Here is a 56,987-nt window from a genome sequence, read left to right on the forward strand (position 1 = left end):
GGTCCTGCCGGGCCTCGACCGCCAGCCGCGTCGCACGCTCACGCAACTCGTCCGGGTACTTCCGTGGTGCTGCCATGACTCTCATCCTCCGTGAGTTGAGAACCTCCACTGAACCCGGGGCGCTTCATTGCCGCGGCTTTCGGGAACGGTCCTTCGAAGCTGTTGGCGACCTGATCACATTGGTCAGCGACGTCGTTTGCGTCGGTGTGCGCGAAGACCGTCCGTACGCCGGCGGTGACGACCGGTTGCTGTTTCGCCGCCACCGATCCATGCAGGTTCCGCATGAAGTGGACCCGGCATCGTTGCCACGAAGCGCCCGTGAACTGTTGAGCCACCGCAGTTTTCAGTCCGGCATGGGCATCGGAGATGACCAGATGAACCCCGCGCAGCCCGCGGGCTTTCAATCCGGCCAGGAACTCGCGCCAGAACTCGAACGATTCACTTTCCCCGACAGCTGTACCGAGGACCTCACGGTTACCTGTGATCGACACCCCGGTCGCCACGACCAGGGCCTGGGAGACCACGTGAGCGCCGACGCGGACCTTGCAGAACGTCGCATCACAGAACACATAGGGGAAATCGGTGTGCGCCAGCGATCGGTTCCGGAACTCGGCGATCTGAGCATCGAGCCCGGCGCAGATCCGCGAGACCTCGCTCTTGGAGATCCCGGAGTCCACGCCCATGGCGCGCACCAGGTCATCGACGCTGCGAGTGGAGATGCCTTGGACGTAGGCCTGCATGATGACCGCGTAGAGGGCCTTGTCGATCCGGCGGCGGCGTTCGAGCAGGACCGGGAAGAACGACCCGGCACGCAGCTTGGGGATCTTCACCTGCACATCACCGGCCGGGGTCGAGATCGTCTTGGGCCGGTGCCCGTTGCGGACCGTTGTCCGCTCGGCCGAACGCTCGTAACGGTCGGCGCCGATCTTGGTGGTGGCCTCGGCCTCGATCAGCGCCTGCAGGCCCGACCGCAGGATCTCCGGAAGCACCCCGGACAGGCCACCGTCGACGGATCGGAGCGTGGCCAGTTCAGTCAGTTGGCCGAGCAGGGCAGAATGGTCGTGGGTCATCGCGTGCATGCCTTTCAGTTGAATCACTTGGCGGTTACTCACTGATCATCACGCGATGGCCCACCCCAACGACGACACCGGCCCCTACGGCGTGTCCACCGCCGTCACCGAGCCGGCAAATCCCCACCACCCCACGGGACTCACCCCGTGGGAGGCGTCGTTGGCCGCATACCCAGAGCCTGCTCCCACCTACTGCGGTCTGCCATTGCTCCGATCCGGTGAGTACGACGTACTGACGGCAGCGTGGCTCGCCGCGTTCGGGCTGGATCGGATTCACCTGGTGCGTTCCGAGGACTACTTCGCGGATCGCACCACGCTGGCCGGGATCTAGGAGTTTCTGGAGCTCCCGGCGATTGACTTTGTGCCGGTGCCGAGAGTCAACGAGAATCCCTTGGTGACGCCGGGCGAGGATCCTGCGTCGAAGGCACTCCTTGCGGAGTTCTATCGACCTCACAACAGGCGCCTAGAGGAATCGTTCGGCCGCGACATGGGATGGACGTGAGGTCGAAGCCAGGCAACTGAGCGGCGCCTTTCGGCGACATTGGCTGCGGGCTCGACGTGGGGGGAGTGGCGCATGTGATTCGCTGGCCCCGATTCGGGTGACAACCGTGTGGACGAAATTCTGTCTCACTTGCCGCAAGAGTCCGTCTCAGCGGGGCCTGTGTTGCGATCCGCATTAGCATCGATGCTGATTCCCGACCGCTGACTCCCATCCGGGTCGGGGGGGCCCGAACCGTGGTCCCCGACGATCCGGTCCGGCTGCGGCACGACGAAAGTTGATAGAAGAATGCGCCACCACCCGCGCGCGGCATGGCGCCGCGTCCTGATCGCACTGCTCGCCGTCGTGGCGCTTCTTCCGATCGCCGTCGGCGAAGCGGCTGCGAAGCCGGACTCGCCGGACGAGGTTCGTGCGACCGTTCAGCGGAACCGGGACGACGTCAAGATCGCGGTGGCGAACGGCTCCGTGGCGGTCGAGGACGGTTACCTGCTGTTCAAGAACAGGGCCGGCAAGGTGGTAGACAAGCACAGCCTGATCTTCGTCGCACCCGATAAGGCCGAGTACGACATCGCGGCGACCGTGCGGGGCAACACTGCGACCCTGGTGCCCAGCAAAGTAGCCAAGAAGCGTAAGCCGGGGCAGATCATCTGCGGCCCGCAGACTCGAGCGCAGCGCGATCATGAAGCACGTCAGGCGCTGCTGAGTGAAATCAGTATCTCGACAGCCATCGGCGCCCTGATCGGGACCGCAGTCGGTGCGATCCTCTCGATCGCGCTGACCGCCGGTGGCGGCCTTCCGATCGGCGTGCCGATCGGCGCTCTTGTGGGAGCCGGCATCGGCCTCGGAGGTGCCGTCGTGAACGGCGCGTTCGATCGCTACTTCAAGAAGGTGAACAGCAAGTTCGAACCCAAGTGGTGCTGAGTCGATATCGGTGACCGGCCCCGACTGTCGGGGCCGGCAACGTTACCGGGGAGTAGACGTACGTTCGGTGGAACTTGCGTGCTGTTTTCCCTGGTCGCTGACCGAATACCGTGTCATGCGTTACGAAGTGTGACGCTCACGACGATAGACTCATGGGTGGATTCGTCTGACGCCACGAAGCGGTCGGCAGCGGGGCGGTCGATCCTCACGACTGTGCAGACCCAGCCGGAAGGACCACATGCAGGCTTTTGAGAGGCGTCCCGAAGGCGGGACGACGCCTGAGCTGTCTCATGCCTCCGCGGGGCAGCGGCCCCCGAGCGACCCGCTGGTCGACACCGTGCCGTGGATTCCGGACGACGATCCGACGCTCAATCAGCTGCGGGCGTGGCGCGATCAGCTGAACAGCGACTCTATCGAGACGCGGCAGCCGCTTTCCGGCGCCCCGAACGCGGCCGATTCCGCGCCCCCTGGGTCCGGACCGGAACCCGCGAGCAACGTCGGTGCCCACGCCGTCGTCAAGCACGCCGGCGCCGGCGACGACGATCTGCCGAGCACCACATCCGGTGAACGCCGAGGTGCTCCGACTCGCAGGGGTGGCGCCGCGGCGGCGGGTGGTCGCCGGCATCGGCGCGTCGGGCCGGCTGAGTCTCCGTCGACCGGTGCATGGGTGATTCCGGGTTTCAGCCGAACCCGTCCAGAGCCGTCGACCATCGACGTCTCCGCCCCGGCGGTGGAGCGACCGCTGCCGTCGCGGCATCGCGCCGGCTGGGACGTCAGCGGCCAGAAGGAACAGAATCCTCCCGCCCCGATCGAATCCCGGGAGGAGTTCGTGGCGGCCCAATTGGCGACGACGGCCTTCCCCTCCCTGGATCTCGTCCCGGTCGGTGAGAACGTCGATCTCGAGATCGCCATCGAAGCCAATGGTCTGCGGAAGAAGTTCAGGGACTTCACGGCCGTCGACGGCGTGAGTTTTCAGGTCCCCAAGGGCCGGATCGTCGCGATTCTCGGGCCCAACGGGGCCGGCAAGACGACGACGGTCAACATGCTGTGCACCCTCCTCGCTCCCGACGGTGGTTCCGCGTCGGTCGCCGGTCACGACGTGCAGCGCGAGGCGCCCGCCGTGCGTCGAGCGATCACGCTGACCGGACAGTTCGCGGCCCTCGACGAGCAACTCACCGGTCGTGAGAATCTGGTGATGTTCGGCCGTCTGCTCGGCCTCACGAAGAAGAAGGCGCAGGTCCGGGCGGGTGAGCTGCTCGAGTTCTTCGGTCTGGAGTCAGCGGCCTCCCGCAAGGTCCGCGAGTATTCCGGCGGTATGCGCCGACGCATCGACATCGCGTGCGGCATGGTGACCAGGCCGGAGGTGGTGTTCCTCGACGAGCCGACTACGGGCCTCGACCCGCGCAGCCGCCAGGATGTCTGGGCGTTCGTCGAGCAACTGCGTGCGCTGGGTGTCACGATCCTGCTGACCACCCAGTACCTGGAAGAAGCCGACATGCTCGCCGACCGCATCGTCGTGATCGATAAGGGCAAGGTGATCGCGGAGGGAACCTCCGACGAGCTCAAGGCGGCCACCGGAGCCGCCTACTGCGAGGTGACTCCGGTCCATCCCGCTTACGTGCACCGCCTGCGCGCGGCGCTCGGCGACCTGCTCGGACCCACCGCGGCGGAGTTCGACGTTCCGCCGGACGGCACGGTCTCGGTCCCGGCGCCCAACGGGCCGGCCACCCTCGCGGAGGTGCTCAAGCGGGCGGAGCAGGACCAGATCCCGCTCGCCGACGTCGTGCTGCGCAGGCCTTCGCTCGATGAGGTGTTCCTGTCGCTGACCGATCCGGACGCGGCTGGCGCGGACTCGACGCCCGCAGGGGACGGTCGATGACGGCGGTCTCCGAGTCAACCGACATCGCAATCTCCGACGCTGGCTGGTCGCCGCCACGGCCGAACGCGATTCAGCAGTGGTGGGTCCTGACGTCGCGCGGAATCCTCAACGCGTACCGGAACGGCGAGTTCATCTTCTGCTTCGTCTCGCCGGCGATGCTGGCGGTGTGCTTCTACCTGCCGCTTCGCCAGGTCGTGGATGAGGCTGCGAGCATCGACTACGCCCAGTTTCTGATGCCGATCATCATGCTCCAGGCGATGGCTTTCGTGGCGTCGTCGGCCGCGCTGAAGTCGGCGATGGACGGCCATGCCGGGGTGCACGACCGGTTCCGGTCGCTTCCGATGGCCGCAGTGATTCCCTTCCTCGCACGCACGGCGGCCATCGGGGTGCTGCTGCTGGTGGCCCTCGCCTTCGGTCTGATCTCATGCGTGATGATCGGCTGGCGGCCGATCCCGGTCGACGAGGGCGGCGGTGGTATGCGGGGCGCCCTGCTCGCCGTCCTGATCGTCGGTGCGATCGGCTGGGCGCTCTCGTTCATCTCGGACGGCATCGGCATGGTGAGCAACAGCCCGACCGTGACGAGCCAGCTCGTCGCCTTTCCGACCCTGATCCTCGGAATGCTGTCGGGCGGATTCATGCCGCTGGCGCTGTTCCCCGAATGGATTCGCGGGTTCGTGCGGAATCAGCCGATCTCGCAAGTGGTCAAAGCGATGCGGGAAGCGATGGAGGGAACCGCGACCTGGGCGACCGTCAAGCCCACGTTCTGGTGGTTCATCGGGTTGGTGTCGATCGGCCTGCTGCTATTCGGGATCGCGGCCAGGAAGGAGCGGTAGCGGTGTCGGTTCTCGCGAATGCTCCCGTCCTCGACCAGCAGGCCAGCGCTCTGCCAGAGCGGTCCGTCCGCGCGTGGTGGTGGCAGACCCGGGTGCTCATCGGTCGTCAACTGCTGGTCGCCTTCCGGGACCCGGCGACCCTGATTCAGGTTCTGGTCTTTCCCGCGCTCACGATGCTGATGTTCAAGGTGGTACTCGGCGACGTCGTCAGCAAGGCGACCGGCACCGACAGTGTCTACGGCACCGTGCCGTTGATCCTCCTCACCAGCACGATGTTCGGGTCCGGCGTGTCGGCGATCCGGGTCGTGATCGAGCGGTCGACCGGTCTGCTGAGCAGGCTGTATGTGCTGCCCATCAATCGCGGCGCGGACTTCTCGGCCCGTGTTCTCGCTGAGACGGTCCGGGCGCTCGCGACCTCTATCGCTCTGGTCGCGGCGGGGTTCCTGATCGGGTTCAGATTCACGCAGGGTATCGGGCCCGCGCTGGGCCTCTTCGGCGTTGCCATGCTGTACGCGACGGCGTTCGCCATGGTGACCCTCGCGGTGGCCGTGATCTCCCGCCCGGGGCTGCCGCTGGTCGCCTACATCGGGCTGCTGACCACACTGATGATGTTCTTCAACTCCGGCTTCGCTCCGGTCGACGGCTACCCCGGCTGGCTGCAGCCGATCGTCGCCAATCAGCCGATGTCGCCCGCGATCGAACTGATGCGTTCGCTGGCGGCGGGTGGTCCGATCACCGAGAATCTGATCAAGGTGATCATCTGGGCCTTCGTGGCCCTGGCCCTGACGACATACCCGGCGATGCGCGGCTACCGCAAGGCGGCGGCGAACGCATGACGATGTCGATCGAACGAACGGTTCTGTGGGAAGTGTGTCACAGTACCTACTGCGAAATCCGCAGGTCATCCTGGCCACCTCACTCAGGGACCGGCAGAGAGGTCACAGGTTTGGTGCTTCCGCTGTCGCCGGGCAGGAAGAATGGGACCGTTACGAGATGGCATGTGGAACGAGAGGGAGGGGCCGCACCCGACGGACGGTTTGAGTACGGCTGGGCCCCGTACGGGGTTGACGCGGTAGTGAACGACGAGCGGGTGCATTGAGAGGTGAGAGCGCAGTGGCGCAGCAGGTAGACGCCGGGAATGCGGCGAGGGAAAGCTCGGGAGTGGCCGGTCGGCGACCCGGGTTGCTTCCGCTGACCCCGGCCCAGCGCGGAATCTGGTTCGCCGATCGCCTGACGCCCGATTACTCGGTCAACATCGCTCAATACGTCGACATCCGGCACGAACCGGGCGAACTCGATCTGGATCTGCTCGCCGACTGCACTGAGGTCGTCGGCCGGGAGCTCGAATCTCCGTATCTGAGGATCGTCGAGGTCGACGGCATTCCTATGCAGTACGTCGATCCGGAGTACGACCAGAAGGTCGAACGGATCGACTTCCGGTCCGCCCCCGATCCCCTCGGCGAGGCCAAACGCTGGATGCTCGCCGAGTACGGTCGCACGATCGACCTGATCCGGGATTCCTTGGCCGCGTCGGCGCTGATTCGGGTCGCCGACGACCACACGATCTGGTACTTGCGTGGACATCATCTGGTGATCGACGGTTACGGCGCCATGACCATGCTCAAGCGAGTGCTGCGCCGCTACAACACACTCCGTGCCGGGGGTGTGGTCGATGCGAAGCCCGGCGCGACGCTCGCCGAACTCAACGAGTACGCCTACGGATACGAAGACAGCAGGCGGCGGGAGACCGACCGGGCGCACTGGTCCGAGCGGGTCCGGGACCTGCCCGAGGGGATCGGCCTCGCCGACCGGAAGGGCGCCGTCTCGCCCTCGTTCGAGAACATCGTGAGCGAACGGGTGCTCACCGCGGACCTGCAGAACGGCATCGAGGCTCTCGCCCATGACCTCGGCAGTTCTCCCGCGGTGGTGGTCACCGCCGCGTTCGGCGCCTATCTCGCGAGGATGAGCGGCTCCGACGACGTCGTCCTCAGTCTGCCGGTGGCGGGCCGGCTCACGGCGAAGATCAAAGACTCGGCGGGCATGGTCTCCAACGTCGTCCCGGTACGACTGCAGGCGCACGCGGCGGCCACCGGCCGGGAGCTGATCGCGGCGACACTGCTGGAACTGACGGGTGCGCTCCGCCATCAGCGGTACCGCTCCGACGACATCCGCCGGGATGCGGGCCTGTCGAGTGCCTCGATGTCCTTCGGCCCGACAGTCAACATGATCTTCTTCGACACGCCGCTCGCCATCGACGGCGGGGAACTCGATTACCACATCCTCGCGGCCGGAGCGCTGGAAGACCTGCTCGTGATGCTCTACCAGCCGGGGCCGGACGCTCCGCTCTCGGTGGATCTGCACGGCAATCCGGGCCTCTACACCGAGGAGACGCTGGGCGCGCACCACGCGCGGTTCATCAGCTTCCTCGACCGATTCGTTCGCACCATGCTCGACGATCCGGATCGGTCCCTCGCCGAGCTGAGCCTGGTGCCGCGCAGCGAGCGCGAGGCGCTCACGCGGCGTGCGCGCGGTGCCCAGCCGTCCACCCTGCGGGACATCCTGAACCGGGGCGAGGCGCTGCGCCCGCCCGATGCGGTGGCCGTCATCGGCGCGCAGAGCATCGGGGCGCAGCAGTTCGAGCAGGCCACCAACCGGCTCGCCCGCGAGCTGATCGCCCGGGGCGCCGGACCCGGCTCCGTCGTCGCCGTCGACATGGCGCGGTGCGAATGGTCGGTGGTTGCGTGCGTCGCGGTAGCCAAGACCGGCGCCGCCTTCGTCAGCGTCGATCCCCGGCACCCGGCGGAGCGGCGCGAGATGATGCTCGCCGACGCCGGAGCGATGCTCGGCCTGGCACTCGGTGGCGTCGGGATCGAATGTCACCTCGGAACCGATTGGATCGTCATCGACGACCCGCAGGTGCAGGAGGCGCTCGCGGCACACAGTGCCGAGCCGATCACGGAGGCCGAACTCCTCCGGACTCCGCAGCTCGACGATCCCGCCTATCTGATCTACACCTCCGGCTCGACGGGTACGCCGAAGGGCACCGTCGTGCCCAACCGCGGTCTCGCCAACCTCGTGGAGAACCAGCAGCGGGTCTTCGGTCTCACCGAGAACTCACGTGTCCTGCACGTCGCCTCGCCGAGCTTCGATGCGTCGGTCTTTGAGATGCTCATGGCGCTCGCCCCCGGTGGCCGGCTCGTGGTCGCCGAGGTGAACACCTACGCGGGTCAGGAGTTGGAACGTCTGATCTCCGAGAACGGTGTGAGTCACGCCGTCATGACGCCCTCGGCGCTGCGCACCATCGATCCCGCCGCGGTGCCTTCGCTGGAGGTGGCCCTCAGCGCCGGCGAGGCGTGCCCGCCCGACCTCATGCGCCAGTGGAGGGCGGCGGACCGCGCCTTCTTCAACCTGTACGGACCGACCGAAGCGACGGTCTGGGCGACCGGCGACGGCCCCTACGAGCAGGACGACGAGATCACCATCGGTCGCGGCCTCGACGGGGTCGGCGCACTGGTGCTCGACGCCGCGCTGCATCCGGCCCCCGTCGGCGCGACGGGTGATCTCTACCTCACCGGTGATCAGCTCGCTCTCGGGTACCTCCACAACCCCGGCCAGACCGCGGCCGCCTTCGTGGCGAGTCCGTTCGAGCCTGGCACGCGGATGTACCGCACAGGCGACCGGGCCGCACGCCGCGCGGACGGGCGGCTGGACTTCCGCGGACGGAGCGACTTTCAGCTCAAGATCCGCGGGATGCGGATCGAGCCGGGCGAGGTCGATGCCGCGTTGCTGTCGCACCCGGACGTCGGCAACGCATTGAGTCTGGGTGCGCAAGGGCCCGCCGGCGACACGGTGCTCGTCTCCTACGTGAGTCTCGTCGAGGGTTCGGACATCGGACCCGACGAGGTGCTGGAGTTCGTGTCCGCGCACCTGCCGCCGCACCTGGTGCCGCACACCGTGATGGTGATCGACGAGTTCCCGACCACGCTCGTCGGCAAGATCGACCGTCGGCGGATGCCCCGGGTGGAGTTTCATTCGTCCAGCTCGGAGTACCTCGCACCGCGAACCGCGCTGGAAGAGGCCATCGCTCAGGTCTACGCCGAGATGCTCGACGTCGAACGGGTCAGCGTCCGGGACAGCTTTTTCGCACTGGGCGGGACGTCGCTGTCGGCGGCGCGGCTGGCGGCCCGGCTGTCCGAGGCGGTGGGTCGTTCGGTCACCGTGCGCACCATCTTCGACGGCGACGACGTCGCCGGCGTCGCCGCCGAGGTCGAGAAGCTGACTGACACCGATCGCGGTCCGGAGCTGACGGCGCTCGACCACCCCGGCCCGGTGCCCGTCTCCGAAGCCCAGCGCGGCATGTGGCTGCTCAATCAGGCCGACATCGACTCGGCGGCATACAACCTCCCGCTCGTCCTCCGGCTGCGGGGATCGCTCGATCTCGCCGCGCTGCGGGGGGCCGTCGCCGACCTGGTGGAACGCCAAGCGCCGCTGCGCACCCGCTACCCGATGCAGGGGGGCACCCCGATGATGGTCGTCGAGCCGGCCGAGGTGATGCTGGCGTCCCTCGACCTGGAGCCCGTCGACGTCACCGGGCCGCTGGAGGCGGCGATCTCCGAGGTCACCGATCGTGGCTTCGACGTGGCGACGACCGTGCCCGTCAGCATCCGCCTGTTGAAGGTCGCCGAGGACGATCACGTGCTGGCCTTCGTGATCCATCACATCAGTGCTGACGGTGCGTCGATGGCGCCGCTGGCGCACGACTTCATGGTCGCTTACGGTGCTCGCCACTCGGGCGAGAGTCCACGGTGGTATCCGCTGGCCGTGCAGTACGCGGACTACGCCGTCTGGCAGGAAGGGCGGCTGTCGGCGTCCGACGACGACGGGGTGACCCTGCGTGACCGGCAGGTGAACTACTGGCGCGAGCGCCTGACCGGAGCGCCGGAGTCGATCGAGCTGCCCGCCGACCGGCCGCGGCCGGCCATCTCGAGCGGGGCCGGCGGGACCATTCATTTCGATCTGCCCGCCGACCTGGTGGTGGACTTGGAGAGGGTCGCGCGTCAGCACAACGCCACGCTGTTCATGGTGACCCATGCGGCACTCGCCCTGCTGCTCGGAAGGCTCAGCGGCAGCACCGACGTGGTGGTGGGCACGCCGCACGCGGGACGCGGGCAGGCCGTGCTCGACGACCTCGTCGGAATGTTCGTGAACACGCTGGCCTTGCGTACGGCCATCGACCCCGGCATGCCGTTCGGCGCGTTCCTGGAGCAGGTGCGCGATGACGATCTGGCCGACATGGCGCATGCGGACGTGGCCTTCGAGTCGGTCGTCGCCGAGCTCGGCGTGCCGCGCTCGAATGCGTTCAATCCGGTGTTCCAGGTGGTGTTCTCGTTCCAGAATCTCGAATTCCCGGCGGTGGCCCTCGATCGTCTGACGATCACCGCGGTGCCCGAAGCCGACACTCCGGCTAAGGTCGACCTGCAGTTGACGCTGTTCCCGAGCGACCCGATCGCGCTCGGTGCGCGCACCGTCGACGACGCGATCCGCGCGGAGCTGCTGTATTCGGCGGACCTGTTCGACCAGCGCACCGTGCAGGTGTTCGCCGATCGCTATCTGCGGGTGCTGGAGACGATCGCCGCCGATCCCGAAACGATCCTGGGTGACATCTCGATCGCGACGCCGGACGAGGTGGCCGCCGTCGAGGACGCCGTCACCGAGATCGATACCCCGCTCAGCGACCTGGTCGCGCAGGCCGCCGTGGCCGCTCCGCAGATGCGCGCGGTGAGCGCGATGGGCACGGAGGTCGACTTCGCGACGCTCTCCGGAACGGCTTCGGTGATGGCCGCGGCCATGGCCGATGCGGATGCGGCACTGACCACGGCGCTGCTCACAGTGGTTCCCGGGCTCGCCGCGGCGGGCGCCGAGGCCCTCGGTGACGCACTCGGAGAATTGCGCCGGCACGCCTTGGAGGCCACCGGCGTACTCGAACCGGAGGGATCCCAGCCGAAATGACACTTCCCACGCCAACGGGACTTGAGTTCGCTCGGCTGTGGGGAGGCTCCCCGGCCGTCGTCGATCAGATCGCCTTTGTGGCCGCCGTCGATCCGGACCGGATCGTCATCGATCGCGAAGGTTCCCCGGTCACCTTCGCGAGCTTGCATGCCCAGGTGTCGGCGACCGCGGGTGTGCTCGCGGCACAGGGTCTGGACGCGGGTATCGCGGTCAACGCGGCGATCACCGGAGCCCTCCCGGTCACCGAGCTCTCACCAGATGAGATCGCGGCGCGTTCGGCCGCGGTCCTGTCCGGGATCGCCGCCGCGGTGTACGACGCTGCGGGCAGCGAAGACCTCGCCTCGATGCCGGGGATCTTCCGCGGCGTGGCCCGCCGTCAACCCGACCGGGTCGCCGTCTCGGACCTCGACGGAGGCTCGCTGACCTACCGGGAGCTCGATGAGCGCTCGGACACCCTCGCCGCGGGGCTGATCGCCGCGGGGGCGGGCCCGGAGACCCGGGTCGGCGTGGCGCTGCCGCGCACCGTCGACCTGATCGTCGCCCTGGTGGCAACGCTCAAGACCGGTGCCGCCTATCTGCCGCTGGACACGTCGCACCCGGTCGACCGGCTGCGTTCGATCATCGACGACGCCGCGCCCGTGCTGATCCTCACCGATCCGGCCGGGCGGGAACTGTGGGCGGGCACCGGTTTTCCGCTGATGACCGTCGACGAGGCGGCCAGCGGGGCCACCGAGCCGGCGCGGTCGATGATCCCGCGCGCGGTCGACCCGCGCCACGCCGCGTACGTGATGTACACGTCGGGCTCCACCGGCCGGCCCAAGGGCGTCGTCGTGACGCACGCCGACCTGGTCGCCCTGCTCGGGGCGCTGGCGAACGAGTACGACTATTCGCCCGACGACGTGTGGAGCATGTTCCAGTCGTACGGCTTCGACCTCTCCGTCGGCGAGATCTGGCCGGCGTTGGCCTTCGGCGGGCGTCTCGTCGTCCTCGACTACCTGACCACGCGGGCTCCCGACGAGTTCGTCAAGGTGCTCGAGCGCGAGCGGATTTCCGTCGTCAACCTCACCCCGTCGGCGTTCTATCAACTGGCCGCGGCGGTCCGCGAGCCGGCGCCGGGAAGGTTGTCGCCGTCGGTGCGCTCGATGATCTTCGTCGGGGAGGCCCTGGACTTCGCGCAGGTGCGCCGCTGGTTCGACGATCGCGAGCGGTACGACGGCAATGACGGACCTCAACTCAACAACATGTACGGCCCGACCGAGGCGACCGTCTATCTGACGCGGCGGGAGCTGACCCGGGAGTTCGTTCGCGAGACCCTCGCCAGCGACGTGGGCACTGCGCTGCCGACGTCGCGCGTCTACGTGCTGGATGCGCGCTTGAAGCAGGTTCCCGACGGGGTGCCGGGCGATCTCTACCTGGCCGGTGACCAACTCGCGCGCGGTTACGACGGCCGCTTCGATCTCACCTCGACCCGCTTCGTCGCCGATCCGTTCGGCGAGCCCGGCGACCGCATGTACCAGTCCGGCGACGTGGCGATCATCCGCGGGGGCGGCCTGGAGTTCCTCGGCCGCGCCGACGATCAGGTGAAGGTGCGCGGCTACCGGATCGAGCTTGGTGAGGTCGAGGCCGCGCTCGAATCCGCCGACGGTGTCAACGCCGCGGCCGCCGCGGTGAAGCAGCGCGACGGCTTTCCGGAGCAACTCGTCGGGTACGTGGTCGGCACGATGCCCGACGGCGGCTCCCTCGATGCGGCGAAGGTACGCGAAGCGGCATCCTCGAAGGTGCCCGACTACATGGTCCCGGACGTCGTGATGGTGCTGGACCGGCTGCCCCTGAACGTCAGCGGCAAACTGGACCGCCGCGCGCTGCCGAAACCGGTCGTCGCCTCGCAGGCCGAGTTCGTGGCCCCGGCGAACCGGGTGGAGCAGCAGCTCGCCGGGATCGTCGGCGAGGTGCTGGGCCTCGACCTCGTCAGCGTGACCCAATCGGTGTTCGAACTGGGCGGAAACTCGCTCCTGGCCGCCAAGATCGTCGGACGCGCCTGCGAGGTGCTGGGCGTCTACGTGAACATGCGCGACATCTTCGCCGCGCCCACCGTCCGCGGACTCGCGGCGAAGGTGAGCGACCTGGGCGCGGCGTTGCCCGCGCTGACCGCTCCGGACGCCCGCCCGGACCTGCTGCCGTTGTCGCTGGCGCAGGAACGGATGTGGTTCATCAACCGGTTCGATCCGGACGACCCCGCCTACAACATCCCGATGACGCTGCGCATCGGGGGAGACCTGGACCTCGACGTGCTGCGCGCCGCCGTCGGCGACGTGGTGGCACGGCACGAAGTGCTGCGCACCGTCTTCGCCGACGTCGACGGCGTCGCGGTACAACTGATTTCGCCGGTGACCGACATTCCGGCGAAGCTCGATTGGCGAATCCTCGACTCGGCGGAGCAATTCGCCGGGGCCGCGGCGGAGGGGTTCGACGTCACGACGTCGTGGCCGATCCGCGTGCTGGTCTGGCAGAGCGCGCCCGGGGAACATCTCCTCGGGCTGATCGCCCATCACATCGGCGCGGACGGCGAGTCATTGCTGCCGCTGGTCGCGGACCTGGTGACGGCCTACACCGCGCGGCGCGGCGGCGAGATCCCGAGCTTTTCGCCGTTGGCGATCCAGTTCGCCGATTTCGCGCTGTGGCAGCGCACGGCGCTCGGCAGCCCGGACGACGCGTCCTCGGTGCTCGGCGCGCAACTCGCGTACTGGCGTGGACGACTCGCCGGCCTCCCCGACGTCTTGGAACTGCCCGCGGATCATCCGCGGCCGGCCCGGGCGTCGCACCGCGGTGAACAGATCGACTTCGGGATCTCGGCCGCCGTCGCTGGCCGGCTGACGGCACTGGCGCGGGAAGTGGACGCGACGCCCTTCATGGTGCTGCACGCCGCGCTCGCGGTGCTGCTCGCCCGGCTGTCGGCCACCGACGACATCGCCGTCGCGACACCGACGGCGGGCCGCGGCCAAGAAGTCCTCGAGCCGCTGGTCGGCATGTTCGTCAACACTCTGGTGCTGCGTGCGCACGTCGATCCGGCCGCCTCGTTCCGCACGCTAGTCGAGCGGATTCGCACCGACGACCTCGACGCCTACGCCAACGCGGACATTCCGTTCGAGGCACTCGTGCAGGCGCTGGATCCGGTCCGCAGCGAAGCGTTCTCCCCGCTCGCCCAGGTGATGCTGTCGCTGGATCCGGCGGCGTCCGCGGCCGCGGCCGGGCTCGAGGTCGCCGGGCTGTCGATCGTGCCCGCGCCGCCGCCCGTCGTGCCCGCCCAGGTGGATCTGACGGTGACGATCGCGAGTGCCGCCGAGTCCGAGGCGTGGAGCGGAACGATCATCTACGCGACCGACCTGTACGAGCCGGCGTCGGCGGAGCGGTTCGCCGAGCGGTTCGTCCGGCTGCTGGGTGAGCTGACCGCACACCCCGACACCCCCGTCGGCGACGAGTCCATGCTTCTCGATGCGGAGGCGGTCCGGGTCCTCGCGGCCTCGGCTGGACCGGTCGTCGACGTTCCGACCGGCCGGCTGGCCGATGTCGTCGCCGCCTGCTGCGCGCGGACTCCGTCCGCGCCCGCGGTGGTCTTCGAGGACCGGATTGTCTCCTACGGCGAGTTCGGCGCGCGAGTGGCCGCCCTCGCGCGGGAGCTGATCAGCGTGGGCGTGGGCCCCGATGTGGCCGTGGGTGTGTGCCTGGAGCCCAGCGTGGAGCTGGTGCTCGCGGTTCACGCGATCACCGCGGCCGGTGGCCAGTATGTGCCCGTCGGTATGGATGTGCCGCGCGAACGAGCGGTGGGCATGCTGGCCGCTGCCGGGGCGTCGCTCGTGCTGGTCGCCGCGGGAGATGTGCCCGCGCCGCTGGCCGGCGCGGCGGGTGTGCGACTGCACGAGGTCGATTCGTCGGCCGAGGTGGATCGTGCGGCGGGACCGGTGACCGACCGCGAGCGCATGGCGCCGGTGCAGGGTGATACCGCCCTCTACACGCTCTTCACGTCCGGATCGACGGGCGTTCCCAAGGGCGTGACGGTCGCGCACGATGCGGTGGTCAATCGCCTCGAGTGGATGCGGCGTGACTACGGCATCGATGCGGGGGACCGTTTCCTGCTGAAGACGCCGTATACGTTCGACGTGTCCGTGTGGGAGCTGTACCTCCCGTTCACGGTCGGCGCGCGGCTGGTCGTCGCCCGGCCGGGCGGACACCGCGAACCCGAGTATCTGGCGGCGACCCTCACGCGCGAGAGTGTGTCCCTGGTGCACTTCGTGCCGTCGATGCTGTCGGTGTTCGTGGACGTCCTCGGCGGGCGACTGGGAGAGCTGACCTCGTTGCGTGCGGTGTTCACCTCGGGTGAGGCACTGACTCCGACGGTTGCGCAGGCACTGCTCTCGGCGCTGCCCGGCGTGGAACTGCACAATCTGTACGGTCCGACCGAGGCCGCGGTGGACGTCACCGCCGCCCGCGTCCTGCCGGGCGAGGTAGAGGTGCCGATCGGCCGTCCGGTGGCGAACACGCGCGCCCTGGTCCTCGATCCGCGACTGTGTCTGGTGCCGGACGGGGTGCCGGGCGAGCTGTATCTGGGCGGTGTGCAGTTGGCACGTGGCTATGCGTCGCGTCCGGATCTGACGGCTGAGCGGTTCGTGGCCGACCCGTTCGGTGGGCCCGGCGCGCGGCTCTACCGCACCGGCGACCTGGTGCGCAGGCGGGCCGACGGATCGCTCGTCTACCTCGGGCGCACCGATTTCCAGGTGAAACTGCGCGGCCAGCGTATCGAACTGGGCGAGATCGAGGCGGTGATCGCCGCGACGCCCGGCGTCGTCCATGCCGCGGCCGTCGTCGCGCAGGCCCCGGCCGGAAGCCAGGTGCTGGTCGGCTACGTGTCGCCGGCCTCGGTGGATCTCGACGCGGTGAAGGCCTCGGTGTCGGCGGCACTGCCCGAGTACATGGTGCCCACGATCTGGATGCGGCTCGACGAGGTGGCCCTCAGCAGCGCGGGAAAGCTGGACCGTCGCGCGCTGCCCGAGCCGGATTTCGAGATCGTGGCGGCGGACTACGTGCCACCGGTCGGTCCGATCGAGGAACAACTGGCCGCGATCGTCGCCGGACTGCTCGAGATCGACCGGGTGTCGGTCACCGAGTCGTTCTTCGCGTTGGGCGGAGACTCCATCCTCTCGATCCGGCTGGCATCGGCGGCACGTGCGGCCGGGTGGGAGCTGTCTCCGAAGGACATCTTCGAGAGCCGCTCGGTCCGGAGAATGGCGGCCCTGGCGGCAGACCTGAACCGCGGAGTGCCGCTGCTCGAGGAACTGCCCGGCGGCGGCGCCGGGGCCTCGGTCATCCGGTCCGCGGTCTCCTGGATGCTCGAGTCGTCCGACGGTCCGCGGGACTTCGCCGACTTCTCGCAGTCCGCGATCCTCGTCGCCCCCGAAGGGCTCACCGAGTCTGTCCTGGGTGAGCTCTTGGCCGCGGTCGTCACGGTGCACCCGATGCTCTCGGCGCGCCTTCGCGACCGGGACGGCGACTGGTCGCTCGACGCGGGTACCGGCTTCGACCCCGCCGACTCGGTGGCCGCGGTGACCTCGCCGCATCCGGTCGATTCGAACGGCTACGCGGCCGATCTGCGCGCCGCGTTCCATGCGGCATCGCGGCGGCTCGATCCCGCCGCGGGACGTCTCGTTCAGGCCGTGCTGGTGTCCGCCGATGGTGAGGGAGCGCGGATCGTCCTGGTGATCCATCACCTGGGGGTGGACACGGTCTCCTGGCCGGTGATCGTGGAGGACCTGATCACGGCCTGGAGCCAGCGGCAGTCGGGTGCGGAGGTCGCGCTGCGTCCGGAGGTGACCTCGCAGCGGACCTGGGCCGCGGCGATCGCCGAGCATGCGAAGGGCTTCCACGATCAGACCGGCTACTGGCTGGCGCGTCTCCCGGAACGGACTACCAGCCTGGGCGCCGAGTTCGACCGCGCGCGCGACCGCGAGCGGACCGCGACCAGCGTGGTGCATCACCTCACGCCGGAGATCACCGATGCGGTGCTGACGTCGCTCCCGCAGGCGTTCGGCGGGAACATCAATGATGTCCTGCTGGGGACGCTCGCGCGGGCGATCCGCAGTTGGCAGCGGGCCCGCGGGATCGTCGACGACGAGCAGATCGGTGTGCTCGTCGAAGGGCACGGCCGCGACGAGCCGATCCTCGAAACCGGCGCCGAGCCGGTCCGCGCCGATCTTTCGCGCACGGTCGGCTGGTTCACCACGCTCGTCCCGATGGCGCTCGACCCCGCCGACGATGTGGTGCACGCGATCAAGGCCGCGAAGGAGGAGCGGCTCGGTGTCCCCGGCCGGGGAGCGGGATTCGGAGAACTGCGCTACCGCGCCGGCGGTGCGCTCGCCGAACGGCCGATGCCGTCGATCCTCTTCAACTATCTCGGCGCGGTCGGCGATTCTCGCGCCGGCGCGGGCCTGGCCTTCTCCCCGGTGGGGGAGGCTCTGGAGTTCCCCGGCTCGCCGAACGGCGACATGGCCATGCCTGCGGCGCTGGTCGTCGACACGGTCGCGATCACCGAGGGTGACGGCCGCCGGCTGCGTACCCGCTTCCGGTTCCCCGAGGCGTTGCTGACCAGCGCCGACGTCACCGACCTCGGAGAACGCTGGTCCGCCGAACTCGCCGAGGCCGCGGCGGCGACGTCCGGCGACATCGGGCTCTCACCGTCGGACGTGCCCGGCTCCGGCGTGACCCAATCCGAACTGGACCGCCTGGCCGGCGAGCTCCCCGGCGCCGACGTATGGCCGCTCACGCCGTTGCAGCTGGGCCTGTACTTCCAGTCGGTCTTCGCGGGTCCCGACGAGGTCGACGCCTACCACATCCAGGTACGGATAGGCTTCGCCGGCGAGGTCGACGAGGCGCGGTTGCGCGCCGCGATGACCGCGCTCGTCGGCCACCACCGGGTACTCCGCTCCGGCTTCCGGCAGATCGACGCCGGTGTCGTCGCGGTGGTGCCGCCGGAGGTTCCCGTCGCGCTGCGCGTCGTCGCCCTCGACGGCCTCGACGCCGCCGCGGTCGCCACCCGGGTCGCCGAGATCGCAGATGCCGAACGGCTCGAACGCTTCGACCTGGCGGCCCCGCCGCTGATCCGCGCGGCGCTCGTCACCCACGACGGCGGCGCCGATCTCGTGGTCACCTCGCATCACCTGCTCTTCGACGGCTGGTCGGGCCCGCTCGTCATGGCCGATCTGCTCGCCCTGTACGCCACGGGCTCGCCGTACACGCCGACGCACGAGAAGGGCTTCGCCGATCACGTGCGCGCGGTCGCGGGTTCCGCTGACCCCGTCGCCCTCGACGCGTGGCGGAGTGTGCTGCATGCGGTCGAGGGTCCCACCCGTATCGCGCCCGCCGGCGCGACGACCGTCGATGCGATGCCGGAGGACTTCGCGTTCACGCTCGACCGGGCCGAGGTCTCCGCCATCCACCGCCTGGCGCGGGACACCGGGGTGACACTCGCGACGGTGCTGCAGGCCGCGTGGGCGGTGCTGCTCGCCCGCGTCACCGGCAATCGCGTCGTCAGCTTCGGCGAGACCGTGTCCGGCCGTCCCGCCGATCTCGACGGCGTCGACACCATGGTCGGCCTCTTCATCAACACCCTGCCGGTGGTGGTCGACGCCGACCCCGGCCGGTCGTTCCGGGACCTTCTCGGGGCACTGCAGAGCGATAAGGTCCGGGTGCTCGACCACCAGTCGGTGGGCCTGCCCGCGCTCGCGGCGATCGCACCGGCCGCGCTCGAGTTCGACACGCTCGTGCTTCACGAGTCGTATCCGATCGACGCCGAGTCGATCTCCGCGGCCCGTCCCGGGGGACTGGAGTTGCGCGACATCGAGATGCGTGACGCCACCCATTACCCGGTCACTTTTGTCAGCGCGGAGCGCGACGGGCAGCTGATCGCCAATCTCAAGCACTTCCCGGGTGCCTTCGGCACCGAGCAGATCGAGATCTTCGCCGACGGTCTCCGGGAGGTCCTCCGGGCCGCGGCTCGGGCCCCGGAGACCCTGGTCGGGGATCTGCCGCTGACCGACGACTCCGCCCGGCAGCAGCTGGTCACGGAGTCGACCGGTCGGATCGTCGAGGGCCTCGACGAGTCGCTGTCCGGTGCGGTCGCCGCTCAGGTGGCGCGGACGCCGGAGGCGGTGGCGCTGGTCTTCGGTGAGCGGGAGGTGACCTATCGGGAGTTCGGGCTCCGCGTGGCGGCGCTGGCGCGGCGACTGGCCGCCGCGGGTGTGCGCGCGGAGACCGCGGTGGCGGTCGCGGTGCCGCGGTCGGTCGAGATGATGGTGGCGGTTCATGCGGTGGTGGCTGCGGGCGGCCAGTATGTGCCGATAGATCTCGATACTCCGGTCGACCGGGTCGAGTACATGCTGCGCACGGCCGGTGTGCGGATTCTGATCGTCTCCGACCGGGCAGCCGCGAGCGCCGCGTGCGCGGCCGCAGACACGGTCGGCATCGGCATCGGCTTCGTCGACGTCGATGCGTCGATGCCGGTCGATGCTGACGCGGTGTGGCCGACGGCCGGGGGTGCCGGCGAGGTGTCCGTGGCACCCGAAGCGGCGGTGTACACGCTGTTCACGTCGGGGTCGACGGGTATGCCCAAGGGGGTGACGCTGTCTCAGGGCGCGGTGGTGAACCGGCTGCGGTGGGGGCTGGACGAGTTGCCGATCGGGGCGGCGGACGTGGTGGTGCAGAAGACGCCGTACACCTTCGACTGCTCGGTGCCGGAGCTGTTCGCACCATTGATGGTCGGTGCCAGGCTCGTGGTGCTCAAGCCTGGCGGGCATTTGGAGCCGGGGTATCTCGCCGCGGAGATCGCCCGGACTTCGGCGACGATGGTGCATTTTGTGCCGTCGATGCTGTCGGTATTCCTCGACGTGGTGCCTGCCGAGACGCTGGAGACTCTCCGTTCGGTGCGGATCGTGTCGACGACCGGTGAAGCCTTGCCTCCGGCGGTGGCTGCTCCGGCCCGCGAGGTGTGGCCCGATGCGTTGTTCTACAACCTGTACGGTCCGACCGAAGCCGCTGTCGAGATCACCTACGAGCGGATCGAGCGGGTGTCCGCTGGTGATTCCACGGTGCCGATCGGCGTTCCGGTGTGGAACTCGACGGCGCTGGTGCTCGATGACCGGTTGCGGCTCGTTCCCGCCGGGATTCCCGGCGAGTTGTATCTGGGCGGTGTGCAGCTGGCCCGCGGTTACGCTTCGCGCGCCGACCTGACGGCTGAGCGGTTCGTCGCCGACCCGTTCGGTGGCCCCGGTGCGCGGTTGTACCGGACCGGTGATCTGGTGCGTCGCCGCACCGATGGTTCGTTGGAGTATCTGGGCCGCACCGATTTTCAGGTCAAGTTGCGTGGGCAGCGTATCGAGCTCGGTGAGATCGAGGCGGTGCTGGCGGCCGCGCCGGGTGTGGTGCATGCGGCGGTGACGGTGGCCCAGTCGCCCGATGGCGGCGAGCATCTCGTCGGGTATCTGGCGGCCGGGCCGGGCCAGGTGCTCGGGCTGGATGCGGTGCAGGCGTCGGCGGCGGCGGCGCTGCCCGGCTACATGGTGCCGACGGTGTGGATGGTGGTCGAGGACATCACGCTGAACACGGCCGGAAAGCTGGACCGTCGGGCGCTGCCGGCGCCCGAGTTCGGTGCGCCGACCGACGTCTACGAGGCGCCGGAGGGTCCGGTCGAGGAACGGCTGGCAGTGGTTTTCGCTGACGTGCTCGGTGTCGACCGGATGAGTGCCACCGAGTCGTTCTTTGACGCGGGCGGCAACTCGCTCTCCGCGATGCGGCTCGTCGCCCGGGCGGGTGAAGTGCTCGGCACGACGCTGTCGGTGCGCGATCTGTTCGCGGACCCGTCGGTGCGCGCCCTGGCTGCGGCAGCGGGCGGCGCCCACACCGCGCTGATGCCGCTGATCCCACCGGCGCCACGGCCGACGGACGTCCCGTTGTCGTTCGCCCAGGAGCGGATGTGGTTCATCAACCGGTTCGAGCCGGAGGCGCCGACGTACAACATCCCGGTGGTGCTGCGCGTCACCGGCGACCTCGATCTCGGTGCGCTGCGCGCGGCGCTCGTGGACACCGTGATCCGCCATGAGATTCTGCGCACGGTGTTCCCGGACGTCGACGGCGCCGCGGTGCAGCGGATCAGTCCGGTCGAGGATGTTCCCGAACTCCTCGACTGGCGGGTACTCGACACCTACGACGAGTTCGCCGCGGCGGTCGGCGTCGGCTTCGACGTCACCCGTGTCTGGCCGATTCGCGGACTGGTGCTTCCGGACGGGCCGGACGAACATCTCCTCGCGCTCGTCGTGCACCACATCGCGGCCGATGGCGAGTCGATGCTGCCACTGGTCGCCGACCTGGTGCGGGCGTACGAGGCGCGCCGTGCCGGCGATGCTCCGGCGTTCGCACCGCTCGAGGTGCAGTTCGCCGACTTCGCGGTCTGGCAGCGCGCGGCGCTGGGTTCGATCGACGATCCCGACTCGGTGCTGGGCGCGCAGCTCGGCTACTGGCGTGAGCGCCTGGCGGAACTGCCCGAGGTGCTGGAACTTCCGGCCGATCACCCGCGTCCCCCAGTGGCGTCGCACCGCGGCGCCCGCGTCGACTTCGAGATCCCCGCGACGGTGGCCGACCGGCTGACCACGCTGGCGCGCGAGTGGGATGCGACCCCGTTCATGGTGGTACATGCCGCGCTGGGTGTGCTGCTCGCCCGGCTGTCGGCGACCGACGACGTGGCGATCGCGACACCGATCGCGGGTCGCGGGCAGGCGGCCCTCGATCCGCTCGTCGGCATGTTCGTCAACACCCTCGTGTTGCGGACGCGTATCGCATCGTCGATGAGTTTCGCCGCCCTGGTCGAGCAGGTGCGCGCCGAGGATCTCGATGCCTTTGCGAACTCCGACGTTCCGTTCGAGGCGCTCGTCCAGGCGCTCGATCCGGTGCGGAGTGAGGCCTTCTCGCCGCTGGCCCAGGTGATGCTCTCCTTCGACCCGGCTGCGGCGGCCGCGGCGGCCGGCTTCGAGGTGGCGGGTCTCGCGCTCGCACCGGTGCCGTCGCCGGTGGTCCCGGCGCAGGTGGATCTGACCTTCACCGTCGCGAGCGCACCACGGTCGCGGCCGTGGTCGGGCAGTCTGACTTACGTGACGGATCTGTTCGAGCCGGTCTCCGCCGAGCTGCTCGCCGAGCGGTTCGTCCGGTTGCTCGACGAGCTGACCGCCTCACCCACACTCCCGATCGGCGACGAGCCGCTCCTGCTCGACGGCGAGACTGGGCGGATTCTCGCCGCATCCCACGGCTCCACGGTCGCGCTGCCGACGGCGACCGTGGCCGATGCGGTGGCGGCCCAGGTGATCCGGACGCCGCAGGCCGAAGCCCTCTGGTTCGAGGGCCGCAGTGTCTCCTACGCCGAGTTCGGCGCTCGGGTGGCCACGCTCGCGCGGCGCCTGATCACTGCGGGAGTGCGCCCGGACACCCCGGTGGGTGTATGCCTGGGCCGCGGGGTGGAACTCCTGATCGCCGTGCACGCGGTGACCGCCGCCGGTGGCCGCTACGTGCCCATCGGCGTCGACACCCCAGCCAATCGAGCGCGGTACATGCTGGACACTGCGGGTGTGCGGCTGGTGCTGGTGGCCGCCGGCGAGTCGCCCGAGCCGTTGGGCGGAGCGGGCGAGGTGGTACTCCTCGAGGTCGATGCGGGCGAAGCGGTGGACCTGACGGTTCCCGCGGTGACCGATGCCGACCGGTGGGCGCCGTTGCGGCCGGAGAACGCCGTGTACACGCTGTTCACGTCGGGTTCGACGGGCGTCCCCAAGGGGGTCACGGTGACCCATCGGTCGGTGCTGAACCGGTTGCGGTGGGGGCTGGACGGGTTCGGGTGGTCCGCCGGTGATCGGGTCGTCCTGAAGACGCCGTACACCTTCGATGTGTCGGTGCCGGAACTGTACGGTCCCTTGATCGGCGGCGCCGCCGTGGCGATCGCCCGGGAGGGCGGGCACCGGGAACCTGACTACCTCGCTGATCTGCTCGCTGAAACCGCCGCGACGAGCGTGCACTTCGTGCCGTCGATGCTGTCGGTGTTCCTCGATGTGGTCGACCGGGACCGGCTGGCCGCGCTCACGTCGCTGCGCTGGTTGTTCGCGTCGGGCGAGGCGCTTGCGCCGTCGGTCGTCGCCGCGGCGCATGCGGTGTGGCCGACTGCCGAGATCCACAATCTGTTCGGTCCGACCGAGGCCGCGGTCGAGGTGAGCTGGGCCGACGTGTCCGATGCACCGGACGTAGTGACCATCGGCGCGCCGGTCTGGAACACCTCGACGCTGGTGCTCGACGACCGTCTGCACCCGGTGCCCGCCGGGGTGCCCGGGGAACTCTATCTCGGTGGAGTCCAAGTGGCGCGCGGGTACGAGGCGCAGGCCGGGCTGACGGCGGAGCGCTTCGTCGCCGATCCCTTCGGGGCGCCGGGAGCCCGGCTCTACCGGACCGGTGATCTGGTCCGCTGGACCGCAGATCAGCAGATCGAGTATCTGGGGCGGACCGACTTCCAGGTGAAGCTGCGCGGGCAGCGCGTGGAGCTCGGGGAGATCGAGGCGGCGATCGCCGCGGCCCCCGGGGTGGTGCATACCGCGGCGACGGTCGCCCGGGCCGCGGCCGGCGGGGAGTTCCTCGTCGCCTACGTCGCTCCGTCGTCGGTGGACCTCGACGCGGTCAAGGCCGCGGTGGCCGGCGCACTGCCCGACTACATGCGCCCCTCGGTGTGGATGCCGCTCGATGCGGTGGTCCTGAACTCGGCGGGCAAGCTGGATCGTCGTGCGTTGCCCGCCCCGGATCTCGCGATGCCGCAAGCGGAGTACGTGGCGCCGGAGGGAGCGAACGAGACGGCCGTCGCAGAGGTGTTCGCCGACCTGCTCGGCGTCCCGCGAGTCAGTGCGACCGAGTCGTTCTTCGACCTGGGCGGCAACTCGCTGTCGGCGATGCGAGTGGTGGCGCGCGCCGGTGAGGTGCTGGGTGCGGAGCTGAGTGTGCGCGACCTCTTCGACGCGCCGTCGGTGCGGTCGCTGGTCGCGACGGCGGCTGACCGCTCGCCGATGCTGGCACCGATCGTTCGTGTGGAGGCACGTCCGGACCGGGTGCCGCTGTCGTTCGCGCAACAGCGCATGTGGTTCATCAACCGTCTCGACCCTGCCGAGTCGACCTACAACATCCCCACGATGTTCCGGCTCACCGGAGAGATCGATGCGGATGCACTCCGCGCCGCGGCGGCGGACCTGGTCGGACGCCACGAGATCCTGCGGACGACGTTCCCGGCCGCCGACGGACGCCCCCACCAGGTCGTGTCGCCGGTGCACGAGGTGCGCGACCGGCTCGATTGGCGGGAGTGCACCACCGCGGACGATCTCGCCGCCGAACTCCGCCGGGGATTCGACCTGGCCACCGAGTGGCCGATCCGCATGCGCCTCGCACGTACGGGGGCAGGGGAGGCGTACCTCGGCGTGGTGGTCCACCACATCGCCTTCGACGGGCAGTCGTTCGGTCCGCTCGCGAGCGATCTGCTCGCCTCGTACGCGGCCCGCGTGGGCGGGCGGGCACCCGGTCTGGAACCGTTGCCCGTGCAGTACGCCGACTACGCGATCTGGCAGCGCGCGGTCCTCGGTGAGCCCGGCGACACCGAGTCGGTGGTCGGCCGCGAACTGACCTTCTGGCGCGACGAATTGGCCGGCGTCCCCGATGTCCTGACCCTGCCGTCGGACCGGCCGCGGCCTCCGGTGGCGAGCCACCGCGGTCGGCAGCACGTCTTCGACATCCCCGCCGAGGTCGCCGCAATAGTGGATGCGATCGCTCCGCGGTACGGAGCGACGCGCTTCATGGTCCTGCACGCCGCATTCGCGGTCCTGCTGGCGCGCTTGTCGGGTTCGGGAGACATCGTGATCGGCACGCCGGTCGGTGGGCGCGGGCGCCGTGAACTCGATTCCCTCATCGGCATGTTCGTCAACACCCTCGCGCTGCGTACCCGTGTCGACGCCCGGGTGCCGTTCGAGTCGCTGCTGTCCGACGTCCGCGACCGCGACATCGAGGCGTTCGATCACGCCCGGGTGCCGTTCGAGTCGGTGGTCGACGCCCTGAATCCGGTGCGGTCGGAGGCATTCTCCCCGATCGTGCAGGTGATTCTGTCGGTGGATCCGGTCGGCGCTCCGACCGAACCGGTCACGGTCGGCGGGCTGCGGGCCGAACCGGTCGAGGTGGCCGACGAGCCGGCCCAGCTCGATCTGAATCTGACCGTCGCCACCGGGGAGACCGGCGAGGCATGGCGGGCCGTGCTCACCTACGCGACCGATCTCTTCGAGCCGTCCACGATCGAGGCGCTGGGCGCGCGGTTCGTCCGCGTGCTCGCGGGGGCGCTCACCGCGCCGGAGACACCGGTCGGCGATGTCCCCCTGGTGCTCGCCGACGAACCGACGGCGGTGCTGGCGGAGTCCGCCGGCCCCCTCGAACCGGTGCTCGACGAGACGATCGCCGAGGCGGTCGCAGCGAGCGTGGCGCGTGTACCCGAGGCGGTGGCGCTGATCGCCGGCGACCGCGAGGTGACCTACCGGGAGTTCGGTGTGCGAGTCCGCGCACTCGGGCACCGCCTCGCCGCGATCGGCGTGGGTCCGGATTCCGCCGTCGGCGTGGTGATGGACCGCAGCGTGGAACTGGTGATCGCCGTGCACGCGATCATGGCCGCGGGCGGGCAGTACGTGCCGATCGCGATCGACGCGCCGCTCGACCGTGCAAGCTACATCGCCCGGACGGCGGGGGTCGGCGCGGTCCTCACGTCCGCGGCCGAGGCCGCGCCGGACTACGTCACGGCGCTCGACGTGCCGGTCATCGAGGTCGACGGCGCTGCCGAGCTGCCGGTGGACGTGCCTTCGCTCACTCCCGGCGTGGGCACCGCGCTCCGATCCGGTCTCGCGGCGTACACGTTGTTCACCTCGGGCTCGACCGGCGTGCCCAAGGGCGTGACCGTCTCGCATCGCGCCGTGCGGAACTTCGTGGTGTGGTTCGACGAGTTGGTTCCGGCGGGCGATCAGCGATTGCTGTTCAAGACCCCGCACACTTTCGACGCGTCGGTCCTCGAACTGTTCTGGCCGCTGGCTACGGGGCGCACCATGGTGATCGCCGATGCGCAGGGACACCGCGATCCACGGTATCTCGCGGACGTGATGAACGAGGCCGGCGTCACCGTGGTGCAGTTCGTTCCCTCGTTGCTGGCCGCGTTCCTGGACGTGGTCGGGGACGGCCCGCTGCTGCCGGGGCTGCGGGTGCTGTTCTCCGGCGGTGAGGCCTTGCCGCCGGCCGTCGCGAGGGATTTCCGCCGGCGGGTGCCCCAGGCGACGGTGACGAATCTCTTCGGGCCGACTGAGGCCGCGGTGTACACGATGTCCGCGCATCTGGATCGGGTCGGCGAGGTGGTGCCGATCGGACGCCCGATGCGCAATACGACGGCGCTGGTGCTCGACGATCGCCTGAACCTGGTGCCCGACGGCGTGTCCGGCGAACTGTACCTCGGCGGGGTACAGTCCGCGCGCGGCTACGCGTCCCGGGCCGACCTGACCGCGGAGCGCTTCGTCGCCGATCCGTTCGGTGAGCCTTCGGCGCGCATGTACCGCACCGGTGACCTGGTGCGTCGTCGCCCGGACGGAGAGCTCGAGTACTTGGGCCGCACCGATTTCCAGGTGAAGCTGCGTGGTCAGCGGATGGAACTCGGCGAGGTCGAGGCGGCGATCGCCGCCGCTCCAGGCGTGGTCCACGCTGCGGCCCGCGTCGTCGAGGGACCCGCGGGCGATCAACTGGTCGGCTACGTCGCACCCTCGTCGGCCGGCACCGACCGGGTCGCCACGGAGCTGGCCGCCCGGCTGCCCGAGTACATGGTGCCCACGGTGTGGGTGAGCCTCGACGAGATGCCGCTGAACACCGCGGGCAAGGTCGACCGCCGGGCGCTTCCCGAACCGGAGTTCACCGCCGCCGAGTACACGGCGCCGGTGACCGACGCCGAGCAAGCTGTCGCGGCGGTGTATGCCGACCTGCTGGGGGCCGACCGGGTCTCGGTGACCGAATCGTTCTTCGATCTCGGGGGGAACTCACTGGCGGCGATGCGCCTGGTCGCTCGCACCTCCGAGGTGCTGGGTGTCGCGCTGTCGGTGCGGGACGTGTTCGATGCGCCGAGCGTGCGGGCGCTGGCAGCGGCTGTCGCCGGCCGGGCGCCCGCGCTGCCCCCGATCACCGCGGCGGCCCCGCGGCCGGAGCGGATTCCGCTGTCGTTCGCGCAGCAGCGGATGTGGTTCATCAATCAGCTCGACCCGGCACTGCCGACCTACAACATCCCGACCGTGCTGCGCCTCGAGGGCGCGGTCGACCTGGCGGCGCTGCGCGCGGCGGTGATCGACGTCGTGGGTCGCCACGAGGTGCTGCGCACCACGTTCCCCGCTCAGGACGGTGAACCCGCCCAGCACGTGTCCCCGGCCGCGGACGCGGCGCGGCGCCTCGACTGGGCGTCGGTGCGGAGCGCCGACGAATTGCGCAGCGAGTTGATGCGCGGCTTCGACGTGACGGTCGACTGGCCGATGCGCGTGCGGTGGCTGCCCACCTCGGGCCCGGAGGGGATCCTCGGCGTGGTCGTGCACCACATCGCGTTCGACGGCCAGTCGATGGGACCCTTCGCCGCGGACCTGATGGCGAGTTACGCGGCGCGAGCAGCGGGCGATGCGCCGACGATCGGCGCGCTGGACGTCCAGTTCGCGGACTACGCGATCTGGCAGCACGAGGTCCTCGGTGCCCCCGACGACCAGTCGTCGATCATGGGACGACAACTCGGCTTCTGGCGCGCGGCGCTGGCCGGGGTGCCCGACGTCCTCGAACTTCCGGCCGATCGGCCGCGGCCGGTCACGGCCACGCACCGCGGTGCGCAACTCCGGCTGACGATTCCCGCACGGGTCGCGCAGCGCGCCGACGCGTTCGCCGCCGCGCACGGTGTCACCCGGTTCATGGTCTTGCACGCCGCGTTCGCGGTGCTGCTCAGCCGCCTGTCCGGGTCCGATGACATCGTGATCGGCACGCCGATGGCCGGCCGCGGGCAGCCCGCGCTGGACGCCATGGTCGGCATGTTCGTCAACACCCTCGTCCTGCGGAGTCGGATCGACACCGCCGACGACTTCACGGCGATCGTGAAGCAGGTGCGCAGCGATGACCTCGCGGCGTTCGAGAACGCCGAGGTGCCGTTCGAGGCGATCGTCGATGCGCTGAACCCGACCCGGTCGGATGCGTTCTCCCCGGTGGTCCAGGTGATCCTGTCGGTCGACCCGACGACGGTCGACCCGGGCGCGATCGAGGTGGACGGTCTGAGCATCAGCGCGGCGGAGATCGGCGAGCCCCCGGCTCAGATGGATCTCAACGTCACCATCGTCACCGGCGAGGAGGGTGAGGACTGGACTGGTCTGCTGACCTATGCGACCGATCTGTTCGACGAGGCCACCGTGACGTCCTTCGGTGACCGCTTCGTACGGGTGCTGGACGCGATGCTCACGCGATCCGGTACCGCGGTCGGCGACGTCGCGCTGATGGCGGAGGGGGAACGAGGCCGCGTCCTCGAGGCGTCCGATGGTCCGTCGGCGGCGGTCGACGGTGAGACGCTCGCCGGCGCGCTGGAGCGCAGTGTCGCGCGATCGCCCGAGGCGATCGCGCTCGTCGCGGGTGACCGCGAGCTGTCGTACGCGGAGTTCGGCGCACGAGTCGGTGACTTGGCGCGACGCCTGATCGCCGCCGGGGCCGGGCCCGACGTCGCGGTCGGGGTGGTGATGGACCGCAGCGTGGAACTGGTCATCGCTGTTCATGCGATCACGACCGCGGGTGGGCAGTACGTGCCGATCGATCCGTCCACACCCGCCGATCGCGCCGAGTACATGATGCGGACCGCCGGCGTGGGCGTGACCGTCGTCCGTGCAGGAGGCCCGATTCCCGACTTCGTCTCCGCGCTGAGTGGTCACGTCGTCGAGTTCGATGCCGCGGCGCATACGCCGTGGGGCACCGGTCCGTTGCGCGCGTCGCAGCGGCGTGCCCCGCTGCGCCCCGCCGACGCGGCATACACGTTGTTCACCTCCGGGTCGACGGGACGACCGAAGGGCGTCACGGTCTCTCACCAGGCGGTCTGGAACTTCCTCACCTGGTTCGACGGCCATGTTCCGGCGGGCGAACAGCGACTGCTGTTCAAGACACCGCACACCTTCGACGCCTCGGTGCTCGAACTGTTCTGGCCGCTGGTCACCGGGCAGACGATGGTGATCGCCGAGGCGCAAGGGCATCGAGATCTCCGCTACCTGGCGGAGGAGATCGATCGCGCAGGTGTCACGGTGGTGCAGTTCGTGCCGTCCCTGCTGTCGGCCTTCCTGGACGTCGTCGACGACGATCCGCTGCTGCCGGGAGTCCGGGTGCTGTTCTCCGGCGGCGAGGCGTTGCTGCCCGCGGTCGCGAAGCGGGCCGCTCAGCGGATGCCGGCCGCGACGCTGGTGAATCTGTTCGGCCCGACCGAGGCGGCCGTCTACACGATGTCGGCCGAACTGACCGAGGTCGGTGAGCTGGTGCCGATCGGGCGCCCGATGCCCAACACCTCGGCGCTCGTCCTGGATCACCGGCTCCATCCGGTCCCCGACGGGGTCGCGGGAGAGCTGTATCTCGGCGGGGTGCAGTCCGCCCGCGGATATGCCGCTCGGCCGGAGCTGACCGCTGAGCGCTTCGTCGCCGACCCCTTCGGCGCCGCCGGAGCGCGGATGTACCGCACCGGAGACCTGGTCCGGCGCACCGCCGACGGCGACCTCGAATACCTCGGCCGCACCGATTTCCAGGTGAAACTCCGTGGTCAACGGCTCGAACTCGGTGAGGTGGAGGCCGCCATCGCAGCGGTGCCGGGCGTGGTCCTCGCCGCCGCACGCGTGGTCGACGGACCGGCGGGTGAGCAACTCGTCGGCTATGTGTCTCCGGCGGCAGCGGATCTCGCGACCATTGAGACGGCCCTCGGCGCGGTGCTGACCGAGTACATGCGCCCGACGGCGTGGGTGCTCCTCGACGACCTCCCGCTGAACGCCGCGGGCAAGGTGGATCGTCGCGCACTGCCCGACCCGGAACTCGGCGCCGCCGAGTACGTGCCGCCGGCGAGCGAAGACGAGACCGTCATCGCCCGGGTGTTCGCCGATCTGATCGGCGTCGACGAGGTCTCGGTCACCGAGTCGTTCTTCGACCTGGGCGGCAATTCACTGGCCGCGATGCGCTTGGCGGCGCGGGTGGCGGGGGCCATCGGCGTGCAGATATCGGTCCGGGACGTCTTCGACGCGCCGACGGTTCGGGCACTGGCGGCCACCGTCTCGGGCCGGTCGCCGTCGCTGGCGCCCGTCTCGGCCGCCCATCCCCGGCCGGAGCGCATTCCGTTGTCCTTCGCTCAGCAGCGCATGTGGTTCATCAACCGCTTCGATCCGGACGCGCCCACGTACAACATCCCGGTCGCGGTGCGTCTGCGGGGCCGGCTGGATCTCACGGCGCTCAGGCAGGCGGCCCGTGACGTCGTCGCACGCCATGAGGTCCTGCGGACCACGTTCCCGGCCGTCGCCGGTGAGCCCGTCCAGCTCATCCACGCCGCGGGATCGGCGAGCGCCGAGCCCGATCTGGCCGTCGTCGACGACGAGGCCGCGCTCGTCGCCGCCGCCGGTGCCGGATTCGACGTCGCCGAGCGTCCGCCCCTGCGGATCCGCCTCCTCCAGGACGGGCCGGACGACTGGGTTCTGCTCACCGTGATCCACCACATCGTCGGCGACGGCGAGTCGATGGCACCGTTGATCTCGGACATGATCCGGGCGTACTCGGCGCGCGCGGCCGGCGCGGATCCGGGATTCGCCGAGCTTCCCGTGCAGTTCGCCGATTACGCGCTCTGGCAGCAGTCCGAACTCGGCCGTCCGGAGGACCCGGACTCCGTCGTCGGCCGCCAGCTGGTCCACTGGGAACGCGCCCTCGCCGGTCTCCCCGATGTCCTCGAACTCCCCGCGGACCGTCCGCGGCCGCCGGTCGCGACGCATGTGGGCGCGCAGGTGCGCGTCGAGCTGCCACGCGAACTCGGCGAGAGAGTCGAGCAGGTGGCGCGGGAGCGCGGGGTCAGTCCGTTCATGGTGGTGCACGCGGGCCTCGCCGTGCTCCTCTCCCGGTTGTCGGCGACCCCGGACATCGCCGTGGCGACTCCCATCGCCGGTCGCGGCCAAGCCGAACTCGACGGACTGGTGGGCATGTTCGTCAACACCCTGATCCTCCGCACCGACGTCGACATCGCGGCCACCTTCGACGAACTGGTCGAGCAGGTGCGCGGTGTCGACCTCGAAGCGTTCGCCCACGCGGACGTCCCGTTCGAGACGGTGGTCGACCGGCTCAACCCGGTGCGATCGCAGGCGTTCTCACCGCTGGCTCAGGTGCTGCTCTCGGTGATCCACGCGCACCAGCGCACCGGCGACGTGACGGTGCCGGGGCTGCGGGTGACGCCGGTCCCGCCGCCGGTCACCCCCGCCCAGGTGGATCTTGCGTTCCACGTCGAGGCGCACGCCGGGGCCCCCTGGCAGGTGTCCATCGTTTACGCGACAGATCTCTTCGAGGAAGGGACCGTCGCTAGACTCGGACAACGGCTTGTCGCCGTGCTGGACGGCGTGACGCGGCGTCCCGGCGACCCGGTCGCGCTCGCACCGCTGGTGAGTGACGGTGAGCGGGAGGAGATCGCGGCCTGGTCGCGCGGCTCCGCGAGCGGCGACACCGATCGGACCCTGGCGGGGCTGATCGACTCATGAGTTTCGGTATCCGTAGTGGTGGAGGACGAGAGTGCCCGATCTGATCGATCTCGCGGCGATTGACGATTCGACGGCACTCGTCTTCGGGGAACGGCGAGTACCGCGCCGGGAGTTCGCTGCTCGAGTCGCGGTGCTGGCGCGCGAGCTGATCGATCGGGGCGTCGGCCCGGACGTCCCCGTCGCGGTGGTGATGCCGCGTTCGGTCGAGTTGCTTGTCGCCTTGCACGCGATCATCGCCGCGGGCGGAGCCTACGTCCCGGTGGATCCCGAGGCACCCGCCGAGCGTGCCGCGTACATGGTGTCGACGGCGGGGGCGACCCTCGTGCTCGTGCGCGCGGGCGAACTGCCGCCGGCGATCCGGGGGCTCGGTGAGGGCGTCCAGTTCGGGGAAGTCGATGCTGACGGCGCGGTGGACCTGGACGTCGCGCTGGTCACCGACGCGGACCGGAACGGTCCCCTGCGGCCCGAGCACGCGGCCTACACGTTGTTCACTTCCGGGTCGACCGGACAGCCCAAAGGTGTGACCGTCTCGCACCGCGCCATCGCGAATCGGCTCGCCTGGATGCGGGACTGGTATGCGATCGGCGCGTCCGACGTCTTCGTGCAGAAGACTCCGGCCACTTTCGACGTGTCGGTGTGGGAGCTGTTCCTCCCAGCCGTCGTCGGGGCGACCCTGGTGATCGCGGAACCCGATCGGCACGGCGAACCGGATTACCTCGCGGACCTGATCCAGCGTGAGCGGGTCACGGTAGTGCACTTCGTGCCCTCGATGCTGGCCGCCTTCACTGATGTCCTCGGCGCGGAACTGGGCGCGCTGCGGTCGCTGCGGCTCGTGTTCACGTCGGGAGAGGCGCTCACCGCCCCGGTCGCCCGGAGGCTGATCGACGTGCTGCCGGGCGCTGCTCTCCATAATCTGTACGGTCCGACCGAGGCCGCGGTCGACGTCACGGCGCACCACGTCGTCGCCTCCGATTCCACGATTCCCATCGGTGTTCCGGTCCCGCGAACCAGCGCCTACGTTCTCGACAGCAGGCTGCAATGGGTGCCCGCGGGTGTGCCCGGCGAGCTGTACCTGGGCGGCGTGCAACTCGCCCGGGCCTATGCCGACCGGCCCGATCTCACCGCCGAGCGCTTTGTCGCCGATCCGTTCGCGGCCCCGGGCGATCGCCTCTACCGCACCGGGGATCTCGTTCGGTGGAGCTCGGGCGGTGAACTCGAGTATCTCGGCCGCACGGACTTCCAGGTGAAGCTCCGTGGCCAGCGGATGGAGCTGGGCGAGGTCGAAGCCGTGATCCTGTCGGCGCCCGGAGTGGTGAACGCCGCCGCCGCGGTCGTCGACTTTCCAGCGGGTGCTCAGCTCGTCGGTTACGTCGCCCCGGAGTCCGTCGACCCGGCCGCGCTCGACGCCGCGATGGCGGCCAAGCTGCCCGAGTACATGCGGCCGAGTCGCTGGGTCACGCTGCCCGAGCTGCCGCTGAACGCCGCGGGCAAGGTCGCTCGCCGGCAACTGCCCCGACCGGAGGCGCCGGCGCTCGAGTACGTGGCACCGGAGTCCGAGGCCGAGCGACTGGTCGCCGACGTGTTCGCGGGGATTCTGGGCGTCGACCGGGTGTCGGTGAGCGAATCGTTCTTCGACCTCGGCGGCAATTCGCTGGCCGCCACGCGGGTGGCGGCCCGGGTGAGCGACGTGCTCGGGGTCGCGGTGTCGGTGCGGGACGTCTTCGACGCCGCCACGGTGCGCGCACTCGTCGTGGCCGTCGCCGGCCGTCGACCGGCACTCGCACCGGTCGCGCCGGTGGTGCCGCGTCCGGAGCGCATACCGCTCTCCTTCGCTCAGCATCGCATGTGGTTCATCAATCAGCTCGAGCCGGAACTGCCGACCTACAACATCCCGGCCGTGTTGCGGTTGACCGGCGAACTGGATCTCGGCGCGCTCCGGGCGGCGCTGGCGGACGTCGTCGAGCGTCATGAGGTGCTCCGCACCACGTTCCCCAGCGTGGACGGGGAGCCGTATCAGAGCGTGAGCCCGGCCGCCGAGGTGGCGACCCGGCTGGATTGGGCCGAACTCGACGATCCCACCGAGTTCGAGGCCGCCATGCGCCGCGGCTTCCACGTCGGAGTGCAGTGGCCGCTGCGCGCGCGTGTGCTGCGTGTGAACGACCGCGAGGCGCTGTTCGGGATCGTCGCGCATCACATCGGCTACGACGGACAGTCCTTCGGGCCCTTGGTGGCCGACTTCGTCACCGCGTTCGCCGCACGAGCACGCGGTGAGGTTCCGGTCTTCCTCCCGCTGCCGGTGCAGTTCGCCGACTTCGCCCTGTGGCAGCATCGGGTGCTGGGCGACCCGGCGGACACGGAATCGGTGCTCGGCCGGCAGTTGAACTTCTGGCGGCAGCACCTCGCAGGTGTGCCCGACGTGCTGGAACTGCCGACCGATCATGTCCGGCCGCCGGTGGCCTCTCATGCCGGCGACGTGGTCCGGTTCGCCATTCCCGGCGAGGTGTCACAACGCCTGGACGCCTACGCGGCGGATCACGGTGTCACGCGGTTCATGGTGCTGCATGCGGTGTTCGCCCTCCTGCTCGCCCGGCTTGCGGCCACCGACGACGTCGTGCTCGGCACGCCGATCGCGGGTCGCGGGCAACGCCAACTGGACGGGCTCGTCGGCATGTTCGCCAACACGCTCGTGCTCCGGACCCGCATCGATCCGGCGGCCTCCTTCGAGGCGCTGCTCGCGACGGTGCGCGACACCGACCTCACCGCCTTCGAACACAGCGAAGTGCCTTTCGAGTCGATCGTCGATGCGCTCAATCCGGTCCGGTCCGAGGCGTTCTCACCACTTGTCCAGGTGATTCTGTCGGTGGATCCGTTGTCGGCGAGTGACACCGTGTCGGTCGGGGGACTCGACGTGTCTCCGGTCGACATCACGGAGATCCCCGCGCAGCTGGACTTGGATCTCACGCTGCTCACCGATTCGGAGGAGTGGATCGGCAAGCTCACCTTCGCCACGGATCTGTTCGAGCGGTCCCGGATCGAGCGGATGGGCGAGCAGTTCGTCCGGGTTCTCGGTGCGGCGCTCGCGGCGCCTACGACGGCGGTCGGCGACCTGCCGTTGCTGGCGGCCGGCGACCGGGCGGCGCTGGTCCGCGAGTCGGTGGGGCCGGTGCGGCCGGTGCTGGACGAGACGATCGCCGATGCGGTGGCAGCCAGTGCGGCGCTGGTGCCGGACGCGGTGGCGCTGGTGACCGGCGGCCGCGAGATCTCGTACGCGGAGTTCGGCTGTCGGGTCGGTGACCTCGCCCGTCGCCTGATCGCCGCGGGCGTGGCATCCGACGATGCGGTGGGCCTGGTGATGGACCGAAGCGCCGAATTGGTCATCGCGGTGCACGCGATCCTCGCCGCGGGTGGGCAGTACGTGCCGATCGCCGTCGACTCGCCGGTCGACCGCGCCACCTATGCGGCCGCGACGGCCGGTGTGCGGCTGGTCCTGGTGCGCGCGGGTGCTGAGCTTCCCGAGTTCGTCTCAGAACTGGCGGTACCGGTGATCGAGGTGGACGCCTCGGGGGACCTGCCCGTCGGGGCGCGGCCCCTGGATCCGGCCGAGCGGCAGCGCCCGCTGCGGTCGTCCGATGCCGCGTACACGCTGTTCACCTCGGGATCGACCGGCCTGCCGAAGGGCGTGACCGTGTCGCACGGCGCGGTGCGCAACTTCGTGGCGTGGTTCGACGAGACGGTGCCCGCCGGCGCGCAGCGTCTGCTGTTCAAGACTCCGCACACCTTCGACGCCTCCGTGCTGGAGCTGTTCTGGCCGCTGGTCGCGGGACAGACGATGGTGATCGCCGACGTCGGCGGTGAGCGTGATCCGCGGTATCTGGCCGAGGTGATCAACGACGCTGAGGTCTCGGTCGCGCAGTTCGTGCCGTCGCTGCTGTCGGCGTTCCTGGACGTCGTCGACGATGCGGAATTGTTGCCGGGCCTGCGGGTGCTCTTCTCCGGCGGCGAGGCGTTGCCGCCGGCCGTGGCGAGGGACTTCCGGCGACGAGTGCCGCACGCGAAGCTGGTGAATCTGTTCGGACCGACGGAGGCTGCCGTGTACTCCATGTCGGCGGTACTCGATGTGGTGGGCGAGACGGTGCCGATCGGCGCACCGATGGCGAACACGACGGCGCTGATTCTGGACAGCCGTCTGCAGCTGGTGCCCGTTGGGGTGGCGGGCGAACTGTACCTGGGTGGTGTCCAGTCGGCGCGCGGCTACGCCGAGCGGCCGGATCTGACCGCGGAACGATTCGTGGCGGACCCGTTCAGCGCTCCCGGTGCGCGCCTCTATCGCACGGGTGACCTGGCGCGCCGCACCAGCTCCGGTGCCCTGGATTACCTGGGCCGCACGGACTTTCAAGTCAAACTGCGGGGGCAGCGCCTGGAGCTCGGCGAGGTCGAGTCCGCGATCGCCGCGGCCGAGGGCGTCGTCCACGCGGCCGCACGGGTGGCCGCGGGCCCCGCCGGAGATCAGCTGGTGGGCTACGTGGCACCGGCGTCGGTGGACACCGGCGCCGTGGCCGGTGAACTCGCCCGGCGCCTGCCCGGGTACATGGTGCCCACGGTCTGGGTCGCCCTCGACGAGATGCCGCTCAACACCGCGGGCAAGGTGGATCGCCGGGCCCTGCCCGAGCCCGAGTTCGAGGCCGTGGAGTACATGGCCCCGGCCACCGCGGCCGAGGAGTCGGTGGCGGCGGTGTTCGCGGACCTGCTCGGTGTGGAGCGGGTGTCGGTGACCGCGTCGTTCTTCGACCTGGGCGGCAATTCGCTGGCGGCGATGCGGCTGGTCGCGCGGGTGGCTGACGTGTTGGGCGTGCAGGTGTCGGTGCGGGATGTGTTCGACGCGCCGTCGGTGCGGGAACTCGTCGCCGCGGTCGCCGACCGCCCCGCAGCCCTGCCGCCGGTGACCGCGCAAGAGCCGCGTCCCGGCCTCATTCCGCTGACCCGCGCGCAGTTGCGCATGTGGTACCTGAACCAGGTCGATCCGTCCTCGGCGACGTACAACGTCCCGATGGCCGTCCGGCTGAGCGGAGACGTCGACGTCCAGGCGCTGACCGCCGCGATCCGCGACGCACTCGACCGCCACGAGGTGCTGCGGACGATCTATCCGGCGCAGGGCGCCACTCCCCGCCAGGAGATCCTCGCGGTGGACGCGGCGCTCGAGCGCTTCGACTGGGCCGAGGCCGGTTCGCTCGACGACCTGATCTCCGCGGCGACCACCGGGTTCGACGTCTCGACGGACCTTCCGGTCCGCGGACGGATCCGGCGCGGCGACGACGGCGTCGTCGAACTGGCGATCGTGGCGCACCACATCGCCTTCGACGGAGAGTCCACTCCCGTCCTGCTGCGCGACGTGCTCGCCGCCTACGCCCACCGGGTGGACCCGGCGGCGCCTGCACAGCCGCAGCTCGCCGTGCAGTACGCCGACTTCGCGATCTGGGAGCACGATGTGCTGGGCGACGCGTCGGACCCCGAGACCCCGCTGGGCCGCCAGACGGCGTACTGGCGCGAGAAGCTGCGCGGTCTCCCCGAGGTCACCGACCTGCCGATGGACCGGCCGCGGCCCGACGTCTTCGACAGCCGCGGTGACCTGGTGACCCTGGTCGTGGACGACGAACTCGCTCTCGGGATCGACGAACTGTGCCGGGCGTATCGGGTGACGCCGTTCATGGTCACCTATGCGGCGCTCGTGGTGCTGATCGCCCGACTGGCCGCCACGTCGGACGCCGTGGTCGCGGCACCAACCGCCGGCCGGACCAGCGCCGCCCTCGACGATCTGGTCGGCATGTTCGTCAACACGCTGGTCCTGCGCGCTGACGCCGCACCGGGCCACTCGGTCGACGATCTGCTCCGGGCGGTGCGCAAGGACGTGCTCGACGCGTTCGCCAACGCCGACGTCCAGTTCGACGAGCTGGTCGAGGTGCTGGCGCCCCGGCGCTCGACCGCCTACTCGCCGCTGGCCCAGATCGCGTTCACCTTCGCCGAGCAGCCCGCGCACGACGACGCGGTGTCGGTGGGCGATATCCAGGCCGAACCGGTCGAGGTGGGCGGCCACGAAGCCAAGTTCGACCTGATGGTGGTCGCGGCGGCCAAGACCGCGGCGACCCCGATGTCAGTCGGATTCCTGTACTCGGCGGCGCTGTACGTCAAGCGCACCGTCGAGGGATTCGCCGAGGTGTACCAGCGGATTCTCGCGGCGATGGTGGCCGATCAGCGCGTCGCCATCGGCGACATCGACATCCTCGGGCCCCGGGCCCAGGACCGCGCTCCGGAGCCGCGTGTGGCGGCGGGGAGCACCGGAGGGCACGTCGAGGAGGGCACGCTGATCGAGCTCCTGTCCCGGCGCGAACTGGACGGATACCACCCGGCCCTGATTTGCGGCGACGAGGAGATCGACTACGACGAGTTCGAGGCCCGCACCGATCGGGTCGCCCGGGCACTGCTCGGGCGGGGCGTGACCCCGGACGACGTGGTCGTTCTGGGCCTGCGACGGTCGATCGACTCGGTGGTCGCGATGTGGGGCGTTGTCAAGGCGGGTGCCGCGTACGCGGCGATCGATCCGGACGGGTCTGCGGGACAACTTGCGGTCCTGCTCGACGGCTCGTCGGTGGCTCTCGCGGTGAGCCGTGCCGAGGATGCCGACGCCCCGGGACTCCAGGGCCGGGAGTGGCTCGATCTCGCCGAGTTGGCGGCGGAAGCCGACTCGGCGGCGCCGATCAGCGATGCGGAACGCGGCTGTCCGGTGCGGGTGGCGAACCTGGCCTACGTCGTGGGGCCGGCGCAGTCCGGCGAGCGCGCCGGCCCGGTGGCCATGCCGCAATCGGGAGCGGCCGGCCTCGTCGCCGCCTTCGGGAAGGTCACCGGGACGCTCGACGACGATCCGGACACGCGCATCCTGCACCTCGCGAAGCCGGGCACCGATCGCGCCTTCGCTGAGACCGCCTGGGCCGTCACGATGGGGCACACCCTGGTGATCGTCGCGCCCGGCAGCGAATCGGGCGGCGACCTCGGCGAGATCCTCGATGCCGGCGAGGTGACCGATCTGATGGTCACGCCCGGGGACTTGGACTCCGTCGATCCGGACAGCGCCGAATACGTCCGTAACCTCATCCTGGTCGCGGCGTCGTGTCCGGACGAGGTCGTCGTGCAGTGGCAGGCCCGCGGACGCCGTCTCTTCACCGCGTACGACGACGCGGGGATGATGGGCTCTGTGACCCGGTCCCGGGTGACCGGCCGCGCACCGATCACCGCCGGCCGGCCGGTCGACGGGGTCGCGGTGCGCGTACTCGGCGAGCACGCGACTGCGGTCCGTGCAGGCGAGACCGGCGCGCTCGCCTTCGCCGGGAGCGGCCTCGCGCGGGGCTACCTCGGTGCAGCCGCAGAGACAGCCGCGCGCTTCGTGGCCGATCCGTGCGGCGAACCGGGCACGAGGATGTATCGCGCGTCGGAGTGCGGGCGGATCGTCGAGGACCACCTCGAGATCGTCGTGGAGGGATCGGAGTGACCGCTCCGACAGGTGAAGCCTCCGTTCGACTGACTGCCTGTGCGCCGTGCGCCACAGTATCGTTGATGGTTGCGTTGGGAGTCCGTGAGCGCTGCGTGGAGACGCGTTCGGCGAGGTAACACTCGGTGATCGCGCGGCGATTAGGTCAGTGGCGCGGTGCCGCACGAAGGGAAATTAGTGTTTGAAGAAGGTACCTCGCGAGGCCGTACGATCCACGGGAGGAGCGTCGAAGCGGGAACGCTGCTCGACTTCCTCGCCACCCGGGATCTCGACGAGGACCATCCCGCACTGATCTGCGACGGTGTCGAGGTCTCCTACGGCGAGTTCGAGGCCCGCACCAACCGGATCGCGCGGGCATTGCTCGCCCGCGGCGTCCGGCCCGACGACGTCGTCGCGGTGGGTATGGAGCGGTCGATCGACTCGGTGATCGCGGTGTGGGGCGTCGTCAAGTCCGGTGCTGCCTACCTGTCGATCGACCCCGCCTATCCGGACGAGCGCATCGCCCACATGCTCGACGACTCGGCGGTCGAGTTCGGGATCACCCTGGCGGATACGCGCGAGCGCCTCGGCGACACCCGCTGCACCTGGATCGAGGCGGCCGCGCTGGAGGCCGAAGCCGACTCCGGTGCGCCGATCGCGGATGTCGAGCGCACTGGTTCGGTGCGGCTGGCGAGCCTGGCCTATCTGATCTACACGTCCGGTTCGACGGGGCGTCCCAAGGGTGTAGGGGTGTCGAACGCAGGGATCGCCGACCTCGTCGCGAACTACCGCAAGGTCACCGGAGCCCGCGAGGACGACCCCGACACCCGGGTGTTGCACGTGGCATCTCCGAGCTTCGATGCGTCGTTCTTCGAGATGGCCTGGGCGATCACGGCCGGGCACACCCTCGTCATCGCACCGCACGCCGACTACGCCGGGCCCGCGCTCGACGCCGTGCTCGAACGCGACGAGGTGACCGACCTCGTGATCACGCCGTCGGTGCTGGCCACACTGGCCCCAGAGCGGGGTGAGTCGGTGCGGAACCTCGCGACCGCCGGTGAGGCGTGCCCACCGGAACTCGTCGAGCGGTGGGCGGCGCGGGGACGCCGTCTCTGGAACTTCTACGGTCCGTCGGAGACGACGGTCTGGGCGACGCGCGCGCGCATGATGCCGCGCAAGCCGATCACCATCGGCCGCGCCGTGATCGGATTCCGCGCATACGTGCTCGATCCGCGTCTGCATGAGGTGCCGACCGGTGTGGTGGGCGAACTCTATCTGTCAGCCGCGGGACTGGCGCGAGGCTACCTCGGCCGCGCGGCGCTGACCGCGACCAGCTTCGTCGCGGACCCCTTCGGCGCCCCGGGCGACCGTATGTATGCCACCGGCGACCTGGTTCGTGTGGTCAAGGGCGACCTGGAGTTCGCCGGCCGGGCCGATCATCAGGTCAAGATCAACGGTCAGCGAGTCGAACTCGGTGAGATCGAATCCGTACTCGAGGAACAGTCCGGCGTCGCGCAGGCCGTCGTCGTCGGACATGACGTGGAGCAGGGCGGGCGCAAGCACACCCAGTTGGTCGCCTATCTGGTTTCCCGGCCGGGGGCGAGCGTCGACGTCGACTCCGTCGCCGCGCACATCGCCGACCGGCTCGCCGCCCACATGATCCCGTCTCAACTGTTCGCCATCGACGAGATCCCGCTGACGCCGGCCGGCAAGCTCGACCGCACGGCGTTGCCCAGCCCGGACGCGGGCTCCGCCCGGGGCGCGTACGTCGCGCCGGAGACCGACGGGGAACGCACCCTGGCCGCGATCATCGGTGGCTTGCTTGGCGTGGAACAGCTCAGCGTCACCGAGTCGTTCTTCGCGCTCGGCGGTGATTCGATCATGTCCATTCAGGTCTCGTCGGCAGCCAAGGCAGCCGGCCTGCCCGTCTCACCGCGGGACGTCTTCCAGTACAAGACTGTCCGGGAGATCCTCCGTGGCGTGGAAGCCGATGCCGACGCGGTGCCCGCACTGGCGGAGTCGAGTGGCGGCGGTACCGGGAAGGCGTCGCTCCCGCCCATCGCGCAGTGGATGGTCGAATCGTCGTCGGGGGATCCTGCCGCGTTCGCCGATTTCAACCAAGCCAACCTTTTCGCGGTCCCCGCCGGCCTCGACACCGCTCAGGTACGGGAGATCCTGGCGGCCGTCGTCGCCGCCCATCCGATGCTCAGCGCGCGACTGAGTCGGACCGAGGAGCGATGGACGCTGGTCGCGGGCGAACCGTTCGACGCCGAGACGGCGCTCACCGAGCGTGACGCCGATATCGCAGCTGACTCCGCGGACTACAGCGCCCAGATCCTCGACGCCTATGCTCATGCCGAAGGGCGACTCGACCCCGCTGCGGCACGGCAGGTGCAGGCGGTGCTGGTCCGCTTCGCCGACGGCCCGAAACGTCTCGTCCTCGTCGTTCATCACCTGGCAGTGGACGCGGTCTCCTGGTCGATCCTCATCGAAGACCTCGCGACGGCGGCCGCCCAGGTCGCGGCCGGGCAGCCGATCTCGTTGCGGGCCGAGGCGACTTCCGAACGCGCTTGGTTCGCTGCCCTCGACGCAAGGCGTGAGGAGCATGCAGGCGAACTGGACTACTGGCTGCAACAGTCACCCGAGCAGCCCACCAGGTTCAGCGAAGAACCGGTGCGCGAGACGCTGATCGGAGCATCGACGTCGCTGACGCACCAGATCCCGACAGTCCTCACCGAACGGCTGCTCGGTGACCTGCCGCAAGCTTTCGGCGGAACGCTGACGGATGTGCTGCTCGCCGGACTCGCCCGGGCGATTCGCTCGTGGCAGCGCGACGTCGGCATCGAGGATACCGAGCCGGTCACCGTGATGAGCGAGGGCCACGGTCGCTACGAGGACGTGCTGGAGTCCGGGTCGGATCCGCGGCGCAGTGATCTGTCGCGGACGGTCGGCTGGTTCACCACCATCGCTCCGATGCTGATCGACCCAGCCGACGACATCGTCCACGCGGTGAAGGCAGCCAAGGAAGCCCGGATCGGTCAGCCCCTCCATGGAATCGGATTCGGGTTGCTCCGCTACGGCGGCGACACCGAACTCAGTCGGCGGCCGTTGCCCTCAGTCGCCTTCAACTACCTCGGTGGCCGCGGTGTATCCGTCGACGCCTTCTCTGCCGAGGCCGCGGCGGTAGACGATCTGCTGCTGCCCGCATCCGGTCCGAGCTTGCCCGGTGGTGCCGGCAAAATGGCCGAGACCGGCGTGTTGGCGATCAACGCCAGTACCGTCGCCGGCGCCGACGGGCCGGTGATCGTCGCCAGTGTCCGCTTCTCCGAGGCGGTGATCTCGTCGGCGTACGTGCGGGACATCGCCGGACGCTGGACCGCCGAGGTCGAGGCGGCGGCCGCCGCGGCTGATCTCGGAGATGTGGGTTTATCGCCGTCAGACGTGCCGGGCACGGGGGTGACCCAGGCCGATCTCGATGACCTCGCGGCGGCGTATCCGGGCGCGGCGGTCTGGCCGCTCACCCCGCTACAAGCAGGCATGTACTACCAGGCGCGTGTCGTTGGCGCCGATGAGATCGACGTCTACCTCACGCAGGCACGGCTGCAGTTTTCCGGAGAGCTCGACCTCGCGAAACTCGACGAGGCATTCACGTCGCTGATGCAGCACCACAGTGTGCTCCGCTCGGCGTATGTTCAGTGCGAGAGTGGCGCGGTGGTCGCTGTGGTCCCGGACCGGGTGAAGAGCCCGATCCGGGTGATCAACCTGCACGGAGTGGCCGAAGACGAGGTCGCCGAACGGGTCCAGGCGATGATGGATTCCGAACGGGTCCAGGCCTTCGATCTCGCCGCACCACCGCTGATCCGGGCCGCGGTGGTCGACCACGACTTCGGCACTGATGTGGTGGTCACCAACCACCACATACTATTCGACGGCTGGTCCGGGCCGCTGGTGCTGGCCGACCTCCTCGCGCTCTATGCGACGGGGAACCCCATGACACCGGCGCACGAGTACGACTTCGGTGACCATGCGCGCACGGTGGCTGCGGCAGATCTACGGCAGGCGCTCGAAGCGTGGGCAGAGGTACTGGCCCCGGTCGACGGTCCCACGCGTCTCGGGGGAACAGCGCTTGCCAAGACCGATTCGGTGCCGCAGGACCATAAGGTTCTGCTCGATCCAGAGCTCACCCGACAGCTATCCGACTTCGCTCGCAAGGCGGGGGTCACGCTGGCGATCCTCCTGCAGGGCGCATGGGGGCTGTTGCTCTCTCGGGTAACCGGCCGCCAGGTGGTCACCTTCGGCGAGACGGTCGCCGGACGGCCCGCGGACGTGCCTGGTGTGGAAACCATGGTCGGACTGTTCATCAATACCATTCCGGTGGTCGTCGACCTCGATCCTTCGGCGTCGTTCTCGGACGCCCTCGAGACGCTGTACCGGGACAAGGCGCGGCTGCTCGATCACCAGACGGTGGGTCTGCCGGTGATCGCTTCGGCGTCGCGCCATGCGCTCGACTTCGACACGCTGGCAATTCACGAGTCGTATCCCGTCGACACCGACTCCATCGTCGAGGCTCCGCTGGGCGACCTCGCCCTGCAGGGAGTGTCCGGCCGCGACGCAACTCATTTCCCACTCACCTTGGTCAGCGCGGAGATCGGCGACCAGCTGATGCTCCGCCTGAAATACCTGCCGTCGGTGTTCGACGAGGCGCAGGTCGCCGAGTTCAGCCGGGTTCTCACGCAGATCCTGCGGTTCACCGCCGGACATCCCGACGTTCCCGTTGACGAGGTCCAGCTACTCGGCCCCGATGACAGCGGTGCCATCGCGGTACTCGAACGCGGGCCCCTGCATCAGGTGCCGGAAGCCGTGACAGTCGCCGACGCGATGGCCGATCAGGCACAGCGGACGCCGATGGCAGTGGCACTGGTGGCCGGAGACCGAGAGGTCACCTACGGTGAGTTCGCCGCGCAGGTCAACCTGCTCGCCCGATCCTTGATCGACGCGGGCGTGGGCCCAGAGACCTCGGTGGCGCTATGCCTGCCGAGGTCGGTGGAGATGATGGTCGCGGTACACGCGGTGATCACCGCGGGCGGCCAGTACGTTCCGATCGATCTCGACACTCCCGCTGACCGTGCGGAGTACATGCTGCACACCTCGCAGGCCAAGCTGCTGCTGATCTCTGATCGTACGGTCGCGGCGGGTGCGGTGGCCGCCGCGGCATGCACCGGAATCGAGTCGATCGAAGTGGACGCCGGCATCGACGTCGACCATGCGGCACCGCGTGCGGCGCGGGTGACCGACGCCGACCGGCTGACACCGTTGCGCCGCGACGCGGCGGTGTACACGCTGTTCACCTCGGGGTCGACCGGCCGACCGAAAGGTGTGACGCTGACGCACCACGCGGTGCTGAATCGTCTGTGGTGGGGTCTGAACGAGTTGCCGATCGATGGCACCGATGTTGTGGTGCAGAAGACCCCGTACACGTTCGACTGCTCGGTGCCGGAATTGTTCGCTCCATTGATGGTGGGTGCGAGGCTGGTCGTGCTGAAGCAGGGTGGGCACCTGGAGCCGGTGTACGTGGCTTCGGAAATCGCCCGTACAGGTGCGACGATGGTGCACTTCGTGCCGTCGATCCTGTCGGCGTTCCTGGATGTGGTGCCGCCGTCGCAGCTGGAAGCGTTGCGGTCGGTGCGGATCGTGTCGACGACGGGCGAGGCATTGCCGCCTGCGGTGGCGTCGTCGACACGTGCGGTGTGGCCGGAGGCGCTGTTCTACAACTTGTACGGTCCTACCGAGGCGGCGGTGGAGATCACCTACCAGTCGATCGGAGAGGTTCATGCCGATGATCCGACGGTGCCGATCGGTGTGCCGGTGTGGAATTCGTCGGCGGTGGTGCTCGATGCGCGTCTGCAGCGGGTGCCGGCGGGGATTCCGGGTGAGCTTTACCTAGGTGGTGTGCAATTGGCGCGCGGCTATGCCACGCGCGCGGATCTGACTGCCGAGCGGTTCATCGCCGATCCGTATGGGGAGCCGGGTGCTCGGCTCTACCGGACCGGTGATCTGGTTCGGTGGCTGTCGGATGGGGCGCTGGAGTACTTGGGCCGTACGGATTTCCAGGTGAAGTTGCGGGGTCAGCGGATCGAGCTGGGCGAGATCGAGGCGGTCTTGGCGGCTGCACCGGGTGTGGTGTTGACGGCGGTGACCGTCGCGCCTTCCCCGGACGGCGGCGAGCATTTGGTCGGGTATGTGTGTGCCGGTCCGGGGGAGACCCTGGATTTGGAGGCGGTGAAGGCGTCGGCGGTGGCGGCGCTACCGGGGTACATGGTGCCCTCGGTGTGGATGGTCGTTGACGATATCGCCTTGAATACAGCAGGCAAGATCGACCGCAGGTTGTTGCCGGCGCCGGAATTCGGGGTGCTGGAAGCCGAGCACGTCGCGCCGTCCGGTGAGGCAGAGTCTGCGGTGGCGGTCGTGTTCGCCGATATTCTGGGTGTTGAACGGGTGAGCGTAGCCGCGTCGTTCTTCGATATGGGCGGTAACTCGCTGTCGGCGATGCGGCTTGCGGCGCGGGCCGGGGATGTGCTCGGAGTCGAGTTCTCGGTGCGGGATGTGTTCGATGCGCCGTCTGTGCGCGAGCTTGTGGCGGCAGTGGTTGATCGGGCGCCGGCGTTGCCGCCGGTGAGGGCGGTGGTGCCGCGTCCGGAGATGATTCCGTTGTCGTTTGCGCAGCAGCGGATGTGGTTTATCAATCGTTTGGAGCCGGAGGCGCCGACGTACAACATGCCGGCGGTGTTGCGACTGTCCGGTGAGGTGAATGTAGAGGCGTTGCGGGCGTCGGTGGCTGATGTGGTGCGTCGGCACGAGGTGTTGCGGACGAGTTTCCCCGATGTCGATGGCGTCCCGGTTCAGCTGATCGCTCCCGAGTCGTCGGTAGAAGCGGACCTGGCGTGGCGTGACGTCGATTCGGTGGAGGCGTTCGAGGCGGCGGTAGCGGCAGGTTTCGATCTGGCGGTGGCGTGGCCGATTCGTGCGGTGATCTGCCGTCAAGAAGGCGCGATTCTGTTTGCGGTGGTGGCGCACCATATCGGTGCTGATGGTGAGTCGATGCTGCCGTTGGTCACCGATGTGCTGACCGCGTATGTTGCGCGGGCGGCCGGTGAGGTGCCGGTGTTTGCCCCGTTACCGGTGCAGTTTGCGGACTATGCGTTGTGGCAGCACGCGGTGCTGGGTTCTCCGGATCAGCCGGATTCAGTTATCGGGCGTCAACTGGCCTACTGGCGCGACCACCTCGCCGGCATTCCCGACGTTCTAGAATTACCTGCATCGCGGCCGCGCCCCGCCGTAGCTTCACGCGACGGTGCGCTGGTCCACTTCACGATCCCAGCGTCGACTACTGAGCAGATAGTCGCGCTTACTCGGGACGCGGGAGTGACTCCGTTCATGGTGGTGCACGCGGGCTTGGCGGTGTTGTTGGCTCGCCTTTCAGCGACGAATGACATCGTGATTGCGACTCCGACCGCAGGCCGCGGTTCGGAGGTTCTCGACCATTTGGTGGGCATGTTCGTGAATACGCTGGTACTGCGTATCCCGGTAGACTCGTCAACGACATTCGCGGAATTTCTCGAGCAAGTCCGGGAAGTCGATCTGAAAGCCTTCGTTCACGCTGACGTTCCGTTCGAGTCGGTAGTCGATGCTCTGGATCCGGTTCGCAGCGAGGCCTTCTCGCCGCTCGCGCAGGTCCTCTTGTCCTTCGATGCGGCGGCTTCCCTGGCAAAGACCGATGTCGCTGTTGCTGGATTGTCTGCCGAGCCAATCGCTCCTCCGGTGGTCCCGGCGCGCATGGATCTGTCCTTTTCCGTAGCGTCGGGTGCGGCAGGCCAGGATTGGGCAGCTTCGGTCACGTATCGGACAGATCTGTTCGATGAGTCGGTCGTTCAGGACCTTGCTGAACGGTTCGTCCGGCTACTCGGCGGGTTGACCGAAGTCACGACGAAGGCAGTTGGGAGCGTTGCACTGACCGGGGATCGTGAGCGTGCCGCACTGCTGGCAGCGTCCACGACGCCGGCGCTGCCGGCCGATGGCCGGTCGATCGTCGAGATGATCGACGCTTGCGCTCTGGCGACTCCGGATTCGGTTGCAGTAACGGACAGCAGTGCGGCGTACACCTATCGCGAACTGATCGGCCGTGCGGATGCGCTTGCAGTACGTCTCGTCGCATCAGGGATAGGTGTTGATGACGTCGTCGCTCTGGTCCTTGATCGGTCGGTGCACTGGGTCGCGGCGATGCTTGCCGTCTGGAGAGTGGGCGCAGCCTATGCGCCGGTGGACCCGCAGGGTCCGGTCGGACGACTGGAAGCGCTGCTTGAGGATGCCTCGGTCGTCGCCGTCGTCACGCGTCCGGGCTGGGCTGACGGTGATGGCTGGGCAGCAGCGGTCGGAACGGTACCGGTGGTCGCGATCGATGACGAGGTCGTCGACGTGATCGCTGGGTGGTCTCCGGTTTCGAAGGGTCTTGGGTCGCGCCTGGGCTACGTGATTACCACGTCGGGCTCGACGGGCAGACCGAAGCCGACCATGGTTGCAATGGACGGCGTCGAGAACACTGTGCGCTGGTACCGGAGCGAGCTCGGGTTTTCCGAGAGCGACAGCATGTTCGTGGCCTCGTCTCCCAGTTTCGATCTTACGCAGAGGAACATCTGGGCTCCGCTGTCGTCGGGCGCCGCAGTGCACCTCGCCGACGCGGTGTTCGACCCTAGCCAGATCGTTGCCGCCGTCGCTGACCGTTCGCCGACGGCCATGAACGTCGCGCCTTCGGCTCTCGGCGTGATCGTCGAAGCGGACACCCATCACGTACTTCACACACTTCGGCTGATCGTCGTGGGTGGCGAGGCGGCTCAGCCCGCCGTCCTCTTGCCGTTCCTGCGCGCAGGCGTGGGAGTCGTGAATGCGTACGGACCGACTGAGACTTCTGCGACGGTGTCTCGCCACCGGATGTCTGAGAGCGATCACCTCACCGTGCCGATCGGTACTCCTATTCCGGGAGCGGAACTGTACGTCCTCGACGACCGCCTGCAGCTGGTGCCGATGGGTGTCCCGGGCGAGTTGTACATCGGCGGCGTACCGGTGGGCAGGGGGTATGCGGCTATGGCGGGCCTGACGGCGACCCGCTTCATCGCCAGTCCGTTTGATGCCACGGGGTCACGCCTATACCGAACCGGTGATTTGGTGCGATGGAACTACAGTGGGGAATTGGAATTCCTCGGCCGCACCGATTTCCAGATCAAGTTGCGGGGCCTGCGGATCGAGCTGGGCGAGATCGAGGCAGCGCTAGCGAACTCGCCCGGTGTAACTCATGCCAAGGCGTTCGTTGACACCGACCCCGATGGCCGGGAGAACCTGGTCGCCTACGTCGCTCCGGCCACGGCGGACATCGATGAGATTAAGCGTGCCATCGGCAGGTCGTTGCCCGAGTATATGGTGCCCACCGGATGGGGTCTCGTCGACCGGATCGAACTCAACTCGGCTGGAAAGGTCGATCGGAGGTCACTGCCGGCTCCGGACTTCATCACAACGACCGAGTACGAGGCTCCGGCAGGGGCGAGTGAAGCCCGGGTCGCCGAGGTGTTTGCGAATGTGCTGGGCGTGGACCGAGTGTCCGTGACGAAGTCATTCTTCGATGCGGGCGGCAATTCGCTCAGTGCGATGCGTTTGGTCGCCCGAGTCTCGGAAGCGCTGGGCGTCCGGGTGTCGGTGAGAGATGTATTCGACGCGCCAACGGTGCGTGACCTCGTTGCGACATCCGTTGATCACGCCGCAGCGCTGCCGCCGGTGACGGCGGTGGTGCCGCGTCCGGAGCGGATTCCGTTGTCGTTCGCGCAGCAGCGGATGTGGTTCATCAACCGCCTCGATCCGGCGTCGCCGGTCTACAATCAGCCGACCGTTTTGAAGGTCACCGGAGCACTCGATCTTGCGGCTTTGCGGGCTGCGTTGGTCGACCTGGTGGTACGGCACGAAGTGCTCCGGACATCATTCCCGGAAGTGGATGGTACGCCGTTCCAGTCGATCGGTAGCGCCGCGTCTGTCGCCGCTGCGCTTGATTGGGCGAACTCACCTTCACTTGATGACCTCCAGGCGGAGGTAATGGCAGGCTTCGATCTGGTGCGGGAGTGGCCGATTCGGGTTCGGGTGTGGACTGGCTCTGCCGAGGAACACGTTATCGCGATCGTGACGCACCACGTCGCCTTCGACGGCGAATCGCGATTGCCAATGATCGCAGATCTGCTCACCGCCTTTGCGGCTCGGGTCGACGGGCGAATCCCCGAATTCGAGTCACTGCCGGTGCAATTCGCCGACTATGCGATCTGGCAACACACGGCCTTGGGTTCGCCAGACGACGCGGAATCGGTAGTCGGGAGGCAGCTCGAGTACTGGGCTGATCAGCTCGAGGGTCTTCCTGACGTGCTGGAGTTGCCAGGTGATCGAACGCGCCCGGCGCGGGCAAGTCACCGCGGTGCAATGATCCAGTTCCAGATTCGGGCTGACGTCTCTGACCGTATCGGAGACCTCGCCAAACAGTTCGGGATGACGCCGTTCATGGTGGTTCACGCGGCCCTGAGTGCGTTGCTGGCGAGGTTGTCAGCGACGGAGGACATCGCGATCGCGACACCGGTCGCCGGCCGGGGTCAAGCAGAACTCGACAGCCTCGTCGGGATGTTCGTGAACACGCTAGTGTTGCGGACCCGAGTTGAGTCAGGTCTGAGTTTCGAGAATCTGCTGAAGCTGGTTCGAGAGACGGATGCGGACGCATTCGCTCATGCGGACGTTCCGTTTGAAGCTGTCGTGGACGCCGTTGACCCAGTGCGCAGCGAGGCGTTCGCCCCACTCGCGCAGGTGATGTTCTCGTTCAACTCGGTGGTCCCGGCAGCCGACGCCGAGACAGTGCTCGCTGGCCTCGAGTTCGAGGTGATGTCCTCCGACAAAGTACCGGCCCAGGTGGATCTCGGTGTTTTGGTATCCGCGTCCGTGGATGGACCGTGGGTCGGCTCTTTGGTATATGCCGAGGATTTGTTCGATGTGTCGTCGGCGCAGGTGTTTGCTGATCGCTTCGTGGTGTTGCTTGATGCGTTGACTGCTGATCCGGCTGTTGCGGTGGGTGATGTGCCGGTGCTGATCGGTGATGAGCGTGCTGCGGCGCTAGCGGCGGGGACCGGGCCGGTGACCATTCGGCAGGCTCGGGGTGGAGCGGAGGTTGCCGCAGTCTCGGTTTCGGATGCGGTTTCGGCGCAGGTGGATTTGACGCCGGATGCTCCGGCGTTGCTGTTCGAGGGGCGTGAGGTTTCGTACGCCGAGTTCGGTGCCCGGGTGGCGACATTGGCGCGTGAATTGATCGCTGCCGGTGTGGGTCCGGATGTGGCGGTCGGTGTGTGTATCGATCGAAGTGTGGAACTGCTTATCGCGATTCATGCGGTGACCGCTGCCGGTGGACAGTATGTGCCGGTTGATATGGATACGCCGGCCGAGCGTGCGCGAGTGATGCTGGAGACTGCGGCCGGTGACATCGTATTGGTGGCTGCCGGTGTGGTGCCAGAACCGGTGTCGGGTCTGTCTGGTGTGCGGGTGGTCGAAGTCGACGCCTCGGGTGAGGTGGATCTGTCGGTTTCGCCGGTGACCGATGCGGATCGGTTGGCTCCGGTGCGCGGCGCGAGTGCTTTGTATACGTTGTTCACCTCGGGGTCGACGGGTGTGCCGAAGGGCGTGACGGTGTCGCACGCGTCGGTGCTGAACCGTCTGCGGTGGGGACTGGATGCATTCCCGTGGTCTGCTGGGGATCGGGTGATTCTGAAGACGCCGTACACCTTCGATGTGTCGGTTCCGGAGTTGTATGGCCCGGTGATGTCGGGTGCGACGACGGTCGTCGCGAGTCCGGATGGGCACCGGGATCCGGGGTACATCGCGGATCTGATTGCCGAGACTCACGCGACGAGTGTGCATTTTGTTCCGTCGATGCTATCGGTGTTCCTGGATGTGGTCGATCGAGATCGGTTACGGTCGCTGACTTCGTTGAAGTGGTTGTTCGCATCTGGTGAGGCTCTTGCCCCCGCGACGGTGGCGGCCGCGCGCGAGGTGTGGCCGAGTGTGGAGATCCATAATCTGTTCGGTCCGACCGAGGCTGCGGTCGAGGTGGGCTGGGCCGATGTTTCGGATGCTCCGGCGTTGGTGACGATCGGTACGCCGGTCGCGAACACGTCCATGCTCGTCCTCGACGACCGAATGGAGCTGGTTCCGGACGGGGTTCCGGGTGAATTGTACTTGGGTGGAGTGCAAATCGCGCGCGGATACGCCGGTCGGCCAGGATTGACTGCGGAACGCTTTGTTGCAGACCCGTTCGTGGCACCGGTCGCAACGGTCCTGTCGGTACCACCCGTCCCGCCAGTGCCTACGGTTCCGCCAGCGCCTCCGGTCCCTCCTGTCGCGTCGGCGGTTCCGACAGGTCCAGCCACACCGGCTGCTCCTCTTCCTCCCCTGGAGCCGTTGGCGCCCCTCGCGCCGCTAGCTCCCGTTGCGTCGACTGCACCGGTTGCGCCGGTTCCTCCCGTCGTCCATGGTGCCCGTTTGTACCGCACCGGCGATCTGGTCCGGCGCTTGGCCGATGGATCGCTCGAGTACCTCGGACGTACCGACTTCCAGGTGAAGCTGCGGGGGCAGCGGATCGAGCTCGGTGAGATCGAGTCGGTGGTCGCCGGCGGGCAGGGTGTGGTTCATGCTGCGGCGACGGTTGCGACGGCACCGGCCGGTGGCGAGTTCCTGGTCGGGTATGTGTCGCCCGCATCGGTCGACCTCGAGGCGCTGAAGACTCATGTGTCCGGCGCGCTGCCGGAGTACATGCGGCCAAGCGTGTGGATGCTGCTCGACGAGGTGACGCTGAACTCGGCTGGCAAGCTGGATCGTCGTGCGTTGCCTGCGCCAGACCTGACTGGCACGGAGACCGAGTACATCGCACCTGTCGGTGAGGCTGAAGTGGCGCTTGCTGCGGTGTTCGCTGAGGTGCTGGGTGTGGAGCGAGTCAGCGTGACGGAGTCGTTCTTCGATATCGGCGGCAACTCGCTGAGCGCGATGCGGGTGGTGGCCCGGGCCGGGAACGCACTTGGTGTGGAGCTATCGATCCGGGATCTATTCGAAGCTCCGTCGGTACGTGACCTTGCGGCAGTCTCGGCAGGTAAGGATGCGGCGTTGTCGCCGGTCACCGCGGTCGTGCCGCGGCCGGATCGGATTCCGCTCTCGTTTGCGCAGCAGCGGTTGTGGTTCATCAATCGGCTTGATCCGGCGTCCGCCGGTTACAACCAGCCGACCGTGCTGAGGGTGAGCGGCGAACTCGACGTCGCCGCGCTGCGCGCAGCGATCGTCGATGTCGTCGTGCGGCACGAAGTGCTGCGGACGACGTTCCCGTCCGACAGCGGTGTCGCGTACCAGGAGATCGGTGAGGCGGCTTCAGTTCCCGGCCGCCTCGATTGGGCAGTGGTGTCGTCGCAGGCGGAGATCGAGTCCGCCGTGGCGACCGGTTTCGACTTGGCGCGCGAATGGCCGCTCCGGGCGAGGGTGTGGGAGTCGGTTCCAGGCGAGTTCGTGGTCGCCTTGGTGACGCATCACATCGCCTTCGACGGCGAATCGCGGATCCCGCTGGTCAGTGATCTGCTTGCGGCCTATACCGCGCGAGCCGCGGGCCACGCGCCGGACTATCCGGCGCTGACGATCCAGTTCGCCGATTTCGCGATCTGGCAGCACGAGGTGCTGGGTTCTCAGTCCGACCCCGAATCGGTAGTCGGGCGTCAACTCGAGTACTGGCGAGGTCAGCTCGCCGGGGCGCCGGACGTGCTGGAGCTGCCGTCCGACCGGTCTCGGCCGGCCGTGGCGAGCGGTCGCGGCAAGCAGCTGGAGTTCGGCATCCCAGAAGAAGTCGGTGAGCGGGTGTTGACGCTGGCGCGCGAGCACGGCGTGACGCCGTTCATGGTGCTCCATGCCGGGCTGGCGGCGCTCCTCGCGCGGCTGGGCACGACGGACGACGTCAGTGTGGCGACGCCGATCGCCGGCCGCGGTGATGCGGTGCTCGATCCGCTGGTGGGCATGTTCGTCAACACGCTGGTGCTGCGGACCAAGACGCGCTCTGGATTGCCGTTCACCGAGTTCTTGGACGTGGTCCGCACCGTCGATCTGGACGCGTTCGCACATGCCGACGCACCGTTCGAGTCGGTGGTCGAGGCGGTGAATCCGGTGCGCAGCGAGGTATTCCAGCCGCTGGCACAGGTGGTGCTGACGGTGAACCAGGGCGGGGGAGTCGAAACCCCGGCCGTCGATCTCGGTGACCTGCGGGTGGAGCCGATCACCTCTGAGGAACTGCCGACGCAGTACGACCTGCACATCGGAGTCGGCATCGAAGCCGGCCGTGAATGGCACGGCGTGCTGCGCTACGCGACCGATCTGTTCGACGAGGCTACGATCGAGCAGTTCGCGACACTGCTGGTGTCGGCGCTGGATGCGCTCACTGCTGATCCGACGCTGCCGATCGGCGGCGTCGACCTGCTGAATGACGCCGAGCGCGCGCGGTTGGCTCGGCTGCCAGCGCCGGTGGTGCCCGCTGCGGCGGGGCGTTCGTTGGTGGAGGCTTTCGCCGGATCGGTGCGGGAGCACGGTGCGTCGGTGGCGGTATCCGCCGGCGGTGGGTCGCTCTCCTACGCCGAGCTCGACGCGGCGTCGGATGCGGTGGCTGCCGGACTGGTCGCTGCCGGTGTGCGGCCTGGGGATCTGGTGGGTCTGGCTACGGCGCGGTCGGTGAATCTGGTGGCGTCGATCGTCGGTGTGTTGAAGGCGGGCGCGGCGTATCTACCGCTGGACACCACCAACCCGGTGGGCCGATTGCACTTCATCATCGCCGACGCGGGGGTGTCGGTGATCCTCGCCGATGCGTCCACGCAGGGCCATGATCTGTGGTCCGGTGTCGGTGGCGCGGTGCGGGTTCTGGATGCCGATGCACTGGTGACCGAGGGCAATCGTGCCGGTTTCACCGCGATGACGGTGTCGCCGGCATCCCGGGCGTATGTGATCTACACGTCGGGTTCGACGGGGCTCCCCAAGGGCGTCGAGATCACGCACGCTGATGTGCGCGCGCTGATGAGCGCCGCGACTGCCGACTTCGACTTCCGTACGGATGACGTTTGGACGATGTTCCACTCCTACGCCTTCGACTTCTCGGTGTGGGAACTATGGGGACCGCTGTTGTCCGGTGCTCGGCTGCTGGTGGTCGATAGGGAACTGGCGCGTGATTTCGATGCCTTCCTGAGCGTGCTCGAGGACGAGCGGGTGTCGTTCCTGAATCTGACGCCGTCGGCGTTCTATCAGCTCATCGACGCACGCCGACGCCGTCCGGACGTCGATCTGGCGTTGCGCTATGTCGTATTCGGTGGTGAGGAACTCGGGTTCGATCAGGTGCGCCGCTGGTTCAGTGAGAACCCTGACGACCCCGCGCAACTGGTGAACATGTACGGCATCACCGAGACGACGGTGCATGTCAGCTTCCGGCCGATCGATCGGTCCGCGGTGTCGGCGGATGATCCGTCGTTCATCGGTCGTGCGTTGGGTTCGCTGGCGATTCGAATTCTTGATGACCGGATGCGGCAGGTTCCCGCCGGGGTGGTCGGAGAGATGTATGTGGCCGGTGCGCAGCTGGCGCAGGGCTATCTGGACCGACCGGCGCTCTCGTCGACGCGCTTCGTAGCGAATCCGTTCGCGGTGGACGGCTCACGTCTGTACCGTACCGGTGACCTGGCGCGCTGGGTCGGCGAGGACATCGAGTACATGGGTCGTGCCGACGGCCAGGTGCAGTTGCGCGGATTCCGTATCGAGTATGGGGAGGTCGAGGCTGCGCTGCTGTCCGCCGACGGGGTGACCGGCGCGGCGGCCTCGGTGGTCGCCGATACGGCCAGGGGCGATCTCCTGATCGGCTATGTCGTCGCTGATCACGGCATCATGCTGGACGCTCAGATGGTGCGCGCGGACGCGGGGGCGCGAGTTCCGCGGTACATGGTGCCGGATCTGGTGATGGTGGTGGATCGGCTGCCGTTGACTGCGAACGGAAAGCTGGACCGTAAGGCGCTGCCCTCGCCGGTGTTCGACGGTACCGGCGACCATGTGGCAGCGGAGTCGGAGACCGAGCGCGCCGTGGCCGCCGTGTTCGCCGAGGTGCTCGGTGCCGATCAGGTCAGTGTCACCGAATCGTTCTTCGACGCCGGCGGCAACTCGCTGAGTGCGATGCGGGTGGTTGCCCGGGCCGGTGAAGCTCTGGGCGTCGAGTTGTCGATCCGGGACCTTTTCGATGCGCCGTCGGTCCGTGAACTTGCTGTCGTGGCCGCTGGCCAGGCTCCCGCCTTGCCGCCAGTGACCGCGGTGGTGCCGCGTCCGGAACTGGTGCCGCTCTCGTTCGCACAGCAGCGGATCTGGTTCATCAACAGGTTCGACCCGTCATCGCCGACGTACAACATCCCCGCGGTGCTGAGGATCACCGGCGAACTCGACGTGAACGCTTTGCGGACCGCTGTCGCCGACGTGATTCGCCGACACGAGGTGCTGCGGACGAGCTTCCCCGATGTTGACGGCGTGCCGTGCCAGTTGATCGCGTCGGAAGCTGGTGTCGATGCGGAGCTCCCGTGGATCGACGCGCCCTCGGCGGCGGAGTTCCGCGCAGCAGTGGCCGCAGGATTCGATGTGGCCACGCAGTGGCCGATCCGGGTCGTGATACACCCTGAACACGAAGGCTTCCTTTTCGCGATGGTGGCTCACCATATCGGCGTTGACGGTGAGTCGATGTTGCCGTTGATGAGCGACGTGCTGGCGGCTTACTCGGCCCGGAGTGCCGGTCAGGTCCCGGAGTTTGCGCCATTGCCGGTGCAGTTCGCCGACTTCGCCATTTGGCAGCATGAGGTGCTGGGTGCGCCTGACGATCCAGATTCGGTGCTGGGTCGCCAGCTGGCGTTCTGGCGGGACACCTTGACGGGTATCCCGGATGTGCTGGAGCTACCGGCAGACCGGTCGAGGCCGGCCGTGGCGTCGTACGCGGGCGCGAGGGTCGGCTTCTCGATTCCGGCCGACGTCGCTGCTCGGGTCGCCGAGGTGAGCCGGGCCTCTGGTGCGACGCCGTTCATGGTGGTGCATGCGGCGTTGGTGGTGTTGTTGGCGCGGTTGTCTGCGACGCTGAATCACCCCAGGTTTTCTGCCGCTCCTATACGGGGTGCAGCTCTCGGTTGAGGGCGGCGTAGTAGGCGGACTCGAACTCGGCGGGCGGGACCGTGCCGATGCTGGAGTGGAGCCTGTCATTGTTG

8 protein-coding genes and 2 pseudogenes are annotated in these 56,987 nt (G+C 68.7%); 9 read left to right on the forward strand and 1 reads right to left on the reverse strand.

Annotated elements, in window-relative coordinates:
- Positions 1-119: 119 nt before the first annotated feature.
- Positions 120-1,070: pseudogene (locus tag ACSEEN_RS15850) on the reverse strand (IS256 family transposase); the annotation flags it as partial.
- A 55-nt stretch (positions 1,071-1,125) separates the two neighbouring features.
- Here ACSEEN_RS15850 and ACSEEN_RS15855 point away from each other — a divergent pair.
- The 9 genes and pseudogenes from ACSEEN_RS15855 (at position 1,126) to ACSEEN_RS15895 (ending at position 56,913) form a co-directional block, all read left to right on the forward strand.
- A complete protein-coding gene (locus ACSEEN_RS15855) occupies positions 1,126-1,401 on the forward strand; it encodes a hypothetical protein (RefSeq protein WP_440713697.1) in 276 nt (91 codons plus the stop codon).
- Between the two features lie 456 nt (positions 1,402-1,857).
- Positions 1,858-2,490 (forward strand): DUF8020 domain-containing protein, encoded by a 633-nt coding sequence (locus tag ACSEEN_RS15860; RefSeq protein WP_247864960.1) that lies wholly within the window; start codon positions 1,858-1,860, stop codon positions 2,488-2,490.
- A gap of 238 nt (positions 2,491-2,728) precedes the next feature.
- Positions 2,729-4,369, forward strand: coding sequence for an ATP-binding cassette domain-containing protein (locus ACSEEN_RS15865; RefSeq protein ID WP_298442042.1), 1,641 nt, complete (start codon positions 2,729-2,731; stop codon positions 4,367-4,369).
- On the forward strand, positions 4,366-5,202 hold the full coding sequence (locus tag ACSEEN_RS15870; protein WP_298442040.1) for an ABC transporter permease: 837 nt from the start codon (positions 4,366-4,368) through the stop codon (positions 5,200-5,202). The genes ACSEEN_RS15865 and ACSEEN_RS15870 overlap by 4 nt, the downstream gene beginning before the upstream one ends.
- A 2-nt stretch (positions 5,203-5,204) precedes the next feature.
- Entirely contained in the window at positions 5,205-6,038 is an 834-nt protein-coding gene (locus ACSEEN_RS15875) for an ABC transporter permease (RefSeq protein WP_247864957.1), read from the forward strand.
- A gap of 325 nt (positions 6,039-6,363) precedes the next feature.
- Complete coding sequence (locus ACSEEN_RS15880) at positions 6,364-11,211, forward strand: non-ribosomal peptide synthetase (protein ID WP_440713698.1); 4,848 nt, start codon at positions 6,364-6,366, stop codon at positions 11,209-11,211.
- On the forward strand, positions 11,208-32,105 hold the full coding sequence (locus ACSEEN_RS15885) for a non-ribosomal peptide synthase/polyketide synthase (RefSeq protein WP_440713699.1): 20,898 nt from the start codon (positions 11,208-11,210) through the stop codon (positions 32,103-32,105). Before ACSEEN_RS15880 ends, ACSEEN_RS15885 begins: the two co-directional genes overlap by 4 nt.
- A gap of 31 nt (positions 32,106-32,136) precedes the next feature.
- Positions 32,137-39,645, forward strand: a pseudogene (locus ACSEEN_RS15890) (amino acid adenylation domain-containing protein); the annotation flags it as partial.
- A 156-nt stretch (positions 39,646-39,801) separates the two neighbouring features.
- Complete coding sequence (locus ACSEEN_RS15895; protein ID WP_440713700.1) at positions 39,802-56,913, forward strand: non-ribosomal peptide synthetase; 17,112 nt, start codon at positions 39,802-39,804, stop codon at positions 56,911-56,913.
- Positions 56,914-56,987: the final 74 nt, after the last annotated feature.

The sequence above is a fragment of the Gordonia marina genome, from assembly GCF_052036135.1.
GTDB lineage: Bacteria > Actinomycetota > Actinomycetes > Mycobacteriales > Mycobacteriaceae > Gordonia.

What these genes read in the sequence shown, in the direction of transcription:
- ACSEEN_RS15855 (WP_440713697.1), top strand. Translation starts at nt 1,126, where the DNA reads ATGGCCCACCCCAACGACGACACCGGCCCCTACGGCGTGTCCACCGCC.
- ACSEEN_RS15860 (WP_247864960.1), top strand. Translation starts at nt 1,858, where the DNA reads ATGCGCCACCACCCGCGCGCGGCATGGCGCCGCGTCCTGATCGCACTG.
- ACSEEN_RS15865 (WP_298442042.1), top strand. Translation starts at nt 2,729, where the DNA reads ATGCAGGCTTTTGAGAGGCGTCCCGAAGGCGGGACGACGCCTGAGCTG.
- ACSEEN_RS15870 (WP_298442040.1), top strand. Translation starts at nt 4,366, where the DNA reads ATGACGGCGGTCTCCGAGTCAACCGACATCGCAATCTCCGACGCTGGC.
- ACSEEN_RS15885 (WP_440713699.1), top strand. Translation starts at nt 11,208, where the DNA reads ATGACACTTCCCACGCCAACGGGACTTGAGTTCGCTCGGCTGTGGGGA.